This window comes from Roseovarius pacificus (genome assembly GCF_900142665.1).
GTDB lineage: Bacteria > Pseudomonadota > Alphaproteobacteria > Rhodobacterales > Rhodobacteraceae > Roseovarius > Roseovarius pacificus.
On record NZ_FRBR01000008.1, the window covers coordinates 57,111 to 113,464 of the forward strand.

Here is a 56,354-nt window from a genome sequence, read left to right on the forward strand (position 1 = left end):
TCATGGCCATGGGGGCCAACACCGCCCCCGCCGCCGCCCCGGTGGCCCCCGCGCCGGATGCGGACGACGTGATCGAACCCACCCCCGCACCGGCCCCCGCCGCAGCGCCCCCCGCACCCTCGAATGCGCAGGCCGAGGCCCTGTCGGCCCTGACCAATCTGGGCTATGCTCCGGGCGAAGCGGCCGGCGCCGTCGCGCAGGCCGCCAGCGACGACGCACAGGCCGACACCGCCGCCCTGATCCGCGCCGCCCTGCGGCTGCTGGCCCCCAAAGGATAAGTCATGGATCAGCCCGACCCGACATTGCGTCCCGATCCTCTCCCCGAAGACGGCGATCGCGCCCTGCGTCCGCAGATGCTGGACGATTTCATCGGTCAGGCCGAGGCCCGCGCCAACCTCAAGGTGTTCATCCAGTCCGCCCGCCAGCGGGGCGAGGCGATGGATCACACCCTGTTTCACGGCCCCCCCGGTCTGGGCAAGACGACGCTGGCGCAGATCATGTCGCGCGAACTGGGGGTCGGCTTTCGCATGACCTCGGGGCCGGTTCTGGCCAAGGCGGGCGATCTGGCCGCGATCCTGACCAACCTCGAACGCAATGACGTTCTGTTCATCGACGAAATCCACCGCCTCAACCCCGCCGTGGAAGAGGTGCTTTACCCCGCGATGGAGGATTTCGAACTGGACCTCGTGATCGGCGAAGGCCCCGCCGCGCGCACCGTGCGGATCGAATTGCAGCCCTTCACGCTTGTCGGCGCGACCACCCGTCTGGGCCTGCTCACAACGCCCCTGCGTGATCGCTTCGGCATCCCCACGCGCCTGCAATTCTACACCGAGGACGAACTGAACCGGATCGTCACCCGCAACGCCATAAAGATGGACGCCCCCGCCGATCCCGAAGGGGCGCGTGAAATCGCCCGCCGCTCGCGCGGAACGCCCCGGATCGCCGGGCGGCTCCTGCGCCGGGTGGTGGATTTCGCCGTGGTCGAAGGCGACGGCCGCATCACACGCGATCTGGCCGACAACGCGCTGACCCGTCTGGGCGTGGACGGTCTTGGCCTCGACGGAGCCGACCGGCGCTATCTGACCCTGATCGCCGAGGCCTATCAGGGCGGCCCGGTCGGGATCGAAACGCTCAGCGCGGCATTGTCGGAATCGCGCGACGCGCTGGAAGAGGTGATCGAACCCTTCCTTTTGCAACAGGGCCTGATTCAGCGCACCCCCCGCGGGCGGATGCTGGCCTCCCGCGGCTGGCAGCATCTCGGTCTTGCCGCTCCCGCGCCCAGGGGGCAATCGGATCTTTTCGGCAAATAGGCGGTTCATGGCGCAAGCCATCGCCGTTTTTTTGCGGCATCCCGCGTATCAACCTTGAATTGATCGTCGATTATTGCTTTCATTCCTCATTGATCCGCATGTTTTTTCGGTGCGGCCGGATAGTCGTTTTGATGTTTGAATTGTTTCAGGGTTTTTTTGTCGTGATCGTTCCTCTGCTTCTGTTTCTGATGGCCTGCGTCGTTGCGGCAATGGCTTTGTTTCTTCCCGACCAGCAAGATTTGGTACTGTTGGCAATACCCGCAGCTTTGGCGGCGCTGGTGCTCCTGATAGCGGCACGCTTGCGCGCCCCGCGACGGACGAGTGTGCCAGAGCCGCGTCATGCCTCCGACAGGCGGCAATACGTGATCGTGGATGGCTCTAACGTCATGCACTGGAAGAACGAGGTTCCAAGCCTCGACACCTTGCGCGAGGTTCTGGGCGATCTGACCGCCCGCGGCCTGACGCCCGGTGTCGTCTTCGATGCGAATGCGGGCTACCTCCTTGCGAACCGCTATCTTCATCATCAGGATTTCGCCGGGCTGCTTGGTCTGCCCGTCGAACGGGTGATGGTCGTCGCCAGGGGCGCCCCCGCTGACCCCACCATTCTGACCGCTGCCCGCAACATGAAGGCCCGTGTCGTTTCAAACGATCAGTTCCGGGATTGGGCCGACAATCACCCCGAGGTGCACGAGCCGGGGCATGTGATCCGGGGGCGGTATCGCGGGGATCGTCTTGTGCTGGATCTGGGTGAAAACCCGGCCTGATCCCGGGAATGCGTCCATGATGGACACGGTCCTGTCTGAAGGGGCCGATTTTCGTACAAAACCCGCGTACACATCGTACAAAACGTACGAAACTCCGGGGCGGCGGTACTATTTGCCTGACGGTGCCGCTCTGCTAAGGGAAGGGCCGACGCAAAAGAGGCCCGCCATGACCGTTCCCGCCCCCCTGACCGCCGACCGGATCGCGCAATTCTTTACCCGTTCCGACGGCTCATACGTATTCGCACGTTGGGGGCGGCCCATTGCGCCAATCGTATTTGGTGTTGAAGATCAGACACTTGGCATCGTCAAAGGCGCGCTCGAGGCGGTGGTGGCCATGGCCGGACACCAGATGGCCGAAACCGACCCCGAGCTTGGCGTGAACCTGATGATGTTCTTCTTTCGCGATTGGGACGAACTGCTCGAAGTGCCCGATCTCGACCGTCTGGTGCCGGATTTGGCGCCGTTGGTTAACAAACTGAAAACGGCCAACGCCAACCAGTACCGGATTTTCCGCTTCGACGAGACAGGCGCGATCAAGGCCAGCTTTGTTTTTCTGAGGATGAACAAGGACTTGAGTGCAATTCCCGCCGAAACGCTGGCGCTGTCGCAAATCGTGCAAACGGTGCTTTTATGGTCCGATACCGCCTTCCGCGACAGTTCCCCCCTGGCCCATATCCCGGAAAAGAACACCACGATCCTGCGCCCCGACATCGCCGACCTGATCCGCGCCGCCTACGATCCGGTGATGCCCCCCGCCGCCTCCGACCCCAGTCATGCCTTGCGGCTTGCCGCCCGGTTGCGCCCCGACTGATCCTGTCGTGCTCATCGGGCGAGGGCACAAAATGTGCCTTCCGCCTTGACGAAAACCGCAATATCCGCCTTATTTCCGCGTGGTGAGGGTCGTGTCATGTGTCGTGTTCTTTTCGGGTTTCTGCTGGCTTTTTTCGTGACAGGCATATCCCCGGTATCAGCCCGGGACTGCACCCGCACCTATATCGTGCAACCCGGCGAAAGCCTGTCGATGATTGCCCAGGCGCAATATGACGATGCCGCCTTGTGGGAAAAAATCCATGCCGACAATCTGGATGTGATCGGAGAAAAGCCCGATGCCGTCCGGGCCGGCATGACACTCCGGCTGGGCTGCATGGGCGATGCACCGTCAACGAACACCCCCATGCCCCGAGACGCTATCAAGGTGCTGACCGCCAGCGGGTTCGCCCCTTTCTCCGACCGTGATCTTCCGAATGGCGGATTAATGACCGAACTGGTGGACGCGGTGATGACACGGGCTGCGCCGGCAGGCGGGCATACCATTCACTGGATCGAGGACCGCGCGGCGCATCTTGATCCGCTGTTGTCCAACGCATTGATGGATATGGGTTTTCCATGGCCACGCCCGGATTGCGAGACCGCGCCGCAAACGCCGCTTTGCCGGACGGTCCTGTTCTCGGACCCGGTGTTCGAGGCGCTTGTCGTGCTGTTCACCGACGCATCCCGCCCATTGCCTTACAGCAATGAAAGCGACATCGCAGGGCGCACGCTCTGCCGGCCCAGGGGCTTCCCGACCGACGATCTGGACCGTCCCGACCGGCGCTGGACCAGTGACGGGGTCATCATTCTGATACAGCCCGACAGTATCGACGACTGCCTTTTACTTGTTCTTGAGGGGCAGGCAGATGCCATGGTCATGGATGAATTTTCGGGGCAATCCGCCGTTCGTCGTTTGAACCTGACCGGGCGCATCACGGCCCTGCGTGAGCATCCTCTGTCGATCGAAACCCTGCATGTGGTTGTCCCGCGCGCCCATCCGCAGGCGCAACAGCTTGTGGATATGGTCAATACCGCCTTGCACGATATGCGTGAAAGCGGAACCTTCCATGATATTCTGGAGGCGCATCTGATGCGTTTCTGGGGGGAGGGATGACGGTATGAGAGTTCCTTCACTCTTCATTTTATCCTGTCTTTCTGTGACCTTGGCAGTATTCCCGATGGCCGCGTCAGCATTGTGCAATGTCACCTATACCGCGCAGGACGGTGATAACCTGTCCGGCGTGGCGGAACTGCACTATGCGGACTCTGCGCGTTGGTCCTGGCTTGCCGCCGCAAATCCCGACCTTTCCGCCAGTCCCGACAGCGCCCTTGCGCAAGGGTCGCAGGTCTTCATCCCTTGCACCCCGCCGGACCCATCGGGCCAGACGGCCGCTTCGCCGGATATGCCCAAAGTGAATGTGCTGAGCATTGTAGATTTTGCGCCGTTTTCTTCCCGGACATGGCCCGCCCAGGGTATCATGGCCGAATTGATCACCGCTGCGCTTGGGGCCGGTCCAGCACCGTTGAGGCCGGTAACCGCATGGGCTGAAAACGCGGCTGACGGGGTGTCGCAATTGGCGGATAGTCGCGGAGCCGAGATTGGTTTTCCCTTGCCCCGGCCCGATTGCAGTGCCGATGAGGCGCGCGATGCCTGTGCCCGTTTGCTCTATTCCGATCCGGTGATCGAGATTCCGCTGGTTCTGTTCGTGCGTTCCGGCGGTGGGGTAACGTATCAGGATGACAGTGATCTGGCGGGCCGCCATCTGTGCCGTCCGGCGGCATACAGCATGGCCTCGCTCGACACTCCGGATCGTCACTGGATAAGTGAAAAGGTGGTAAATTTGGTCACCCCGGATAGGCCCGAGACTTGTTTTCAGATGCTGGCCGGGGGGCAGGTTGACGCCGTGATGCTGAACGCGCTTACGGGGGCAACCACCATCGCGGCGATGAACCTGAGCGAACAAGTCACGGCACTGGACAAGCCGCTGGCGCAGCATACCCTGCATGTTGCGGTGCCCAAGGTGCATTGGCGTGCAACAACCTTGATTTACCGTATCAATGCAGGCTTGCGGGCGTTGCGGGAAACGGGGGAGTATGACCGGGTTGTCGGGCGGCACATGACCCTGCTCTGGGATCGGTTGAACTGACTCATGCGACTATTCGTTGCCATAGCCTTGCCTGACGCGGTTCAGGACAGATTGGAACGGCTTCAGTCGGATCTGGGGGCGGGGCGCTTGGTGCCGCCTGAAAACATGCATGTCACGCTGGCGTTCCTGGATCAGCAGGAAGTGCCGGTCGCGGAGGCCCTGCATGATCGCCTGTCCGACATTGACCTGCCGGCGTTCGATATGCGGATTTCAGGTGTGGACGTGTTCGACCGGCGCGCACCCAGGTTGCTTTTCGCCGGGGTAGAGAGAGACGCGTCCTTGGTGGCTCTGCGTGACAAGGTTCGTGTCGCGGCCCATGACGCCGGGATAGAATTGCGGCGCGAACGGTTTCGCCCGCATGTCACCCTTGCCCGATTTCGTCATAAAATGCAGGCGCAGGAACGTGACCGCCTCGGCGCGTTCCTTGAGGCGCATGGCGATTTCTCGTTGGCCCCGTTCCATGTGGATGGTTTCGGCCTTTATCGCTCGACCTTGGGGCATGATGGGCCGATCTATGATCTCTTGGCTAACTATGCCTTGCAGTGAAACGGTGTTTTGCGGTTTCCTCCGGCCCATGGGCATGGTTGAGTGCCGCGACTGGCAAGAATGGAGGATGAGCGTGGCCAAGACAGCTTCGGACGGAACCCACCGCTTTGATATCCGTGTCTATTACGAAGATACCGACATGGCCGGGATCGTTTATCATGCCAATTACCTGAAATATATCGAGCGCGCGCGCAGCGATTGGGTGCGCCAGTTGGGGGTCGACCAGAACGCCATGCGTGAACAGGACGGCGTTGTTTTTGTCGTGCGCCGGGTCGAGGCCGATTATCTCGGTTCGGCCAGGTTCGATGACGAACTGGTGGTCAGAACCCGCACGCAGACGGTCACCGGCGCGCGGCTGGTGATGGAGCAGACAGTAACCCGCAACGAGGAAACGCTGTTTTCCGCTATCGTTACTGTCGTCTGCGTCAACGAGGCGGGCCAACCGGCCCGCTTGCCGCCGAATATCCGCCTGATGTTGCATTGACGGTCCCGGCGGATATTCGCCGGGACACTGTCGATCACGCGAATTTTGACACCGATGATGCGGAACAGGTTGGCTTTCCCCTTGGAAATCGGGTACTTTGCCGCTCAATAAGGCCGGAAAACAAGGCCGCACAACATAAAGAGCAGGCATTATGGAAGCAGAAACTCTGGCACTGGCGCAGGAGATTGATTTCTCCATGTGGGCGTTGTTTGCACGCGCCACCCTGATCGTGAAACTGGTGATGCTGATTTTGATCGTGGCATCGTTCTGGGCGTGGTCGATCATCATTCAGAAACTGATCATCTATCGCAAGGCCCGCCGTGAGGCCGAGATTTTCGACCGCCGCTTCTGGTCGGGGGACCCGCTGGACGAGTTGTTCGACGATATCGGCCCTGACCCCGCAGGGCAGTCCGAGCGGATTTTTGCCGCCGGTATGATGGAGTGGCGGCGCAGCCACCGCAATGACGGCGCCCTGATCGCCGGGGCGACGGCCCGGATTGACCGTTCGATGGACGTGGCGATCGCCAAGGAATCCGAAAGTCTTCAGAGCGGGCTGTCGGTGCTGGCCACCGTCGGGTCCACCGCACCTTTCATCGGTCTTTTCGGCACGGTCTGGGGGATCATGAACGCCTTCATCGAGATTGCCGAGCAGCAGAACACCAATCTGGCCGTTGTCGCGCCCGGTATTGCCGAGGCTTTGCTGGCCACCGGTCTGGGCCTGATGGCCGCCATTCCGGCCGTGATCTTCTATAACAAGCTGAGCGCGGATGCCGACAGGATCGTGGCCAACTACGAGGCCTTCGCAGACGAATTCGCCACCATTCTCAGCCGTCAGTTGGATTCCTGAGCCATGGGCGCGGGTGTCATTCAGAAAACGGGCGACGGCGGACGTCGCCGCCGGGGGCGTGGACGGTCGCGCCCGATGGCCGAGATCAACGTCACGCCTTTCGTGGATGTAATGCTGGTCCTTCTGATCATTTTCATGGTCGCCGCGCCGTTGATGACGGTGGGAGTCCCGGTGGAATTACCCAAAACCGCCGCGAATGCCCTGCCGGGCGAAGAGGAAGAGCCGCTGAGCGTGACGGTAACCGCCGATGGGGTGGTGATGATCCAGACAACCGAGGTTCCGCGCGGTGAACTGGTGAACCGGTTGCGCGCGATTGCCGCCGAACGCGACAGCACGCGGGTTTATCTGCGCGCCGACGGGGTTGTGCCTTATTCGGACGTGATGCAGGTGATGGGCGCGCTCAACCGTGGTGGGTTTGCCAATATCGGTCTGGTGACGGATGCTGGCGGGCCGGACATGAACGATCAGGACGGTTGAAGGCGATTGCCGTGAACACCGGTCAAATCATATCCGGGGCGGGGCATCTGGCCCTGATCGGCTGGGCTTTGTTCGGCGGGGCGTTCCGATCCGAGCCTTTGCCTTTCGAGGTGACCGAGGTCACCGCGATCTCGGCCGAGGATTATGCCGCGCTGATGGATGGGCCGCGCGCACCGGATGCCGTGGCCAATATCGACACGCCCGAGCCGCCGGCCGAGGGCGAAGGCACACCCGAACTGACCTCCGATGCCGATGCGGCGCCCGATGTGTCACAGCCCGAATCCGCAGCCGCATCGGAACCTGATTCAGCCCCCGATGTCACGGATGTTGCACCGCCCGCCGAGGCCGAGGTCAGTGACGATCCCCCGGTTCTCGACCCGCCGCAAGACGATGTTGCGGCGCTGATTCCCGAGATCGCACCACGTCCCCAACCGCGACCGGCGCCGCGCGTCGCCCCCGAGCCCGTCGCGCCACCCGAGCCGGATGTGCAGGTGGATGAGGTCGAACGCCAGGAAACCGCACCCGATGAAAACGCTGAAACGGTGCAGGAGGATACCGAAGCCTCCGCCCCCGAAGAGGCGACCACCGAGATCGTGACCGAGGCCGAGGAAAACGATGTGGCCAGCGCTGCGCCGGCCCGCTCGGTCAGGCCGCGCACAAGGCCGGCCCGGCCAGAACCCGAACCGGAGCAGGAACAGGAAACGCAAACCGCTGCGCGCCCGCAGACCGATGAAAGCGCTGTGAATGACGCGCTGGCCGAGGCAATGGGGCAGGCAGGTGGCGAAGGGCAGGGCGCGCCACAAGGCCCGCCTTTGACCGCCGGTGAAAAGGATGCGCTGCGCGTTGCGGTGCAGAATTGCTGGAATGTGGGCAGCCTGAGCTCCGAAGCGTTGCGCACCACGGTCGTGGTCGGTGTCACCATGAGCGAAGACGCCAGACCGGTGACCAGTTCGATCCGCATGATCGACGCGATGGGTGGTGGCGGTGCGGCGGCCAAACAGGCCTATGAAGCCGCGCGCCGGGCAATTATCCGCTGTGGCGCCGGTGGCTTTGATCTGCCTGTGGAAAAATACGATCACTGGCGGGATATTGAGATGACCTTCAATCCGGAGAAAATGAGGATCAAATGATGCGTTACGTACTAAGCCTCCTTGTGGCCCTCGCGTTTTGGGTTGCGCCAGTCGTCGCTCAGGATGGACCACTCCGGATCGAGATTACCGAAGGCGTGATCGAACCCTTGCCATTTGCCGCGCCGGATTTCGTATCGGATAACGCCACGGGGGCTGATCTCGGGCGCAAGATCGCGGATGTGGTCGCCGCTGACCTGACCGGAACGGGGTTGTTTCGGGAAATCCAGCCCGATGCCTTTATCAGCCGGGTCACCAGTTTCAGCAGCCCGGTGCAGTTCGCCGATTGGAAGGCGATCAATACACAGGCTCTGATCACCGGAGCGGTTACTGCCGATGGAAACGGTAAACTGGTTGTGCGGTTCCGCCTCTATGACGTGTTTGCCGGGCAGGAACTGGGGCAGGGGCTGCAACTGGAAGGCACGCAGGATGGCTGGCGGCGTATGGCGCACAAGGTGGCCGATCAGGTCTATAGCCGGATTACTGGCGAAGCGCCCTATTTCGACAGCCGCGTGGTTTTCGTGGCCGAAAGCGGACCAAAAGATCAGCGATCCAAGCGGTTGGCGATCATGGATTACGATGGCGCCAATGTCAGCTACCTGACCGACAGCACCTCGATTGTGTTGGCTCCGCGGTTTTCGCCGGATGGTAAAAGGGTGCTTTATACAAGTTATGAAAGCGGGTTTCCGCGTATTTATGTGATGGATGTCGGGGCGGTTCAGCGGCGTGTCCTGGAAAGCCAGGACGGTCAGATGAGCTTTGCTCCGCGTTTTGGCCCTGACGGGCGTGCGGTGCTTTATTCCGTATCTCGCGGCGGCAATACCGATCTTTACCGTATGGATATCGACAGCGGCGCAAGCACCCGGCTGACGACAGCGCCCTCGATCGAAACCGCCCCCAGCTTCAGCCCCGATGGCAGCCAGATCGTGTTTGAAAGCGATCGCTCGGGAACGCCGCAACTCTATGTCATGCCTGCCGGTGGCGGAGAGGCGCAGCGCATCAGTTTCGGGCAGGGGCGCTATGGCACACCGGTCTGGTCTCCGCGTGGCGATCTGATCGCGTTCACCAAGCAATCCAAGGGGCGGTTCCATATCGGGGTCATGCGCACCGACGGCAGCGAAGAACGCCTGTTGACCGCTTCGTTTCTGGACGAAGGGCCGACATGGTCGCCCAATGGCAGGGTGATCATGTTCACTCGGGAAACTCAGGGCGCGCAGGGGAGTGCAAGCCTGTATTCTGTCGATATCACCGGACGGAATCTGCGTCAGGTCGGAACGACGACCGGTGCGAGTGACCCTTCGTGGTCACCTTTGCAGGACTGATGATACGTCTGCGCATTTCAAAGGCGCGAATGCTATGGTAGAAATGGTGTAAGACTGGCACCCATAACGAGCGGGACAAGACATGACCTATCTGAGCAAGACATTGATGCTGTGCGCCGGGCTGGCACTGGCGGCCTGTTCCAGCCCTGACCGGTTTGGAGATTCAAACACTGTCGATCTGAATTCGGCGGGCGGGACCATGGCCGGGACGGCGCAGGACCCGGCCTCGCCGTTGTATTTCCAGCAAACCGTCGGTGACCGGGTCTTGTTCCAGGTCGATCAGTCCACCCTGACCTCTACGGCGCAGGCCACACTGGATGGTCAGGCACAATGGCTTTTGACCAACACGGATTATAACGCTGTAATCGAAGGCCATGCCGACGAACAGGGTACGCGTGAATATAACCTCGCCCTTGGGGCGCGCCGGGCGAATTCGGTTCACGAGTATCTTGTCAGCAAGGGCGTTGCGGGCAACCGGCTGAAGGTGATTTCCTACGGTAAGGAACGCCCGATCGAGCTGTGCAGCAACGAGGCCTGCTATGCCAAGAACCGCCGTGCCGTGACGGTGATCTCCGCCATCCCGAGCAGCTGATCGCATTTCAGGAGTGAACCAGATGCGCCTGTTTCTTGTCGTTGTGAGCTGTGTAGCATTTGCCTTGCCCGCCGTTTCGACAGCGCAGGCGCAAGAGGAAACCCTGGCCGATATCCGACAGGAACTGTCGGTGCTTTATGTCGAAATTCAGAAGCTCAAGCGCGAACTGAACACGACAGGGGCTGCCGGTCAGTTGACCGGTAGCGGCACCCTGATCGAACGTGTCAACGCCATCGAGAGCGAATTGCAGCGTTTGACCTCGCAAACCGAGCAACTGGAATACAAGGTCGAGCGCGTGGCCGAGGATGGTGCAAACCGGATCGGTGATTTGGAATTCCGTTTGTGTGAGTTGGAAGAGGGATGCGACATCGGCGCTCTTGGCGACAGCAGTACCCTTGGCGGAATTGAAACCAGTGGCGGTGGCGGCAATGCGGGCATGGTGAATCCCAGCTCCGATGACACGACAGGCAATGCAAATGCCCCCCAGTTGGCGGTTAGCGAACAAGCGGATTTCGACCGGGCCAAGGCGGCGTTGGACGCTGGCAATTACGCTGAAGCGGCAACGCAGTTCGAGACGTTCCGGCAAAGCTATCCCGGTGGTCCGATGACCGCCCGCGCCGGACTGTTGCGCGGTGAGGCCCTGGAAGGAGCGGGCGATCTCAAAGCCGCGGCGCGGGCCTATCTGGATACGTTCAGTACGGACAAAACCGGCCCCGAAGCCCCGCAATCGCTCTATCGTCTCGGTGCTGCGCTTGGGCAACTCGGGCAGACCGAGCAGGCCTGCGTTACCCTGGCCGAGGTCGGTAACCGCTTCCCAGGCGATCAGGCCGTTGGGCAAGCACAATCTGCGATGACCGATCTGGGTTGTCCGTGACATCAGACGTCGAGGCGCTGCGGGATCGGATCGCAGCGCATTTTTTGCCCGAACCCCCGGTGTCTCTGGGCGTTGCCGTGTCAGGCGGCAGCGACTCGACCGCATTGCTTGTGCTGCTGCATGAGTGGATGAAAGGTGGCGGGCCGGAGGTGCGGGCTGTTACCGTCGATCACGGTTTGCGTCCCGAGTCGGCAGCCGAGGCCGCACAGGTTGCCCGTATCTGTGCAGATTTGAATGTACCGCATGACATCTTGCATTGGGGTGGCTGGAACGGTCAGGGCAATTTGCCCGATCAGGCGCGGCTGGCACGCTATGACCTTATGGCGGACTGGGCGCCAGTTCAGGGCATTGCCGATGTCGTTCTGGGCCACACGGCAAACGACCAGGCCGAAACATTTCTGATGAGGCTCGCACGTGAATCGGGCGTTGACGGTCTGGCCGCGATGGCGCCAAGGCGCAATATCAAGGGTATCGCGTTTCACCGCCCCATGCTGGAAACCCCTCGTGAAACCCTGCGTGATATACTGCGTGCCAAATCCATTGGCTGGATCGACGATCCGACGAATGAGGACAGGCGATACGAGCGGGTGCGTGCCCGCAATGCGCTGTCGCATCTGTCCGAGCTTGGTATCGGGCCCGAGGGATTATCACGCGTGGCGCATCATATGTCCGATGTTCGGGCAACGCTGTATCATTATGCGTATACGGCTGCCCGGCAACTTGTTCATGTCGAGGCCGGGGATCTGGTGATCGAGAAGGAAGGCTTCACCGATCTGCCGCAAGAGATCGCGCGCCGTTTGATTCAGGAAGCGCTGAAATGGATCAGTGGGGCAGGGTATGGGCCGCGTGGCCGGGCCGTCGATCAGCTTTTGCATTCCATCGGGCAGGGCAGCGACATGACGTTGCACGGGTGCCATTTGGTCGTGCGAAGTGATACACTGCGGATCATGCGCGAATTCAGGGCGGTGGCCGACCTGCGCGGCGATATTGATGCGGTATGGGATGGCCGATGGCGTTTGGTGGGGCCGGGAGGCGCAGGGTTGCATATCGCGGCGCTTGGCGACAAGGGGCTGATGGCCTGTCCTGAACGGCATGAAACCGGCCTGCCGGCCTTGTCGATGAAGGTGTCGCCGGGGGTTTGGCAGGGCGAAAATCTGGTTGCGGCGCCTTGTGCCGGGCTGGCAAATGGCTGGAGTGCACATTTGGTGCGCGACGAAGCGGCCTATCTTGATGCATTCTTATCGCATTGAAGATAGCGCTGCGATCTCTATTTAAGACCGGTAGACCTTGTGATAGGTCGATGCCACCCGAACCGTGAGGAGAGCTTCCTTGGGCAACGCAAGAAATATCGCCTTCTGGCTGGTGCTGTTCCTGCTGATACTGGCGCTGTTCAACCTGTTCAGCGGCCCTGGCAACACGCTCCAGAGCAAGTCGATCAAATATTCCGAGTTCGTCTCGGCTGTCGAAGACGGCAGTGTCAGTCAGGTCACTCTCGATGGTGAGAATGTCCGCTTCCGTGGGGCCGATGGCAAGGAATATGTCACCATCAAGCCGCAGGATGCCGACCTGACCAACAAGTTGATCGATGCAGGCATTCCCGTGAATGCCGAACCGCAAGAACAATCCGGGTTTCAGACCTTCCTGATCTCATTGTTGCCCTTCATCCTGCTGATTGGCGTCTGGATCTATTTCATGAACCGCATGCAGGGCGGCGGCAAAGGCGGAGCCATGGGCTTTGGCAAGTCCAAGGCCAAGATGCTGACCGAAAAACATGGGCGCGTGACCTTTGACGACGTTGCCGGCATCGACGAAGCCAAGGAAGAACTTGAAGAAATCGTTGAATTCCTGCGCAATCCGCAGAAATTCAGCCGCTTGGGCGGCAAGATTCCGAAAGGCGCGTTGCTGGTCGGCCCTCCGGGGACGGGTAAAACCTTGCTGGCGCGCGCCATTGCCGGTGAGGCCGGTGTGCCCTTCTTCACGATTTCGGGGTCGGACTTTGTCGAAATGTTCGTCGGCGTGGGCGCCAGCCGCGTGCGCGACATGTTCGAGCAGGCCAAGAAGAACGCGCCGTGCATCGTGTTCATCGACGAAATCGACGCTGTCGGCCGTCACCGCGGGGCCGGTTATGGCGGTGGCAACGATGAGCGCGAACAGACTTTGAACCAGCTTCTTGTCGAAATGGACGGGTTTGAGGCGAACGAGGGTGTGATCATCATCGCCGCCACGAACCGCAAGGACGTTCTGGACCCGGCGCTGTTGCGCCCCGGCCGGTTCGACCGTCAGATCACCGTGCCCAACCCCGATATCAAGGGCCGTGAAAAGATTTTGGCCGTGCACGCCCGCAAGACACCGCTTGGTCCGGATGTCGATTTGCGAATCATCGCGCGTGGGACCCCCGGTTTTTCGGGTGCCGACCTTGCGAACCTCGTGAATGAGGCTGCGCTGATGGCGGCCCGTGTCGGACGGCGTTTCGTGACCATGGAGGATTTCGAGAACGCCAAGGACAAGGTCATGATGGGGGCCGAAAGGCGCTCGATGGTACTGACCGACGATCAGAAGGAAAAAACTGCATATCACGAGGCGGGTCACGCTATCGTCGGTCTGGCCCTGCCGAAATGCGATCCGGTCTATAAGGCCACGATCATTCCACGCGGCGGTGCGCTTGGCATGGTGGTCAGTCTGCCTGAAATCGATCGCCTGAACTGGCACAAGTCCGAGTGCGAGCAGAAACTGGCCATGACCATGGCCGGCAAAGCGGCGGAGATCATGAAATACGGACCTGACGATGTGTCGAACGGTCCTGCGGGTGACATTCAGCAGGCCAGCGGGCTGGCGCGTGCGATGGTGCTGCGGTGGGGCATGTCCGACAAGGTCGGTAACGTGGATTATGAACAGGCCCACGAAGGTTATATGGGCAACGCGGCAGGCGGATTTTCGATTTCGGCTCATACGAAAGAACTCATCGAGGATGAGGTAAAGCGTCTGATCGACGAAGCCTATGAAAAGGCGTATTCGATCCTGATCGAGAAAAAGGATGAATGGGAACGTCTGGCGCAAGGGCTGCTGGAATACGAGACCCTGACCGGCGAAGAGATCAACCGCGTCATCAAAGGTGAACCGCCAGAGGCCGATGATGACGGCAGCGCGCCCGAAAAGGACAATAAACCCTCGGTGACTGCTATCCCGAAAACCAAACCCAAGTCATCGTCCGGTTTGGGCGATGGCGGGCCGGAGCCCGAGCCTTCGACGTGAGCGGGCAAGCGGCAAAAGCCGACTGGAATCCCGGTGCCTATGCAAGGTACCGGGATTTGCGGTTGCGGCCCGGTCTGGACCTGCTGAATGCGGTGGGCCAGATGGGCGTGGGGGATGTGATCGACCTTGGCTGTGGCAACGGCGCGCTTGGCGAGGCCCTGCGTGCTCGTGCCGGGGGGCGACCACTGGTGGGGGTCGATGCCTCGCCCGCGATGCTCGAAAAGGCACGCCAGGCGCATGGCTATGACAATCTGCAACAGGCCGATATCCGGGAATGGCATCCGCGCCGCGCGCCGGGTCTGATTTTTTCCAATGCCGCGCTGCATTGGGTTGGCAATCATGAACAATTGATGCCGCGGCTGGCCGGAATGCTGGGCAAAGGTGGTACACTGGCCGTTCAGATGCCGCATCAGAACAAGGCGCCATCGCATCGTGTCTGGCTGAGTCTTGTGGAAGAATTGTTTCCTGGCCGAATCGAGAAGATGGGTACGCCGGGTGTCATGGCACCAGTGAAATATGAGGAATTGCTTGCGCCGCTCGGGCAGTTGCGTCTTTGGGAAACCGAGTATTATCAGCGTCTCGTTGCCGAAACCGGCAGCCATCCGGTGCGGCGTTTTACCGAAAGCACCTATGCGCGTCCGGTGCTCGAGGCGTTGGAACCGGATGAGAAGTCCGAACTGGTTCGCCGCTATGAAGATGTCATGAAGGCCGCGTATCCTGTTCGGGCGGATGGATCGGTGCTTTTCCCCTTCCGCAGGCTGTTCTTTACCCTGACGGTTTGAACCGGCGCTTATATAGAAGGTCACATTTTGTCATTTGACCGAGGCGCGCGCGACGGCAAAGCTGCGCGCGTTCATTTGGTTGAAGGATTGAATATGCCAGCCCTCATTCCCACGGATTTCACCGCGACGATAACATGGTTGGGACGCGTCGATGATCGTGCCTCCAGTCTGCGCAGCACTCCTCTACAAGAGGTCACCGCGACATTCGCGGGCGTTGATGGGGAAGAGCATGCCGGACTGACCCGTCCTTCATGCAGTCGCGTGACCAGCCAGTACCCAAAAGGCACGGAAATTCGCAATGTGCGGCAGTTTTCGGTGTTGAGCGCGGAGGAGCTTGCCGAGATTGCCGCCGGAATGGGACTGGAAAAGCTGGACCCGGCGCTGGTTGGCGCATCGCTGGTGCTTGAGGGCATCCCCGATTTTACCCATATCCCGCCTTCGTCGCGATTGCAGGTTGAGTCAGGGGCGACATTGGTTGTCGATATGGAGAACCGGCCCTGCCACCTGCCCGCAAAGCCGATTGATGAAGACACACCGGGATATGGCCGCGCTTTCAAGACGGCAGCGAAAGGGCGGAGGGGCGTGACGGCCTGGGTCGAACGTGAAGGCCTTTTGCGGGTGGGTGAGACCATGCGGTTGCATGTGCCTGATCAACGCCCGTGGTTGCATCTGGATCAGGTTCTTTCCATCTGAGTGAATTTCGCCCTCGCCGTCTGGCCCTTCGAATCTGTTTCCGATCCGAAACCATTCCGCGATCCGCCGACGCAACAAGGGCCGGATATGTCGGAATCGCATTCTGCATACCGTCGCGGACTTGCTATTGCCGAAAAGGACATCACCACGGCCGCCTGGCCAGCACGAGGGAAACCCATGAGCTACAAGTCTGATATCGAGATTGCACGCGAAGCGAACAAAAAGCCGATTCAGGAGATCGGCGATAAACTCGGCATCCCCAGTGAACATCTGCTGCCCTATGGCCACGACAAGGCGAAAGTCAGCCAGGATTTCATCAATTCGGTTCAGGGGAACGACAACGGCAAGCTGATCCTCGTGACGGCGATCAACCCTACCCCTGCCGGCGAAGGCAAAACCACAACCACGGTCGGTCTGGGCGACGGTCTGAACCGCATCGGCAAGAAAGCGGCCATTTGTATCCGCGAGGCAAGCCTCGGACCGTGCTTTGGCATGAAGGGCGGTGCTGCTGGTGGGGGGTATGCACAGGTCGTTCCGATGGAGGAAATGAACCTGCACTTCACGGGGGATTTCCACGCGATCACCACGGCGCACAACTTGCTGAGCGCGATGATCGACAACCATATCTACTGGGGCAACGAACTGGCGATCGACGAACGTCGCGTTGTCTGGCGTCGTGTGCTGGACATGAACGATCGTGCCCTGCGCGATACCGTCACGTCGCTTGGCGGTGTGGCCAACGGTTTCCCGCGCCAGACCGGGTTCGATATCACCGTGGCCTCTGAGGTCATGGCGATCCTGTGCCTCGCAACCGATCTGGACGACCTGCAGCGCCGTTTGGGTGACATCATCGTTGCCTACACGCGCAAGAAAGAGCCGATCACCTGCCGCGATATTCAGGCCGACGGTGCAATGACGGTGCTGCTCAAGGATGCGATGCAGCCCAACCTGGTGCAGACACTGGAAAACAACCCCGCCTTCGTCCACGGTGGCCCGTTCGCCAACATCGCGCATGGCTGCAACTCGGTCATGGCGACGACTACGGCGCTGAAAATCGCTGACTACGTCGTGACCGAAGCCGGTTTCGGTGCCGATCTGGGTGCCGAGAAGTTCATGAACATCAAATGCCGCAAGGCCGGCCTTGCCCCCTCGGTGGTGGTGGTCGTGGCCACCGTGCGTGCGATGAAGATGAACGGTGGTGTCGCCAAGGCCGATCTGGGCGAAGAGAATGTCGACGCGGTCAAGAAGGGGTGCCCGAACCTGGGCCGTCATATCGAGAACGTCAAATCCTTCGGTGTCCCGGTTGTCGTCGCGATCAACCATTTCGTGACTGACACGGACGCCGAGGTGCAGGCCGTCAAGGATTACGTGGCCGAGCAAGGCTCGGAAGCGATCCTGTGCCAGCATTGGGCCAAAGGGTCGGAAGGTACCGAAGAGCTGGCGACACGGGTTGCCGAAATCGCCGAGGGCGATTGGGCCAATTTCGCACCGCTCTATGCCGACGACATGCCGCTGCTGGAAAAGGTCGAAACCATCGCCAAGCGTATCTACCGCGCCGATGAGGTTCTGGCCGATCAGAAAATCCGCAACCAGCTGAAGGAATGGGAAGAAGCCGGATACGGCAATCTTCCGGTCTGCATGGCCAAGACGCAATACAGCTTTACCACCGACCCGACCCGTCGTGGTGCGCCAACTGGTCACTCGGTGCCCGTCCGCGAAGTTCGCCTGAGTGCGGGTGCGGGTTTTGTCGTGGTGATCTGCGGTGAGATCATGACTATGCCGGGCCTGCCCAGCAAACCCGCCGCCGAGGCGATCAAGCTGAATGCCGACGGCGACATCGAAGGTCTGTTCTGAGCCGAACACTTGAACCAGTGCGCTCCGTCAAGCTATGCGGGACGCACATGCGCGTTTGACCCAAACTGGGAAAGGAAAACCGATGACGGCACAGATCATCGACGGCAAGGCCTTCGCGGCCACGGTCCGGGAAAAGGTCGCAGGCCATGTGGCGCGGCTGAAAGAAGAGCATGGAATTATTCCCGGTCTGGCCGTGGTGTTGGTTGGCGAAGACCCCGCCAGTCAGGTCTATGTGCGCTCGAAGGGTAAGCAGACCGTCGAGGCCGGCATGAACTCTTACGAGCACAAGCTGGATGCCGATACCTCGGAAGAGGATTTGCTGGCGCTGATCGACAAGCTGAATACCGATCCGGCGGTGCATGGTATTCTGGTGCAGCTGCCGCTGCCGGGACATCTGAACGAGGATCTGGTGATCAACTCGATCGACCCGGCCAAGGATGTCGATGGGTTTCATATCTCGAACGTGGGTTTGTTGGGGACGGGTCAGAAATCCATGGTGCCATGCACGCCGCTCGGCTGTCTGATGATGCTGCGCGATCACCACGGTAGTCTTTCGGGGTTGAACGCGGTGGTGATCGGCCGCTCGAATATCGTGGGCAAGCCGATGGCGCAGCTTCTGCTTGGCGATAGCTGTACGGTGACCATCGCACACAGCCGCACCAAGGACATCGAGGAGGTGACCCGCCGTGCGGATATCGTGGTGGCGGCTGTTGGCCGTCCGCAGATGGTGACCGGTGACTGGATCAAGCCGGGTGCCACCGTCATTGATGTGGGGATCAACCGTATCGACGCACCTGAAAAGGGCGAGGGCAAGACCCGCCTTGTCGGGGATTGCGATTACGATAGCTGCGCCGTCGTTGCGGGCGCCATCACCCCGGTGCCGGGCGGTGTGGGGCCGATGACCATCGCCTGCCTTCTGGCCAATACCGTCACGGCATGCTGTCGGGCGAATGGCCTGTCCGAGCCCGAGGGCCTGACCGCCTGATCCCGGCTCCGTATTGATGGAAAAGCCCCGGATACCACGCCGGGGTTTTTCATTTGGAGGGCAGGGGAATCATCGTACCGGTCATCATTGCGATATGCACCTCGTCTGAGCCGGTACGGCCATATACATCGGCTTGTATGATGACCAAGCGCCTGCCCGGTTTGATCACGCGGCCTCGGGCGATCAGAAGATCGCCCTGACCGGGCGCAAGCAGGTGGATTTTCATTTCCGTGGTCATAACTTCGTGATCGTGGGGCATGATCGACAGAGCCGCGTAGCCGGCCGCGCTGTCGCCGATCGCAAAAGTCAGACCGGCATGTGCAACATTATGCTGTTGCCGACAACCGGGCAGTATGGGGGCCTGTATCTCGGTTTCACCCTTTGCAATATGGGTTAACTCGGCGCCAAGAGTTGCCATCATGGTTTGCGCGGCAAAACTTTTGCGCACTTTTTCCTCATGTTCGAATGTCATTTACGATTTGCCCGTCACAGTTCCCCACGTTAGCTTTAACAGCCTAAAGGGGTGCACTGGTCTTGTGAATACTTGGCATACACGAGAAAAACGCTATAAGCGTTCTAAGTTTCAGCGGTTGATGAGGGTCATGTTGCCACCGGGTGAAATCAGGGACGTTTTCGTAAGAACCTATTCTTCACTTTTCTCACCCTTGACCATTTTTATCTGGGTGGCCTGTATCGTACTGGCCACTCTGGCGGGGCCTTTCGGATCTTACGAGTCCATGCACTGGCCAGTTCGGTTGCTCTATTGGTTTCTCGTGGTGAGCATCGGAATGTTGTTCGGCTACGGGGCGCGTGGATTGGCGGTGCTGGTCGTCGGGTTCGAACGGCCATTGATCTTTGATGCTTTCGCATCCCTGACCGTTGGTGTGACCTTTGGGCCGATTGTGTGGATGTTGCGTAGTAATCTGGAGCCCGCGACCAGCACGATTGAGCTGTATCTGTTCGAGGTAATGCTGAACACCTTTGTCGTTTCGGCTGGAATTTTCGTGTTGCGCCGGCAGATTTGCCGTTCGGAACCCGTGGCATATCTCGTGAACCACGCCGAAGATGAAATCCCAAAACCTGACCAGCCACGCCTGTTGCGGCGATTGCCGAAGGAAAAGCGCGGCAGGGTTCTGCGGATCAGTGCGAACGATCACTACGTCGAAGTCGTGACCATGGCGGGCAGCGAGGTGCTGCGGATGCGGTTGGCTGACGCGATTGACGAAATGGAACCGGTCGAAGGGTATTGCGTACATCGTTCGCACTGGGTGACACGTTCGGCTATCGTTGGAACGGAACGCGAAAGCGCCCATAAACTGTTCGTATTATTGTGCAATGGGGACCGTGTTCCAGTCAGCAGAAAGTACCGTCCGAATCTGGAAGAAGCGGGACTGGTTTCAAAACAGCGAGGTGGCCTGGCCATTGCGGTCAAGGGCTGATCGCTTCCCAGTGTGGCGATATCACCGTACAGAAGGGGGGATGGCTGATAAGAGGTGCCCGTAGCACCCGAAAAAGTCGCGCCTCCAGCGCATAGCGGGTATGCGGAGGGCTTTCGCCGGAAACTCGTAACTGCGCCGTTTCATGGATGTCACGATCATGAAACGGAGCTTCCAATGCCCAGCCTACGCCAAATTGCCACGCCTTTGACAATCGGTGCTTTCATCTTGAGTACCGTGACCGGCGTTCTGATGTTTTTCCATTTGGATATGGGCCTCAACAAAGCCGCCCATGAATGGTTGAGTTGGGCCTTGGTAATTGGTGTCGTTCTGCATCTGAGCGTGAATTTCAGGGCTTTTCGCGGATATCTGAAACGCCCCGTTGCACGCGGTCTGATCGCTGGCTTCGTAATCTTGTTGGCGGCTTCGTTCCTGCCACTGGGCGGTGGCGGCAGCCCGGTTGCGGCTGTCATGCAAGGCTTGGGGCAGGCTCCTGTAGCGCAAGTCGTGGCATTGGCGGGGGCCGAAAGCGAGCAAGTGACAGAAAGGTTGCAGGCGGCCGGGTATATGGCGGAAGCCGAACAGACTGTCGCGGACCTTGCTGGTGGTGATCGCAAGGTGCAGGCCGAGATACTGGGTTTGATATTCCAGAAATAAACAACTTGCCCACGCAACGCACGCGTGAGCAGACCGGTGTATGCCGTTCAGTGGATGATCTTTTCTTCCTTGACGAACATATTCGCCCAGGCCCGGTCGATCAGTTCGGGGGACATCTGATAGGGGATGCCCTCGAACTCACAGATCGATACCATTTGATCGATCAGGAACGCCGGTTGATAGTTGGCATAGATGTTGTCGATGGTCGGGTACTTCACCTTGAGCAGATGCACCAGCGCGGCCTCATCCAGCGGCATTTGCTTTTTCTTGGCGACCATGGCGAAGATCTTGAGGAAGTTGGCCTGATTGGGGCCGTCGATCTTGATCTTGAAGAAAATCCGGCGCAGCGCCGCCTGGTCGAAGATTTCGTTCGGGTGGAAGTTGGTTGAGAAAATCACCAGCGTATCGAAGGGAACTTCGAATTTTTCACCCGACTGCAGGGCAAGGATATCCTTGGATTCTTCCAGGGGAACAATCCAGCGGTTGACCAGGCTTTGTGGCGGTTCGGCCTGACGGCCAAGGTCGTCCACGATGAAGATGCCGCCGGTGGATTTGAGTTGCAGCGGGGCCTGATAAGTGCGCGCCGTGGGGTTATAGACCAGGTCCAGCATATCGAGGCTAAGCTCGCCCCCGGTAATGACCGTCGGTCGCTCACAGCGCACATAACGGGTATCGAAGGTGCGCTTGCGGCGCAGGCTGCCGGGGTCGTCCACTTCGACTTCGGCCTTGGAGTGTACGATCGGATCGTAGACTGTAATCACCTGCCCGGCGTATTCGATGGCGCGAGGCACGTAAATCTTGTCCCCCATCGCATCGCGGATACCGTTGGAAATGCTGGATTTACCATTGCCGGGTGGGCCATACATCAAGATCGACCGCCCTGCCGAGACAGCCGGGCCAAGATGGTCCAGCAAACTGTCGGGCAACACCAGGTGGCCCATGGCGTCGATCAGTTCCTTGCGGGTGATCTGGATGTTGCGGATTGACTGGCGCTGAACCTGTTCACGATAGACTGACAGAGGCACGGGCATGGCGCCGAAATACTCAGACTGGGACAAGGCGTCGAGGGCGCGTGATTTGCCTGCGTCTGTAAGCTGATAGCCCATCTCGCTGCCCGAATTGGCGTTCAGCGTGCCGGTTGCCTCGATCAGGCGTTGCTCGCGGCCCATGTCGACCAGTTCCTGTGTCACGGCTCGGGGAAGGCAAATCGCTTCGGCCAACTCGCTGACAAGATCGATATTCTTGCGGAACATTGTCTTAATCAGGATGTCACGCATCATCACGAGCGGCAGCCTCATTTCGTTCAGACCGCTTGGAGGCGGTGGCGGCTGCACGCCTTGTGTCACTTGCATATTCATTTGGGATCGCCTGCGATTTGTCTGGTTCATGCTTGCCCTCGCCGAAAGACGAACGCGTGCTCAGAATGCAGTGTAATCGTGCAGAAATTGTGGAAGCGGTCGGGCAGGGCCGGGGCAAAGGAAACAGTTTGCTCTGCTATTGGCCGAACATAACCCCAAGCCACAGATAGATCACAAGGCTGCTGCCAAGCGCGAAACCCATGGGAAACTTGTTGCCACTGGTCCAGCTTTGCCAATCGGGGGCCATGTTGCGCAGTCCGGAATGCTTGATCATCCGATGTGTTGCATAGCAGGCTACCATGTTGACTGCGAAGATCACGCTGATCAGGGTGAAATCCCCTGGTGCAATGAAAGGGGCGGCTGCGGCCAGAAATTTGGAATCTCCGGCCCCCATGAGGCCTGCCGCATTAACCAGAATCCCGAACAACAAGACGATGGCAAGGTTGAGCAGGCGCCAGGGGTAGTCAGCCAAAGGCAAGGCGATGAGGCCGACCACGAGAAACACTGCCGTCAGGGCCAGAACTGCCTTGTTGGGAATGCGCATCGTGCTCAGGTCGCTCCAGACGACCCAAAGACTGATCGGCAACACAAAGGGCAGGAACCACAACGCCTGCGCAGAGGTGATATCAAGCGACATGCGGTTCCCGATGGCTTAGTTCGTTACATTGCCCTCTAGCGCGCGCAAGCTGCGCACTGCGGCCTCGAAATGTTGGGGATGAGTTTCGATCGCGTCGCGCAGCAGGCCCTTGCCGATCGTGGTGTCGCCTTGTTTCACCGCGGACAGGCCAAGCGTATACAGCAGTTGCGCACGCTCGACCTGCGTGACAGGCATGACCGGGAGCGAGTATTTCTTCTGAGCGCCACGTGCAAGAACAAGGTTGTTCTTGGCGGTGAACAGGGATTCATCTTGGCGGACGGCATCGCTGAACAGGCGTTCGGCGGCCTGAAAATCACCGCGGGTCAGTTTGGAATACCCCCAGTTGTTCATCACGCCCGCGGGCCGGGTGGTCAGACCGACGGCGGTTTCATAGAAACTGTCGGCTTTTTTCCAGTCCTGGTTGCTGTCCGCGATCATTGCTTCAAGGCGATAGCGCTTGAATGTCTCGAAGGTGGGCGGGATCGCATCCAGAACCTTGTCGGCACGTTCCCATTCATTGTTGCGGATCAGAGCATCCGCATAATCCACACGGTCATCGTCGGTTGCTTCAGCGTGCTCGGTGACCTTTTTCCAAGTCCCGACGCCTTCGGTGTAACGCTTGGCGCGGACCAGGGATTTTGCAAGACCACGTTGTAAATCTATACGGTCCGGTTTTTCACTTGTGGCCCGCTGAAAGTATGACACGGCCTCGTTTGCGTCGGCCACGTTCAACATTACATCGTTCAGATTGCTTTCATCCACGACATTCACGCCTTGAAAGGCGCGGTCTACTTCGGGGCCCTTGGATTGTTCGCAACCGGACAGGGCCATAGCACCTGCTACGAACAGGGAAAGATAGATAGGGTGGCGCATTTTTGCGTCCTTTTACTGCCTTCGCCTCAACCCGATACGCGACGGATCAGATAATCGCTGCTGCCGCGTCGTACCAGTTTGTAATCTTGCTCTTGCGCTTCACCATAATAGGATTTTTCGGATTTTTCGAGAGCTAACCGCAAATTGTCACGAATTGCGTCACTTTCGCCATTATCAAATGCATAGGCGCGTTGGAACACTTGTGCGGCTTCGGCGGTTTTGCCCTTTTCCATAAGCACTACGCCCAGATTGTTCCAGATTTCCGGGGCGTCTTCGTCACGCTCGATCGCATCGCGCAGCATTCGCTCGGCTGTCCCCAGTTGCCCCAGTCCGAGATGTGCACTGCCAAGCCCGGCCAGAACCTCGGCGCTCATTCCCTGTTCGAGAGCCGCACGTGAAAATGCGTCAATGGCCAGATCGTATTCTCCCGCTGCCATCAGACGGTGGCCGACAACCATTCCATCAACGGCTTCGCCCTTTTGTGAAATTCCGGGAGCGTAAGGGTTATCACGCGAAATGTCCTGGCTGTTGCATGCAGCCAGGACAATGCAGAAAGCGGTAAATGCCGCTGGTCGTATCATGGCGCCTCATGCCTAGCGGCCAGCCATCGCAAAGAGTTCCATGATCCCCAGAACCGATGGCCCGACCAGAATGATCAACAATGGCGGCACTGTAAGCATCATCGTGGCCAATGTCATCTTGGTTGGCAGCTTGTTGGCTTTTTCCTCGGCGCGCATGACGCGTTTGTCACGCATCTCACCTGCGTAAACCCTGAGGGCATCGGCGATCGAGGTGCCGAAAGTCTGTGACTGGATCAGAACGGTCACGAAACTGGAGATATCCTGCACGCCACAACGCTCGGCCATCTCATTGAGAACCGAGGGTTTGTCACGACCGGCTTTGATCTGGTGCGCGACGATTTCATATTCTTCGGCCAGAGCAGGATATGATACGGCAATTTCGTTGGCGACGCGGATGATCGACTGATCCAGCGACTGGCCGGCTTCGACGCATGTCAGCATCATGTCCAGGCTGTCGGGGAAACCGTCGGAAATTTCTTCCTGACGTTGCTGCTGGCGTTTTGTCACCCAGTACTTGGGCAGCATATATCCCACACCTGCCGGGCCCAGAATATAGAGTACCGCATCCTTGGCTGAACTTTCCTCGCCTGCAACGAACAGCAGGTAGTAGAGGACACCAAGGATCAACAACCCGAGTGCCAGGGCAAGCTGTGCGAAATAGTAATAGCGTACCGCATCGCGCCCGCGATATCCGGCCTGCATCAGCGTCAGTTTGATTTGCGAAAACTGCTTGTCATCCTGCGGTTCGAGGAAGTTCGCGTATTTGTCCAGCTTCTGGTTGCGCTGGTTCGTCCGGAGGCGCTGTCCTTTGTCAGGTTGGCTCAGGGATTGGCCCCGCTGATCACGCTTGAGTTTCTCAAGCGGATCTTTGGAATCCTTGATCAGGGCCGGGATCATGATCAGCACCAGAAGGATGCCGAGTGTTCCGATTGCGATGATCGGTCCGAAGGGGCCAAGTGCGTCGACCAGGCGCTCCTGGATTTGGTTCAGGAATTGCATCACGAAGTTCCCTTCAAACCTTGATATTCACAAGTGCACGCATGACAATCAGGTTGGCCACAAGGAACGTTCCCACCACCAGGCATGCGGGGATAAAGAAGGCGTGCTGCATGGCTTCGTCATAGTAATTGGGGTCGATCACCTGAATCCCGATCAGCGCAAGGATGGGGAAGCCAGACAGGAACTTGCCTGACCATTTGGCTTCGGCGGTAATCGCCTTGACCCGGCGAAACAGGCGGAAACGGGCGCGGATCACCTTGGCCAGACCATCGAGGATTTCGGCCAGGTTACCACCCGATTGCTGCTGAATGGTCACGGCCACGGCCAGAAAGCGCAAATCCTGCATGTCGAGACGCTCGGCCATGTCCTTGAGCGCCTCACCCATGTCGCGGCCATAGGCGGCTTCGTCGGCGATGACGCCGAACTCGGTTGCCAGGGGGTCGGCCATTTCATTTGAGACGATCGCGATGGCCGATGCAAAGGGATGCCCCACGCGCAGGCTCCGGACCATCAGTTCGATGGCGTCGGGAAGTTGCTCTTCCAGCATGGCCATGCGCTTGCTGGCTTTCATGTTGATCCATGTGAACACACCGCCCACGCCAAAGGCTACGGAGACCAGTGCCCGCACAGGTATGCTGGTGGCCGTTCCGATAGTCAGCCCGGCAAAAGCCATGATACTGACCCCGATCATCAGCAGGATCAGCTGCTTGGGGGTGAACGCGATGGCAGCCTTTTGAGCCTTTTCAGACAGGATCGCATAAATGGGGATGTTGCGCGCCTTGAGGTGCTGCTCCATCTCCTTGCGGAGCTTTTCCATCACCTCTTCACGGTTGCCGGATTTGTCCAGCATTTCCAGGCGGCGGTTCACCCGGTTGTTCAGGCTGATCGAGCGCCCGAATACCGTTAGATAGATACCTTCGACGACGACAAGAACCGCCACGAAGATCATTGCATAGATGATCGGCTCTGCACTGATGGACATTTGTCTTACTCCGCAGCGATGGGTTCATAGATGGTCGAGGGCAGATCATACCCCCACAGCCGGAATCGCTCGGAGAAGTTCGAGCGCACACCAGTTCCCGTGAAATGACCGATGATCTTGTTGTCGGGGGTCAGGTCGACCCGCTGGTAACGAAAAATCTCTTGCATCGAGATCACTTCGCCTTCCATGCCCGTCACTTCGGTGATCGAGGTCATCCGGCGCGAGCCATCCTGCAATCGCGATGCCTGCACGATCAGATGCACCGCCGAAGCGATCTGGCTGCGCACGGCTTTGAGCGGCATTTCAATACCGGCCATTGCAACCATGTTTTCCAGACGGCTGATCGCATCGCGGGGGTTGTTGGCGTGGATCGTCGTCATCGATCCGTCGTGCCCCGTGTTCATGGCCTGAAGCATGTCAATCACTTCTTCACCACGTGTTTCCCCGACGATAATGCGGTCGGGGCGCATCCGCAGGGCGTTTTTCAGACAGTCACGCGGAGAAACCTCGCCTTTGCCTTCGACGTTGGGCGGTCGGCTCTCCATCCGTCCGACGTGAATCTGCTGCAACTGAAGTTCCGCCGTATCCTCAATTGTCAGTATGCGTTCGGAATTATCGATGAAAGACGACAGTGCGTTGAGTGTGGTTGTCTTACCCGAACCGGTTCCGCCCGAAACAATGATGTTCAGGCGGGTGGCGACGGCGGCCTGAAGATAGGCCGCCATTTCTTCGGAAAAGGCACCGAAGTTGACTAGATCGTCAATGCCCAGCTTGTCCTTTTTGAATTTACGGATCGAGACCAGACTGCCGTCCACTGCGACTGGAGGCACCATGGCATTGAAACGCGATCCATCGGCCAGGCGTGCGTCGACGTAAGGGTTCGATTCATCCACGCGCCGACCTACGGCCGACACGATCTTGTCGATAATACGCAGAAGGTGGCGTTCGTCCTTGAACGTCACATCGCTGAGTTCCAGCTTGCCCGCCCGTTCTACGAAAATCTGATGCGGACCGTTGACCAGAATATCGTTTACGGTGTCGTCCTGAAGAAGCGTTTCCAGCGGACCAAGACCACGCACCTCGTCATAGAGTTCCTGTGTCAGCGTAGTGCGGTCTTCACGGTTCAGGACGATGCTGCGTTCTTCCAGAACCTCGGAAGTGATGGAACTGATTTCGGCGCGCAGGTCGGACTCGGAGGCAGAATCGAGTGCGCCGAGATTCAGATTGTCCAGAAGCGCACGGTGAAGATCCAGCTTGATTTCGGCAAGGCGTTCTTTGCGTTTGCGTTCCTTGTCGGCCAATTGCGGTTTGGCCGGTGCCAATTGTGTTGGCTTGCGCAGCGAGGCGCTTGACGCCTCTCCGACCGGTGCCGTTTTGGGCATGGCAGGTGCTGCCGTTGCGGCCTTGGCCGCCTTAACCTTCGTGCTTTCGGGGCCAGCTTTGCTTCCGGGCGATTTTTTGTAACGTGAGAACATATGTCTTTACCTTCTCGCCTTATGCGGCTTCTGCGTCGCTTTTCCCAAGCTCATGCAGGGAGGATGCCAGTTTGGCGAATTCCTTGCGCAGCGGGTTCTTTGCTGCGGAAGAGGCCAGCGGCACACCATGATCGCCGCTTTGGGTGATCTGACGGCCCCCATCGGGAAGCTGCAATTCGATGGAAATTTCAAGACTCTCCGACAGCCGTTTGACCCGGCTTTTGCCATTCAGGTCGGTGAACTTCGGGGCGCGGTTCAGGCAGAAGCGTACCTTTTCAATGGGCAGTTCCTCGGCCCGGAGCGCCCGTTTGAACCGTAGGGTATTCTGCGCCGAACGCATGTCGAGTTCGAGTGTGGTGAAATAGATTTGGGCATTGCTCAGAACGGTTTCTGTCCACTGCACCAGTGTAGAGGGCATGTCGACAATGACGTAATCGAACTTTGCGCGTGCCTGGTCCAGCACCCGCTGCACGTCTTCGGATGAGATCATATCGAGTGGCAAGATGTCATGGGGCGCAGTCAATACCCACAGCTTGTCGTCATAGGATGTCAGGGCCTGGCGGAAAATTTCTTCATCCAGGGCGTCGGTATCGCTCCACATGTCGTAGACGACGTCACGGCGTGGCAAATCCAGATAGGTTGCTACTGTTCCGGTCTGAAGGCCGAAATCCAGAATACAAACCCTGGGACCGTCCTTCTTTTCCACATTGGCCAGTTCCCAGGCCAGGTTTACGGCCATCGTTGTGGCTCCGGTACCGCCGGCAATCGGTTGCACTGCCAGAAGGACACCATCCGCAGGAGTGTCTGTCGAAACGAACGAATTCCTGGTCACCGCGGCCTGTTGCTCGCGTTTTTTCAAACGCTCTATGGCCGCTTCCAGTTCACCTTCGGGCAGGGGATAAGGAACGAATTCATCGGCGCCCTGCCGGAGCAACTGATGCAGCGCCGCGGGGCTGACATCCTCGGCAATCAGGATGACCTTTATACCTTTTGCATTGGCCAGAGCGATGATTTCACCCAGCATCACAAGGTCGCCCTCATCAGCGTCGTCGATTGCAAGGGCAACGAACTCAAGAGACTGTGCTTCGGGTTGATTGAAAAAGGCCAATGCTTCGGCAAAGCCCAGATCGCCCCAGCTTTCTCCCAGAACTGTTTCCATATCTTCGATCAGAAGATCGAAGTTCTGTACGTCACGGCTGATCGTACAGGCCAGGATCGGGCTTGGGTCTGTCGTCGCACTACTCGTCATCTTGTCCGTTCCATTCTTTTTTCCGCGCGACCGGTCGGGTTTGGCCCGATACCTTCAGTCTTTGCTTGGTGCGCGGCTCTGCCGGGCGCTCCGGAGATGCACTTGCCACTGCGCGACATTCCCTGAAAATCTGGGCAACATTTGGGCCAAAAAATCGTAATTGTGCGATTTGAGAAGGCAAAAAGAAAACCCGCCAAAAGGCGGGTCTTTGAGTTGGCCCGACCGAAACCGGACAGGGAGATTTTTCGGCCTACGTCACTCGACGATGCCTTCGCTGCCGCCCATCGAAAGCGTTGTCTTGGGTTGTGCGCTGTTGATATATTCGCGATAGACAACACTGGCGTATTTGCCTTGCATCACAATGGGATGCGATCCCACAAACCCGCTCACCTCGGTAACGGTCCGGCGGTTCCGGCGTTCGCGCCCCTGGGTCACGATAATCGGCTGTGTTTCACCGAACGACGCGACGGCTTCGAGACGTGACCGGCTGACACCCTGAGCGATAAGATAACTTACAACCGCATTTGCCCGGCGCAGGCCCAGTTGTTTGTTGTACGCGGCAGATCCGACCGCATCGGTATGCCCGTAAACACGGAAGCGAACCTCGGGGAACTGTCGAATCCAGTTCGCCTGTTCACGCAGTGTGTCGCGTGCTCCGGCATCCAATTGCGCCGAGTTGAAGGCAAAATTGACGGTACTCAGAACCTCGTTCGAGAAACGGTTGGCCAGATCGTAGACATAGGCCTTTTCGCCAGTCATCACGAGTTGGTTGTTCATGTTCGCGTTGCCGAAATCGCCGCTGTCCACCAATGCACCGGCTTCGGAAAAGTAAGATCTGTAAACGTTGCCATCCGTGGTGCAGGCGGTCAGGGCAAGGAGCCCCGCAGTTGCCAGAAGATGTTTCATGTGCCCCTGCCTTTCCATCAGTCCATGACGTATCCGTAAGAGCCGGTGAAGTCCTGTCTTGCGACTTCGCCTGCTGTGCCGGTCGGCCTGTTTTGCTTGGCTACGCGACCATTCAGGAACAGGTCGGCTTCGGACGGCAGTTTGACCCGGTCCGTCGGGAGGGCCAGGGCCTCGCCCCGTGTCGGTGTGACGAGATGTGCGCTTACGATGATGACGAGTTCGGTTTGCGCTCGCGCGTAATCCGCACTGCGAAACAACGCGCCAAGTACAGGAACGTCGCCCAGCCAGGGTACCTGGCCGTTACTGTCGCGGAAATCGTCTTGCAGCAATCCGGCAATGGCAAAGCTCTCTCCATCGCGCAGCGCAACGGTGGTGGAGGTGTCGCGACGACGGAAGGCATCGACCGTGAAGGTGCCGGTGTTGATACCGTTCGTCGTATCGATCGACGATACGGCGGCGGCCAGTTCAAGGTTGATGATATCTTCATCCACGACACGTGGAATGAAGTTCAGTTCCACACCGAAAGGTTTGAATTCGATTGACGTGGTGTCGTTGTCCTGGGCGACCGGAATGGGATATTCGCCACCGGCAAGGAACGTGGCCTCTTGTCCGGACAGCGCGGTCAGGTTGGGTTCGGCCAGAGTGCGAACAACGCCTTTTTGTTCAAGGGCTTGCATCAGGATTCCGATTTCGACCGAACCGATATCAAAGCCGAAGAAGGCCGCGCCGGCATTGTTGCCTGCAGCTACACCCCCAGCATTCACACCGGTCGAGGGCAGATTGCTTCCTGCCAGTGCCGCACCGTTGCCACTGACGGGACTCAAGGCATCTATCGCCAGTGAGGTCGACAATTGCTTGGACACACTGCGCTGCATTTCTGCAAAACGAACCTTCAGCATGACTTGTTGTTTGCCGGAGACAACCATCAGGTTCGAAACCCGTTCCGGCGCATAGCGCTCAGCGAGCGCAAGGGCGCGATCCATGCGGGTGGCGCTGGAAACACTGCCCGAGAGGACGATACCGTCATTCGCGGTGCGTACCTCGATCTTTTCGTTGGGCAGGATCTGGTTCAGACGTTCCTTGAATTCCGAGACATCGGTCGAAACGTGAATTTCGACATTTGTGATCAGGCGCCCGGTTTCGTCCAGCAACGTCATGGTCGTGCGCCCCGGTGCCTTGCCGAGGATGTAAATCGTGCGGTCCGAGAGCGTTGAGAAGTCCGCGATCCCCGGGTTCGCAACACTGAGTTCGGCGAAGGGTGTATCGCTTTCGACAACAATGGCGCGGTTCAATGTAACGCTCAGGTCGCGGCTGGCGCCTTTGCGAACAATTTGAAGGTTTTCAGCTTGGACGGTGTTTGCAAACGGTCCAAATACAATCGCCAGCCCAAACAAGGCCGCTTTCAAGAAGCCTGCATATTTCATGTGACCTGCCTTTCCGATCACGCCCCAATTAATCGGGTCTTGACGCCCGTGTTTCGGCCACTTTGCGCCAACTCCGATTTTTTTTCAAGAATCAACGCTAGTTTCGAAAAAAACCTTTGAACCGTGGCAGACTTACCAAAGTCAAAGAAAAAGGGTGCCGCTGAGGACACCCTTTACAGATTGAATGGCACATAACCGCGATCAGTTGGTGCAGGGTATCTGGCTGATGACCACTTCACCGCCGCGGCGGGTCTTGATCGTGCATACCTCTTTCTTCGGGGCGGGGGCCTCGACCTCTTGCTTGGAAAGGCCCAGAAGGCGCCATTGGTCAACTTCGATCACGTCTGCAACGCTTTCGTCCTGGGCCCCGACCAGCGACAGTGACAAACGCCCGGTGGCTTGCGCTTGCGCCAGCGCTGCAACCTCCTGCGGTTTGGCAGCTACGGTGACGGTACGCGCGATGATGGCCTGACGTGTGTCTTCGTTGGAGACCTGATCGACGGCAATCAGTTTGACGGCGGTCTGGATCAGCTTCGTCACGTCACCGACCGAGTTCCCCTCGGTTCGCACCTGGTTGCCACGCACCTGACCGGTCCAATAGACGTCGACACGGTCGCCCGGACGAAGAAAGCCGGACACGCCGCTGGCCACGTCAACCTTGATGGCAAAGGCGCGCATGCCCGGCCCAAGCGCGGTGGAAATACCGGCGGCTTCGCCGGGTTTTGTGACTTTAGATTTCAGAACTGCCTCGTTCTTTTCCATGGCGCGGCGGACCATGCGTTTTTCCTCGTTCTTGTTGGGAAACAGCACATCCGCCTTGGTAAAGTAACCTTCGGGCAGCGAATTCTTGGGAAATTTCGCCATACGCACCATGTTCGGCTCAAGCGTTTGACCGTATTGCAGGGGCTCGTTGGCGACGATGACATCGACCGTTTCGATCTGTGGCGCACGCTGTGCGCGTTCATGGGCAAGCTGTGCCTGATAGCCCTGAATATAACTCTTGGCCATGTAAACGGCAAAGCCGGCCAGACCCAAACCTACCATAAGCACCAGTCCAAAAACCAAACGCATGGCCAGTCCTTTCTTTCTCGCTGCTCATTCACGATGCCTGTGGCATCCGGTATCCGCATTTCTAAACACTGGATTGTGGCAGAAACAGGGAAGGGCAATGATCCTTTCTGGATCGCATGGGGTACATCGCCTGAAGTGTCATAAAATGCAGATGTTGCAATCAGCGCCTGTAAAACAATGTGTTGATGTCGTCGATGATCGGATTATCTCGTGGCGAAATCGAGTTCTGTAAGCGTTGCGGATGACATGGCCGAGCCGATATTGTCACCCAGACCCTGATTTGCGGTCATAAGTGTAAAAACTGCCGCAACGCCGATGCCGACAACCGCAGTTGTCAAAACAACCCAATCGACAGTCACCGCACCGTCTTCGTCGGCCAGGAATGTTTTCTTACCTGCGCTCATGATAGTCATCTCCGGGGCTGGATGCACGAATTGTTGTGCGTTGGATTGCGTTGTTTTTACATCCCGAAATGTGACCGTTGGTATCTCAGCACGGTACAGAAAAAAACTGGCCGCAACGCGACGTTTGCGGCCAGTTCAAGACTATACGCTCCTGTCAGGAGTGTATGGTTTAGAGTTCGGGGTCGCCGCCGCCTTCGCCGCCTTCGCCGGCAGTGCCGCCTTGACCGAGCTCACCGAGGGAAACGACGGTTGCGCTGTCCAACTGCGACTCGATGCTGCCAGCGAGGCTTTCAATACCGCCTTGAACGGCAGCAACGCCGGCAATGCCCAGGCCCACGACTGCTGCGGTCAGCACGACCCAGTCAACCGTCACGGCACCGTCTTCGTCTTTCACGAACTGGTTGATAAATTTCATCATGGTAGGTCCCTCCAAAGGATCATATCTCAGGTTTCAACCGCGTCCGGGGGGGTGATGGCCGCCTCTCTCAATGGCCGTCCCCGTTGCGGTATGGGCAGATAAAGCACCTCAATTCAGGCAGGATTTAGGCGTGAATAGATCGTTTTTCGTGAACATTCGCGGTTTTGCTGTGGTGTCTCATAACTTATTGATAAATATTGTTAAGTTTAAAAATAAGAGTGTAGGTTTATACGTGTTTAGGGATTTGGCGATCAAAATCTCCAGATGAGTGTTTCTTGGAATAATACAATTCTGGATAATTCAGCAGTCTTTTGCGACAATGATCTCCATAAAAAACGAGGCAAGGCAGTTTTCAGATGCTATCCGTTCGGATTCTGACGCTTATGGCGGCGATTTTCGCGCCGGTGGCCCTGTTGGCCGACGATCCGCCACCGTTTCCCGATTTTACCTTCAAGATGGGGAAGCCCCCGAAAAGCGGGGCTGGCAAGCGTATTACCGTTCAGATCGAACCGCCCGAAGTTGCGGTGGTTGCCCCGACGATTCCTGTCGATGAACCCGCTGCACCGGCGAAGGGCGTCTATTCCTGGTTCTGGACCGGGGTATCGCCCGATATTGGCGAAAACGCTGTTGAGCGTTTGGATACTGCCTTCGCGCATCTGATCAACGGGCCGGAAAATACGCGGGTATCGCAACCTCGACTGCAAACCCTGCAAGATATTGCGCAGGCCGAAGGGCAGCGTGTACTGCGCGCGACCATCGGTACGCAGGTCTCGCCTGCGCTGGCCCTCGCGGTGATCGCTGTGGAGTCCGGGGGGCGTGAACAGGCGGTCAGCCCCAAGGGCGCGCAGGGGTTGATGCAGTTGATGCCGGATACCGCGCGTCGCTTTGGTGTGACCGACAGCCTGTCGCCGGATCAGAATATTGCGGCAGGGGTGGCCTATCTGGATTGGCTGCTGGCCGAATTCCGGGGCGATGCGGTGCTGGCCCTGGCCGGATATAACGCCGGGGAAAACGCCGTGAAGAAACATCAGGGCGTGCCGCCCTTTGCCGAAACGCGCGACTATGTGCCCAAGGTTCTGGCCGCCTACAAGGTGGCCATCGGCCTGTGCAAGACCAAGCCCCTCCTGATCACCGACGCCTGCGCGCTTAATCTTGCCATGAAATAGTTAAAACGGGCCGCCGTGGTCGGGGGCCCGTTTCTGTTCATATTTGCTGTCCAAGGTCAGACGATGGTTGCCTCGGTCGCGGCGCGCAGATCGTCCTCGGTGACGCCGGGGGCGCATTCAACGATCTTCAATCCGCCTTCGACGACATCCAGAACGCCGAGATTGGTGATGATCCGGTTGACAACACCCGTCCCCGTCAGCGGCAGGGTGCATTCCTTCAGCAGCTTGCTGTCGCCGTGCTTGTTGGTGTGATCCATCACCACGATCACACGACCGACGCCTGCAACAAGGTCCATCGCGCCGCCCATGCCCTTGACCAGCTTGCCGGGGATCATCCAGTTCGCCAGATCGCCGTTTTCCGCCACTTCCATCGCGCCGAGGATCGCCATGGCGATCTTGCCGCCCCGGATCATGCCAAAGCTGGTGGCGCTGTCGAAATAGCTGGTATGCGGCAGTTCGGTGATGGTTTGCTTGCCGGCATTGATCAGGTCGGGGTCTTCTGTGCCTTCGACGGGGAAGGGGCCCATGCCCAGCATCCCGTTTTCGGATTGCAGCGTCACATGAACGCCTTCGGGGATGAAGTTCGGCACCAGCGTCGGGATGCCGATCCCGAGGTTTACATATGTGCCGTCTTCCAGTTCCTGTGCCGCGCGGGCGGCCATTTCATTGCGGTCCCAAGCCATGGTCATGCTCCTTTTGGGGAAATTGAGGAAGGCCGGCGGGGGCTATGCCCCGCCCGAGCCGCGATCAGGCTGCGCGCGTCGTGCGTTGCTCGATGCGCTTTTCGTGTTCGCCCTGAATCAGACGATGCACGTAGATGCCGGGCAGGTGGATGTGATCGGGGTCCAACTCGCCGGGTTCGACGATCTCTTCCACTTCCATCACACAGATCTTGCCGCACATTGCCGCCGGCGGGTTGAAGTTGCGGGCGGTCTTGCGGAAGATACAGTTGCCGGTGGTATCGGCCTTCCATGCCTTGACAATCGACAGATCGGCAAAGATGCCGCGTTCGAGAATATAGGTCTCGCCGTCGAAATCCTTGTGTTCCTTGCCCTCGGCAACCTGCGTGCCGACGCCGGTCTTGGTGTAAAAGCCGGGAATGCCCGCACCGCCGGCACGCATGCGTTCGGCCAGGGTGCCCTGAGGGTTGAATTCCAGCTCCAGCTCGCCCGACAGGTACTGGCGCATGAACTCGGCGTTTTCGCCCACATAAGAGCTCATCATCTTCTTCACCTGGCGGCTTTGCAGAAGAATGCCGATGCCGAAATCGTCAACACCCGCATTGTTCGAGGCAAAGGTCAGGTCCTTGACGCCGCTGTCCTTGATGGCCTGCAACAGCAATTCAGGAATACCGCAGAGGCCAAAGCCCCCGGCGGCAATCAGCATGTCGTCGTGCAGAATACCGTCCAGCGCCTCGGCCGCCGTACCATAGACCTTGTTCATTCCATAACCCTCCTGGATAAACCGTTTGCAACGGTATGGGGTGCGGAACGGGCCAAAGTCAACGATCAGGCCCGCTCGCAAGCGTCCATAAGGATTACTACGTAGGGCTGGCCTATTTCTTGGCAGTGGCTTTCTTGCGGGTCGTGGTCTTGCGGCCTTTGCCTTTTTTCGCGGCTTTTTCGGCAATCAGCTGCACGGCCATGTCCATGGTCACGTCTTGCGGTTCGGTTCCCTTGGGCAGGGTCGCGTTGATCTTGTCCCATTTCACATAGGGGCCATAGCGCCCGTCCAAGACATTGACCGGCCCGCCGGATTCGGGGTGGTCGCCCAGTTCCTTGAGCGGTTTGGCCGTGGCGCGCCCTTGCCCGCGCGAGGCGGCTTTCTTGGCCAGTTCCTCGACCGCGCGGTTCATGCCGATGGTAAAGACGTCATCGACCTCCTTGAGGTTGGCGTAAAGACGGCCATGTTTGACATAAGGGCCATAGCGCCCGATCCCGGCCTCGATCATTTCGCCGTCATCGGGGTGCGGGCCTATTTCGCGCGGCAGGCTCAGCAACATCAACGCCTTTTCAAGGTCCATGTCATCCGGGCTCCAGCCCTTGGGCAGGCTGGCGCGCGGGGGCTTCTTGTTTTCTTCCGTGGCTTCACCGCGCTGCACATAGGGGCCGAACCGGCCCGAACGCAGGCTGATCTCATCCCCGTCATCCTCGCCAAGAATACGATCCCCCGCGTCGTTGGCATCGCCACCTATGGGCCGGGTGTAACGGCATTCGGGATAACGCGAACAGCCGACAAAGCCGCCGGTGCGCGAGGTTTTCAGGTGCAGGCTGCCTTCACCGCAGAGCGGGCAGACGCGCGGGTCGCTGCCATCTTCGCGCGGGGGATAAAGCGTGGGGGCCAGCGCATCGTCCAGAACGTCCAGCACCTCTGTGATCCGCAATTCGGAGGTTTCCGCGATCGCCGCCGAAAAATCGCGCCAGAACCGGCTGAGCACTTCCTTATAGTCCAGATTGCCCGCGCTGACGGTATCGAGCTCATCTTCGAGGTCGGCGGTGAATTCATATCCCACGTATTTGCGGAAGAAATTCAGAAGGAAAATCGTGACGATCCGCCCCTTGTCTTCGGGGATCAGGCGGTTCTTGTCCTTCCGGACATATTCACGGTCCTGGATCGTGGTGACGATGCTGGCATAGGTCGACGGCCGTCCGATGCCCAGTTCTTCCATTTTCTTGACCAGCGTCGCCTCGGTATAGCGGGGCGGGGGCTGGGTGAAATGTTGTTCGGGCGTGACGCTGCGCTTGTTGGCCTTGTCACCTTGGGAAATCTGCGGCAGGCGCTTGTCGTCGTCATCGGCCACCTGATCGTCACGGCCCTCTTCGTAGATCTTGAGAAAGCCGTCGAACAGCACGACCTGACCCGTCGCACGCAGGCCAACCTGTCCGTCGGCACTGCCGATGTCGACGGTGGTGCGTTCCATCCGTGCACCTTCCATCTGGCAGGCAAGGGTGCGTTTCCAGATCAGATCGTAGAGTTTGCGCTGATCGGCATCGGTGGTCTTGATCGCCTTGGCATCGCGCGTCATGTCGGTGGGGCGAATACACTCGTGCGCCTCCTGCGCGTTCTTCGCCTTGTTCTTGTACATGCGCGGCGACTTGGGAACATAATTCTCGCCGAACCGGTCCTTGATCGCGTCACGGGCGGCCATCACGGCTTCGGGAGCCATGTCGATCCCATCGGTCCGCATATAAGTAATGTATCCCGCCTCATACAGCCGTTGTGCGGCGCTCATCGTCTGACGGGCACCCATGCCGAACTTGCGGCTGGCCTCTTGTTGCAGGGTCGAGGTCATGAAAGGCGGGGCGGGGTTGCGCGAGGTGGGCTTGGCCTCGACCGACAGCACGCTCAGATCACGGCTTTGGATGGCCTGCACGGCCAGTTCGGCCTGCGTGCCGTTCTCGATATCGTACTTGTCCAGCTTCTTGCCGGCCAGAATTGTCAGGCGTGCCTCGAACTCCTGACCGCGGGGCGTGGCCAGCAATGCCTTGACCGACCAGTATTCGCGAGGCTTGAACGCCTCGATCTCCATCTCACGCTCGACGATCAGGCGCAGGCAGACCGATTGCACCCGGCCCGCCGATTTCGCGCCGGGCAGTTTGCGCCAGAGCACGGGTGACAGGTTGAACCCCACCAGGTAGTCGAGCGCGCGCCGTGCCAGATAGGCTTCGACCAGATCCCCGTCCACGTCGCGCGGATTTTTCATCGCCTCGGTCACGGCGGATTTCGTGATGGCGTTGAACACCACGCGGCTGACCTTGGTGTCCTTTTTTATGGCCTTGCGTTTGCGCAGGGCCTCTTCCAGGTGCCAACTGATCGCCTCGCCCTCGCGATCGGGGTCGGTGGCGAGGATCAGGGTCTGGTCGTTTTTCAGCGCGTCGGCGATGGCTTTTACGTGCTTGCGAGAGTCGTAACCGACCTCCCATTTCATGTCGAAATCGTGTTCAGGATCGACCGAGCCGTCCTTGGCCGGCAGGTCGCGGACATGTCCATAGGACGCCAGAACCGTATAGTCGGACCCCAAATATTTGTTGATAGTCTTGGCCTTAGCCGGGGATTCGACAACGACGACGGGCATGGAAACTCCTTTCGACTCGGGACGAGACTTATGGCGGCGGACCATGTGGGGTGGCAAGGGGAATTGTCAATGTCACCTGATCAAGGGAGCGATGGACATTGTGCCGCGCGCCCTCGGAGACGGGGGAGATTGGTCCGGAGAGCAGAAATGGAGTGCAGGTATGGGGTGGTCAGGCCAGCGACAGCAAACCGCCGGGCTGCCGCCGGATGCGGCCATCCAGTTCGAGGTCGGTCAAAACCGGGGTTACCGCATTGGCTGGGGCTTGAAGGTCGCGGATCAGTTGATCCTCGGCCAGCGGTGAGGGGCCGAGACGGTCCAGAATCTGGCTGTGCAGGGCTGCGGTTTCGCGCAGGCTGCGTTTGTTGGGTGCAGGAGCGTCCGTTGGCCGCAGCGGCATTTCCTGTTGTATTTCAGGGGCCTCTTGTGTGGCTTTGCGATCCGGCAACGCTTCGACTACATCCTCGGCCTTGCGCACCAGCGTGGCTCCGTCGCGGATCAGCATGTTGCATCCGGCGGCGCGGGCATCGAAAGGGTGGCCGGGAACGGCCAGAACCTCGCGCCCCTGATCAAGCGCGGTGCGTGCTGTGATGAGAGAGCCGGATTTTGCGGCGGCCTCGACCACGATGACGGCTTGTGAAAGGCCGCTTATGAGTCTGTTTCGGCGGGGAAAATGGCGTGCCTGCGGGACCGTTCCCATGGGCTGCTCGGACAGACGGAGCCCGGTTTTGGCGATGTCATCGGCCAGACGGGTATTTTCCGCCGGGTACATCACGTCCACTCCACCGGCCATGACAGCAATGGTGCCGCTGTCCAGCGTGGCGGAATGGGCCGCGGTATCTATACCGCGGGCCAGCCCCGATACGATTACATGGCCATGCCCGGCCAGATCGGCGGCGAGACCCTTGGCCATGCGCAAGCCAAGCGACGAGGCATTGCGCGCGCCCACGAGGGCGACCAACGGGCGGGTGAGAACCGACAGATCGCCGATAGCCCAAAGGATGGGCGGAGCATCGGAAATCTGTTGCAGATCAGTGGGGTAGGTATCGCTTCCGACACAGATCATGTGTGCGCCACAGGCGCGGGCGGCTTTCAGTTCGGCATGTGCCATACCTTCGGGGCAGGGGCTGTAATTCTCGACCCCGGCGGCGCGTGCGACCTCTGGCAGCGCGTCGAGTGCGGCGCGGGCCGATCCGTGTTCGCCCATCAGCCGGTAGAAGGTGGAGGGGCCAACCCGGTGTGAGCGCAACAGGCGAAGCCACGATATCCGATCATCTTCCGTGGTGGGTGGGAGTGGGGGGTGAGTGGAAGGATGTGTATCCTCGGACATCGTGACCTCGCCGTGCTGCACGATCACTATCGGGTTGGGTGGTTAACGCTGGGTAAACCCGCGATGGGTGAGTCGGGTGTTTTTGGAGAAATTCACGTAAATTATTGATTTATAATATTAATTATTTTTCTCTCGGTTTTCGGGAGGTGTCGGTATTGCATCGGTATCACGTCGGTATCGCGTCAGTGCCGATGTCGGTCACGACACCGGACCGGTGAGTCGTGACCCGAGCGCGCGATGGGGTTACGAAATGGGAAGGGCCTGAGCGGCAGGCTGATCCGTTTGGGGGGACATCATGACTGACCAGATGGCCGGAGCTCCGAAGGATGCGTGACGCATTCGTCCGCTCATTACCGGCAGGTAAATTTGTGCGGAGGCCCGCCTTGTCACGACCCCCTGTTTTGGGTGCGCGCATACATCCCGGCGATCATTCGACTTGCGGTTTTCTCGAACAGAACGTGCGCCGTGCGGGATATGCCGGAAATTCAGGGCGTCTGGAGAACCAGCGGTGAGCTTGACTATCTCCTGAAGGCGCGGGTCGCGAGCGTTCGGGAGTATGACGCGTTTTATCAGCGGCTCATTCGCAAGGTGGGGGTTGCTGACATATCGGCGAGTTTCGTCATGGAAGAGATAAAGGATACGACAGAACTGCCCCTCGATCACATTTGAGGGCCGTTTGGTCTCTGGGCTTCTCTTCCTCTCGGCGTGGTGAGAGGAGGAAAAGCCCTGCTGTGATCAAGCCGTGTTTCCGGGGGCTTTCGTTACCCCGCCGCCGAGCCGCCCACCGTCAGCCCACCGATCATCACCGTGGGCTGGCCCACGCCAACCGGCACCCATTGGCCCGCCTTGCCGCAATTGCCCATGCCGGGATCGAGCGCCATGTCGTTGCCGAGCGCGCGGATCTGTTGCAGCGCGGTGGCCCCGTCGCCGATCAGCGTGGCGCCCTTGACCGGTGCGCCGACCTTGCCGTTTTGCACGCGATAGGCCTCGGTGCAGGAAAACACGAACTTGCCGTTGGTGATGTCCACCTGTCCGCCTCCAAAGCCCACGGCATAAATCCCGTCCTTCAGGTCGGCCACGATGTCGGCAGGATCGGCATCGCCGCCCAGCATGTAGGTATTTGTCATGCGGGGCATCGGCGCATGGGCATAGCTTTCGCGGCGTCCGTTGCCGGTCGGGTCGACGCCCATCAGGCGGGCGTTCTGGCGATCCTGCATATAGCCGACAAGGATGCCGTCCTCGATCAGGACGTTCTTGCCGCTTGGCGTGCCTTCGTCATCCACGGTGATCGACCCGCGCCGGTCGGGGATGGTGCCGTCGTCCAACACGGTCACGCCGGGGGCAGCGATGCGTTGGCCCATCAGCCCGGCAAAGGCGGAACTGCCCTTGCGGTTGAAATCGCCTTCCAGCCCGTGGCCGATGGCCTCGTGCAGCAGGATACCGGGCCAGCCGGGGCCAAGCACCACATCCATCACACCCGCCGGGGCCGGTTCGGCCCGCAGATTGACCAGTGCGATGCGCAGCGCCTCGTGCGCCTTGGCCTGCCAGTCGGCGGGGTCGATCAGACCATCCAGCCCGATCCGCCCGCCGCCGCCAGCGGTGCCGGACTCGCGCCGCCCGTCCTGATCGACGATGACCGATACGTTCAGCCGTGTCATGGGGCGCGAGTCGGAGGCCTCGGTGCCATCGGGGCGCAGAATCACCACCTCCTGATGCGAGGCGGCCAGCGTGGCCGTGACCTGCACCACGCGGGGGTCGAGGCTGCGGGCGAACTCGTCGATCTCGCGCAGGGTTTCCAGCTTGACCGGGAAGCCCGCCCCGGCGATGGGATCGGCATCCGTATACAGGTGCCGGTTGGTGCGTGGTGGGGGCGGGGCCATCGTGCCGCCACCGTCGCCCACGGCCAGGCGTGCGGTTTCAACCGCGCGGGTCAGCGCGGGTTCGGAGATTTCCGAGGAATGGGCATAGCCCGACACCTCGCCGCGCACGGCGCGCAGGCCGAACCCCTGCGCCGCATCGAACGAGGCGGTCTTGACCCGGCCATCGTCGAACACCAGCGCCTCGGACTGGCGGCGTTCGAGAAACAGTTCGCCGTCATCTGCGCCTGCGGTCGCCTCGGACAGGCGTCGCAGGGCGGCGTCGCGGTCGAGCATCGTTTCGAACGGGCGAAAGGCGGCGGTGTCGGTCATAAAGGGGCGTCCTTGTTAGGGGTGCGACACGGAATTTTGATCTAAATCAAAAAAAGCGTCCGTTTGCCGCAGTGTCTTTCTTGTCTGGGTGCTCAGAATATGGTTTCTACCTGCGATGAAACAACGGGATTCCGCCGTATGCGGGGAATTTCGTGTCCAAAACAGATACCGCTTCAACCGATCAGGGTGTAAAATGCGACTTCTTTCCAGCCTTCTGGCCGTACTGGCCGCCTTTTCTGCCCTCCCTGCGCGCGCGCAGGAGGGGCTTGAGATCATCGGCCGGCCCGAGCAGGGCGGCATCGGGTTCCAGCCGGCAGCGACCGAGTTGGCCCGCGACCTTCAGTGGCTGGACGGCATGATCCTCGTGATCATCACGGCGATCGTCATTTTCGTCTGTGCCCTGCTGTTGATCGTGATCGTTCGCTACAACAGGAAGTCGAACCCGGAATCGGCCAGCTTCACCCACAACCAGCCGCTGGAAGTGGCGTGGACAATCGTTCCGATCGTGATCCTGGTGTTCATCGGTGCGTTCTCGCTGCCGGTTCTGTTCAAGCAGCAGGAAATCCCCGAGGGCGACATCAACATCAAGGTGACCGGCTATCAGTGGTACTGGGGCTATGAATACACCGATCACGAATTCGCCTTCGACAGCTTCCTGCTGGCGCGCGACGAACTTGAGGAATACGGCTACGGCCAGGATGAATACCTGCTGGCGACCAACACCGCTGTTGTCGTGCCGGTGGACAAGACCGTGGTCATGCAGGTTACCGGCGCGGACGTGATCCACAGCTGGACGATCCCCGCCTTCGGCGTGAAGCAGGACGCGGTGCCGGGCCGTCTGGCCGAACTGTGGTTCAAGGCCGAGAAAGAAGGCGTTTATTTCGGTCAGTGCAGTGAACTGTGCGGCAAGGACCACGCCTATATGCCGATCACGGTCAAAGTCGTCAGCCAGGAAGAATACGATCTCTGGCTGCAAGGCGCGATCGAGGAATACGCCGGTACGCCGCAAAGCGTGCAGGTGGCCTCGGCCAACTGATTTGACGCGGGTGCGCTGCGGCGCGCCCGCCTGCCGCCTCCGCGATGACCCCATCGCGGCGTTTCGGCCCCTACGGAGAACATGATGAGCGACGCAAGCCTGAATACAGCCAGCACGCAGCAAGGCGACGCCGAGTTCGGCGATTATTTTGCCCTGCTCAAGCCGCGCGTGATGACGCTGGTCGTGTTTACCGCTTTTGTCGGCCTTCTGGCCGCCCCGGTGGGGGTGCATCCGCTTGTGGGCTTTGCGGCGATCCTGTTCATCGCCGTGGGCGGCGGCGCCTCGGGCGCGCTGAACATGTGGTGGGATGCGGATATCGACCGGGTGATGAAGCGCACCCGCAAACGCCCCATCCCCGCCGGCAAGGTCAGCGAGGACGAGGCGTTTGCCTTTGGCATCACGCTGGCCGGCTTTGCCGTTGTCATGCTGGGGCTGGCGACGAACCTGCTGGCCGCGGGTCTGCTGGCCTTCACGATCTTCTTTTACGTCGTGATCTATTCGATGTGGCTCAAGCGGTGGACGCCGCAGAATATCGTGATCGGCGGTGCCGCCGGGGCGTTTCCGCCGATGATCGGCTGGGCCGCCGCGACTGGAACGATCAGTATCGAATCGATCCTCATGTTCGCCCTGATCTTCATGTGGACGCCACCGCATTTCTGGGCTTTGGCGCTGTTCATGCGCTCGGATTATGACGAGGCGGGCGTGCCGATGCTGACGGTCACGCATGGCCGTCGCGCGACCCGTATTCATATTCTTGTTTACACCCTGCTGCTGGCCGGTCTGGCCATCGCCACGGCGTTCACCTCGGTCGGCGGGCCAATCTATCTGACGGTGGCCATTGTCCTGAACGCGGCGTTCCTGATCGGCGCGCTGCGCATCTGGCGGCGTGACGAAGGTATGGCCGAGGATGACAACTATGCGGTGGAAAAGAAATTTTTCCGCCTGTCGCTTTACTACCTGTTCGCCCATTTCGTGGCTATCGCGCTCGAGGCGTCGCTGGTGCCCTTCGGGCTGGGAGGCTGGTGAGCATGAGCTTTCGCGATCAGCATGACCTGCACAAGCGCCGCTTCAGCCGCAATCTGGGCCTTGGTCTGGTACTGGCCGCGTTCGTGGCACTGGTGTTCGGCCTGACGGTGGTCAAGGTCGGTGTCGAAGGCTTTGCCATGAAGCCGCAAAACGAGGTGCAGGACTGATGGCAATGGACGCGAATTCCAAAGTGGTGGTGCGCCTGGTGGGCGTCGTGCTGCTTATGGGCGGCCTCGCCTGGGCGTCGGTACCCTTGTATGACTGGTTCTGCCGGGTCACCGGGTTCGGCGGCGAAACCAGCGTGGCAACCGCCGGATCGGACGAAATTCTGGATAAAACCATCAAGATCCGTTTCGACGCCAGCAAGGCACGCGGCTTTCCCTGGACGTTCAAGCCCATGCAGCGCGAGATGGAGTTGAAGATCGGCGAAACCGGACTGGCCTTCTACGAGGCCTACAACCCGACAGACCACCCGATTGCGGGGCAGTCCAGTTATAACGTGACCCCGTTCGAGGCGGGCGGATTTTTCACCAAGATCGACTGCTTCTGCTTTACCGAGCAAATCCTGCAACCCGGTGAGCGGGTCGAGATGCCGGTCACATTCTATGTCGACCCCGAGATCGTCACCGACAGGGACGCCAAATACGTTCACACGATCACGCTGTCCTATACATTCTACGAAATCGACATGCCCGAGGAAGAGCAGGCCGCTCTTGATCGGGGCGATGAAACCGATAACACTCTGAACTGAGCCTTCCACGAGGGATAAAGACCAAGATGGCACACGAAAAGAACCACGATTATCACATTCTGAACCCCTCAATCTGGCCGCTGCTCGGCGCATTGGCGGCGTTCGTCATGCTGTTTGGCGCGGTGCTGATGATTTCGCCGCAAGCGGAAAGCAATCAGCCCTGGGTGTTCCTGATCGGCCTTGTCGGCGTGCTCTATGTCATGTTCGGCTGGTGGTCGGACACCGTGGCCGAAAATCAGGCGGGCGATCACACCCCGGTTGTCCGCATCGGCCTGCGCTATGGCTTCATAATGTTCATCATGTCCGAGGTGATGTTCTTTGCCGCGTGGTTCTGGAGCTTCTTCAAGCACGCCATGTACCCGATGGGGCCGGAAAGCCCTGCGGTGGACGGGCAGTGGCCTCCTGCGGGGATCGAAACCTTCGACCCGTGGCACCTGCCGCTGATCAACACGCTGATCCTGCTGTGTTCGGGCGCGGCGGCGACATGGGCACACCACGCTTTGGTGCATGAAAACAACCGCAAGGACATGAAGACCGGCCTGACGATCGCCATTGCACTGGGCGCATTGTTCACCCTGTTTCAGGTCTACGAATACAGCCACGCGGCGTTCGGGTTCTCGGGCAATATCTATGGCGCGAACTTCTTCATGGCCACGGGTTTCCACGGGGCGCATGTGGTCATCGGGACGATCTTCCTGTTCGTCTGCCTGATGCGCGTGATGCGCGGTCACTTCACCCCGGAAAACCACATCGGGTTCGAGGCGGCGGCATGGTACTGGCACTTCGTCGACGTGGTCTGGCTGTTCCTGTTTGCCGCAGTTTACATCTGGGGCGGCTGAACGTGGGTTGAAAACCCGGCCACAAAACGCAAGAAAGCAAAGCGCGCGGGTTTCGCGCGCTTTTCCTTTTGAACGGAGCCCGACTTGGCACGCTATATCGTTCCCCTGATCTTCGGCATTGCCGGCATCGCGGTGCTGGTGGGGCTGGGCGTCTGGCAGATGCAGCGGCTGGCGTGGAAAGAGGGCATCCTGGCCGATATCGAGGCGCGCATCGCCGCCGATCCCGTGGAACTGCCTGCTGCACCCGATCCCGAGGGGGATCGTTACCTGCCGGTGCAGGTGACGGGGCAGGTGGGCGATCAGGCCCTGCGTGTGCTGGTCAGCCAGAAACAGGTCGGTGCGGGCTATCGGGTGATTTCGGCGCTGGACATGGGGGAACGGCGTATTCTGCTGGATCGCGGCTTCGTCAAGGTGGGCCGCGATATTCCCGCCCCGCCACAGGGCGAGGTGACGGTTACGGGCAACCTGCACTGGCCGGACGACCGTAACAGTTCGACCCCCGACAATGACGTGGCGGACAATACGTGGTTCGCCCGAGATCTGGATCAGATGGCCGGGGTGCTGGATACCGAGCCGCTGTTGGTCGTCGCGCGCGAAACATCGTTTTCCGACGATCCGTTGACTCCGCTGCCTGTGGACACCAGCCACATCGCGAACGATCATCTGGAATATGCGATCACATGGTTTTCGCTGGCCGCGGTCTGGGCGGTGATGACCGGTTATTTTCTCTGGCGGATGCGCCAGTCAGCCAAAGGCGAAGGCACATGAAATATATCTCGACCCGCGGGCAGGCGCCCGTTCTCAGCTTTGAAGAGACGATGCTGACCGGGCTTGCGCGCGATGGCGGGCTGTACCTGCCCGAAAGCATTCCGCAGATGAGCGCGGGCGACATCGCCGCGCTCGAGGGGCTGAGCTATGAAGAAGTGGCGTTTCGCGTGATGCGCCCGTTCATCGGCGATGCCTTCACCGATGAAGAGTTCCAGGACATCATCGCGCGCGCCTATGCCGGGTTCGGCCATGCCGCCCGCGCGCCGCTGGTGCAACTGGACAGCGGGCATTTCCTGTTGGAACTGTTCCACGGCCCGACACTGGCGTTCAAGGATTTCGCCATGCAACTGATCGGCCAGTTGTTCGAGGCCGCGCTCAAACGCAACGGTCAGCGGGTGTGCATCGTCGGCGCGACGAGCGGCGATACCGGCAGCGCCGCCATCGAGGCGTTCCGGGGGCTGGATGCGGTGGATGTGTTCATCCTGTTTCCGCATGGCCGCGTCTCCGAAGTGCAGCGTCGCCAGATGACCACCCCGACCGAGGACAACGTGCATGCACTGGCGATGGACGGGCATTTCGACGATTGCCAGGCCCGCGTGAAGGACATGTTCAACGATTTCGCCTTCCGCGATGCGGTGGGGTTGGCAGGTGTCAACTCGATCAACTGGGCGCGGGTGCTGGCGCAGGTGGTCTATTACTTCACCTCGGCGGTCAGCCTTGGCGCACCGCAGCGCAAGGTCAGCTTTACCGTGCCGACCGGCAATTTCGGCGACATTTTCGCCGGTTACATCGCCAAGCGGATGGGCCTGCCCATCGACCGGCTGGTGGTGGCCACCAATCAGAACGATATTCTGCACCGCTGCCTGACGAGCAGCGAATACAAACCCGATGGCGTGATCCCCTCGATCAGCCCGTCGATGGACATTCAGGTCAGTTCCAATTTCGAACGCGCGCTTTATTACGCCTACGGGCAGGACGGCAACGCCGTGGCGCAACTGATGGACGAGCTGAAGGCGGGCGGGTTCAGTGTCAGCCAGGGGGCCTTGCAGGCGCTGCGCGAGACCTTCGACAGCGGTCGCTGCGACGAGGACGAAACCCGCGCCACCATCCGCGATACATGGGCCGCCTCGGGCGAGTTGCTGTGCCCGCACAGCGCCGTGGGCGTCAAGGTTGCGAACGAGGCGCGCGTTCCCGGCACCCCGATGATCACGCTGGCCACCGCCCATCCGGCCAAGTTCCCCGCGGCGGTGGAAGAGGCCAGCAATGTGCATCCCCCCTTGCCCGAACGCATGTCGGACCTGTATGAGCGGTCGGAACGCGTCAGCCGAGTCGATAACGATCTGGGCGCGATTGAAGCACTCATAAAGGAACGGACCGGGCATTGACCGTCAATCTGACTACGCTCGACAACGGGTTTCGCATCGTGACCGAGGCCATGCCGGGCCTGCAATCCGCAGCCATCGGTATCTGGGTCAACGCAGGGGCACGGCACGAACGCGCCGCGCAGAACGGCATCGCGCATTTCCTTGAACACATGGCGTTCAAGGGCACCAGGACACGCAGCGCATTGGCCATCGCCGAGGCGATCGAGGATGTGGGCGGCTATATCAACGCCTACACCTCGCGCGAGGTGACGGCCTATTACGCGCGGGTCTTGAAGGATGACGTGCCGCTGGCGCTGGACGTGGTCGCGGACATCCTGCGCAATCCGCTGTTCGAGGGCCGCGAGATCGAGATCGAGCGCGGCGTGATCCTGCAAGAGATCGGTCAGGCGCTGGATACGCCGGATGACATCATTTTCGACTGGCTGCAGGAAAAGGCCTATCCCGATCATCCGCTGGGGCGCACCATTCTCGGTCCCGAAGAACGTGTGGGGGCATTTTCCCGCGATGATCTTGTGGCCTTCGTCGATGAACATTACGGCCCCGGCCAGATGGTTCTGGCTGCGGCGGGGGCCGTGGATCACGGTGCGCTGGTCAAGGCCGCCGAGCGGCTGTTCGGAGATATGGCCCCCAAGGCGCCCTATACCCCCGATATCGCGCGCTTTGCCGGGGGGGAAAGCCGCCGGGTGAAGGAACTGGAACAGGCACATTTCGCGCTGGCCTTCGAAAGCCCCGAATACAGCCATCCCGATATCTACGCCGCGCAAATCTATGCCTCGGCGCTTGGCGGCTCGATGTCGTCCCGTCTGTTTCAGGAAATCCGCGAAAAGCGCGGCCTGTGCTATACGATCTTTTCGCAGGTCGGGGCCTATGCCGATACGGGCATGATGACGATCTATGCCGGCACCTCCGCCGGTGAAATGGCCAATCTGGCGCAGATCACGCTGGACGAAATGAAACGTGCGGCGGGCGATTTCCGCGTGGACGAGATCGAGCGCGCCCGCGCGCAGATGAAGGCCGGGCTGATGATGGGGCTGGAAAGCCCGTCGAACCGGGCCGAGCGATTGGCGCGCATGTTGCAGATATGGAACCGCGTGCCGCCACTGGACGAGGTGGTCGAAAGGATCGATGCGGTAACCCTTGGCGATGTCCGGCGTCTGGCCGAAACGACGATCAGCACCGCACCGGCGGCGATGGCCCTTTATGGCCCGGTCGAGGCCGCACCCACCCTTGCGGCGTTACAGGACAGGCGCGCCGCCTGATGTTCCTGCCGCGCCGGAAAGTTCGGATCGAAACCGAACGCCTGACCCTGCGCCAGCCCCTGCTGAACGATCACCGCGAATGGGCGACCCTGCGCAAGGAAAGCGCCGATTTCCTGATCCCGTGGGAGCCGACATGGGCGGATGATCATCTGGCGCGCAAGGGATTTTCCAATCGGGTTTACTGGGCGCAGCGGTCGATCTCTCAGGGCACGGCGTTGCCACTGTTCCTGATCCGCCGGACGGATAACGTATTGCTGGGGGCGATCACGCTCGACAATATCCGGCGCGGCCCGGCTCAGGCGGGCACCTTGGGCTACTGGATCGGCGAGCCCCATGCCCGGCAGGGATACATGCGTGAAGCGATCCTCGGTGTTGTTCATCACGCCTTTGAACGCCTTGATCTGAGCCGGATCGAAGCCGCCTGCCTGCCCGAAAACCATGCCTCGCGCGGTTTGCTGGAGAAATCCGGCTTCAAGTACGAAGGCGTCGCGCAAAGCTATTTGCAGATCAATGGCCGCTGGCGCACTCATGTGCTCTATGCCGCGTTGCGCATGGACAGGCGCGGGCGCACCGGCGTCGGCTGACCCGCCCTTTACATGTTGGCGGTTGACCGGCTCACCAATAAAGACTGACGTAAAATCGCGGATTGCCCTATCCTTGCGACGACAAGGAGGTGCTGAGCCATGATTCGACTACTCCTGTTTATGGGCCTGCTGGCCACATCCGCCACCGCGCAGGACCGTCGCCCCAGCCATTGCATCGCCGTGGCGCAAAACACACCGGGCGTCGAAGTCCTGCATAAGGCCAGCTTTCGTGATCCGGTGCCCGAGTTTTCAGTCCGGCTGCGCTATATCTCGCATGCCGCGTTTCTGTTGCAGACCGAGGATGGCCTCTCGGCGGTGACCGATTTCACGGGGTTCATCGGTAATGTGGATTTCATTCCCGACGTGGTGACGATGAACCATGCCCATTCCACCCACTGGACGGCCAACCCCGATCCGGCAATCCCCCATGTGCTGCGCGGATGGGGGGACACCAGCGCTGGAGCCGAGCATTACCTCGATCTTGGTGGCATGGTGGTGCGCAATGTTCCCACCGATATTCGTGGCTGGGACGGTGGGGGCGAACCCAACGGCAATTCGATTTTCGTGTTTGAGGCCGCGGGCCTGTGCATCGGCCATCTGGGGCATTTGCATCATGAACCGAGCGATGAACAATACGCGGCGCTTGGCCGTATGGATGTCGTCATGGCCCCGGTCGACGGCGGGTATACCATGCCGCTGGACAACATGATGAACGTGTTGCGTCGGCTGAAAGCCCGGATCGTGATTCCGATGCACTGGTTCGCCGACGGGTCGCTTGGCCGCTTTTTGGCCGGGATGGAAGGGGATTTCGAGATCGTCGAAACCGGCACGTCGGAAATCACCGTATCGTTGCGCAGCCTGCCGGAGCGCCCGACGATCATGGTATTGCGCCCCGCGCTGCTGCGGGAGGCGGAATAGGGGCGTGTCCGCGCCCAAAGAAAGGCTGGACCGTACCGCAGGGCATGCTAGCACTTGGGCATGGACCTGACCCCTGTGACGCCCGAGTTCATCGACCGCCTCCGCGCGGCCCTGCCTGCCGCCGCCTTGCGCGAAACGGCACCGCATTACCTGGAAGAGCCGCGCGGCCGTTGGGCCGGGCAGGCCGGGATCGTCGTTGCGCCGGACAGCGTCGAACAGGTCGCCACCGTCATCCGCGAGTCACTGGCGGCGCGCGTGGCCGTCGTGCCCTATGGCGGCGGTACGGGGCTGGTGGGTGGGCAGATCTGTGCCGAGGGGCCTGCGCCTGTCGTGCTCAGCCTCGAGAGGATGACAGAAGTGCGCGCAGTCTATCCCGACGAAAACCTGATGATCGTCGAGGCGGGGGCTATTCTTCAGGACGTGCACGATGCCGCCGAGGCTGTGAACCGGCTCTATCCGCTCAGTATCGCGTCCAAGGGCAGTGCGCGGATCGGTGGGCTGCTGTCGACCAACGCGGGCGGGGTCAACGTGCTGCGCTATGGCAATGCGCGCGAACTCTGTCTGGGGCTCGAGGCCGTCCTGCCGGACGGGCGCATCTGGCATGGGCTGAAACGGCTGCGCAAGGACAATACCGGGTACGATCTGCGCGACCTTCTGATCGGAGCCGAGGGCACGCTTGGTGTCATCACAGCCGCCACCCTGCGGCTGGTGCCGCGCCCCGCCGGGGAAGGCACGGCGCTCATGGCGGTGGACAGTCCCGCAGCGGCGCTGAAACTTCTGGCGATGGCGCGCGATCACATGGGCGAAGGCGTGAGCGCGTTCGAACTGATGCACCGCATGGGGCTGGATTTCCTGTCCGAAGCATTGCCCGACCTGCGCCAGCCATTCGATATCCCCCCCGAATGGTTCGTGCTGATCGACGTGGGGCTGGCGCGCGGGCTCGATCCGGCCGAAGCGCTGGAAACCCTGTTTGCCGAGGCCTTCGAGGCCGGACTGGTCAGAGACGGCATGATCGCCCAGAACGAGGCGCAGCGGCACGCGTTCTGGGAGGTGCGTGAACAGATCCCCGAGGCAAACCGCCGGATCGGTTCGATCAGTTCGCACGACATCTCGGTGCCCTTGGGCGCGATCCCCGATTTCATCGAAAAGGGAGCCAGGATACTTGCCGGGCTCGGCACGTTCCGCATCAACTGTTTCGGTCATCTTGGCGATGGAAACCTGCATTACAACGTGTTTCCGGCCAAAGGGCGCAGCCGGGACGACCATGTGAAGGATCACGACGCAATCAAACGCGCGGTGCACGATCTGGTCGACCGGATGGGCGGCTCGGTCAGTGCCGAACACGGGATCGGGCGGCTCAAGGTCGACGATCTGGAACGCTATGGCGATCCGGTCAAACTGTCGGCCATGCGCGCGATCAAGTCGGCGCTGGACCCGATGGGCGTCATGAACCCCGGCGCGGTCTTGCGCAGGTCCGGTTCATAACGCTCCGGCCCCCGTTTACCGCAAACGCGCTCCACTGTCCTAGATATCGTCCAGATCGCCATGAATGGCGAATTGCTCCAGCCCGGCCTCCTGCGCCTCGATCACGCGGAAACTTTCGCGCACGCCTGCCTCGGTCAGTTCGCGGGCGACGGTCAGAAGGGTGTTCGGGGCATGGTCCTCGCACAGCTCGCACATATGGGCGAGCTCGGCCTCGGCCACCGGCAGGGCCGTGTTCACGTCCGGCGCGCCGTAGATATCGACGAAATGCTGCGCCAGTGCCTGTGCCAGAGCGGCGCGTTCGTCGTCTTCGATCTGCGTGACCGCCACGAAGGTGACCCGGCCAAAGGTTTCCACACCCAGCCAGCCGTTGGCAAACGCCTGACGCGGCTTGCCGGTCAGGTCGGCCTCGGACCAGTTGGAAAACTCGAACCCGCCCGAGATGCACCACTCCCCGGTGCGCGCGGGGCTGGCATAGACCCGCATGTCGCTTTCGTCGAAATGGATCGCGCGGGCCAGTTTCATGCTGTCTGCTCCAATACCGTGCTGAGCGGGATCAGTTTTGTCTCGTTCCCGTCCCGCAGCAGCATCCCGAAATTCTCGTCAACGCCCAAAAACGTGCCGCTTTGGCCGTTCCGGGTGATGTCTTCGCCCATGTCATGGGCCAGTCCGCGCCATTCGGCATGTAGTGGGCGTGGGCCGTCAATCTCCCACCGGGTGATCCAGTGCAGCGTGTGCCGCGCCCAGGCTTCCAGCAGGGCGGTGGCATTCACATCGGCACAGCCCTCTTCATAGAGCGCGGTTTCGTCCGGGCGTTCCCCCGGCTGGCCACCCGCCGACAACAACGGCAGTTCCAACCCCACCACCAGCCATCCGGGCATGGCCTGCGCATCCGATGTTCCTGCCATCGTGCGCAACCGGCCACAGGCGGCGCCATTGATGCGCAGCCCGCCGCCCCATTCCAGATGCACGGCGACCTCGGGTGGGCCAAGCGCGCCAAGAGCGTTCTGGAACCCGATACCACAGGCAGGCAGCATGGCCATCGCCTGTTCCAGCGGTACCTCGGGGGCCATGACCAATGCCGCGGCCAGTCGGTTGGCGGCCACGTTGTAAACGATCAGTCCCGCGTCGCAGCCAAGCGCGGCCATGGCGCAGGCCTTTTCGAACGGGTTGATCCCGGCGTCCACCGGGTGGCCCGACATCAAAGGCGGAAAGGCCGGATCGCTCATGCCACCCCCTGCGCCACCAGTGCCTTGGCGATGTCGCGAAAGGCCTGTGCCTGCGGCGCGTCGGGGTTCGACACCACGATGGGTGCACCACCGTCCGAGGCCGTACGGATGTCGATATGCAGCGGCACTTCGGCCAGCAGCGGCACGCCCAGCTTGTCGCATTCCGCCTTGACGCCGCCATGGCCGAACACGTGTTCCTCGTGCCCGCAGTTCGAGCAGATATGCGTGGACATGTTCTCGATCATGCCCAGGATCGGCACCTTGAGCTGGTTGAACATGTCGATCCCCTTGCGCGCATCCAGAAGCGCCACGTCCTGCGGTGTCGAAACGATAATCGCGCCATCCACCACCGCCTTTTGTGACAGGGTCATTTGCACATCGCCCGTGCCGGGCGGCAGATCGACCAGCAGCACGTCGAGCGCGCCCCATTGCACCTGCATCAGCATCTGTTGCAGCGCGCCCATCAACATCGGGCCACGCCAGACCACGGCCTGACCCTCGTTCGACATCAACCCGATGGACATCATGGTGACGCCGTGGTTGCGCATCGGCAGGATGGTCTTGCCGTCCGGGCTGGCGGGGCGGCCCGAGACACCCAGCATCCTGGGCTGGCTGGGACCGTACACATCGGCGTCCAGCAGGCCCACGCGCCGCCCCTCGGCGGCCAGAGCACAGGCCAGGTTGGCCGAGACGGTGGATTTACCGACGCCGCCCTTGCCGCTGGCAATCGCGATGATGTGCTTGACGCCCGGCACCGGCTGCGGGCCCTGGGGCTCGGCCTTGCGCTGCGGTTTGAGGTCGGGCGGAGCCTTGGCGGAATGTGCTGTCAGGACCGCCGACACCTCGGCAACGCCCTCCAGCGCCTTGACAGCTGCTTCGGCACTGGCTCGGGCCGGTTCATAGGCTTCGGCCTTGGCCGGGTCGATCTCCAGAACGAACCGAACCGTACTGCCCTCCACGTTCAAACCACGCATCGCGCCGGAGGCAACGATATCGCCGCCGCGCACCGGATCGGCGATGCCTTTCAGCGCCTCGAGAACGCTTTCCCTAGTCAATGCCACGGTCACCCTTGCCCCTTGATCGTGCCGGTCACTTCATGTTCGATGTCCAGCCCGTCGACGGTCAGGACGACTTTGGCCTTGAATTCGCGCCCCTCGAGATCGCCGGCATTGCGCAGGCCCTCTTCGATCGCCTGTTGCGAGGTAACGCCAACCTGTTTGAGGAACTTGCGCATGGACATGTTGAAATCGCTGAGATCGTCGCTCATTTGTCGTGGTCCTTTCCAAGATCATTGACGCAGGGCCGGTGGGGTTTCTACCCTTGAACCATGCGCCGTTTCGTTACCATGACCTGCCTTGCCGCCATTGTGGTGCTCTGTGCGCCACGCATCGGCGCGGCGCAAGATGTAACGCTCGCCGCACCGCAGGCATTGCAGGACAGTGGCCTTTTCAAATATGTGCTGCCGCGCTTTTCGCTCAAGACCGGTGTGCGGATCGAACTGGTTGCCGACCCCGCCGGGGCAGATGTGTCCTTGTCGCCCGACGGTGCGGGGCGCGTGGTGTTCACCGGCCCGCAGGCGACATGGCGCATGACGGTCCTCGCCCGGTCCAGCGAGGGAGCGGCGCGTTTTGCCGACTGGCTGACCTCGGAGGTCGGTCAGCGCACCGTTGCCGGTTTCGAGGTGAATGGCGCGGCCCCGTTCGGCCCGCCCAAACCCACCGATGCGGAGGTTGCCGAGATCAGCTTTGATGGTGATGTCGCGCGCGGGAAAGCACTGTCCGACACGCTGTGCGGGCGTTGCCATGTGGTCAGGCAAGACAAGAAGATGGGCGATATCGGCTCGACCCCGTCGTTTTTCGTTCTGCGTGCGCTCAAGGACTGGGACAGCCGGTTCCAGAGCTTTTACGCGCTCAACCCGCATCCGGCGTTTACGCAGGTGGCCGATGTGACACCACCCTTTCACGAGGAACGTCCGCCGCCGATGATCCCCGTGGAAATGACGCTGGATGACCTTCAGGCAATCCTTGCCTATGTGGCGGCTCTGGAACCCGCCGATCTGGGCGCGCCGATCCGGCATCAGTGATCCCGGCGCTTGCTGAAATAATCGTCGGTCGTGCGTACCTGCGGGCGCTCGCCCCCGGCGAATGGGTTGTCCTTTGAATGGAATTGCGCCTTGACCCGGCAATCGTCGCACATCTGGATCATACGCGCGGCGTTTTCATTGGCGAACATGGCATGTTTGCCCGCCAGTTTCTCGGTGATCCGCTCGACGGTCGATTTCACGCCGAACAGCGCACCGCATTCGATGCAGGCGAACGGTTCTTCCTCGTTCAAAACCGTTTGCGTCAGCGCCTCGTCGCGCAGGTTGAGGCGCGGCTCGTAGCCGATGGCATTCTCCGGGCAGACATTGGCGCACAGCCCGCATTGCAGGCAGGCGTCTTCCTGAAACCGAAGCTGCGGCATGTCGGGATTGTCCACCAATGCCCCCGACGGGCACAGCGACACGCAGGACAGGCACAAGGTGCAGGCGTCGGTGTTTACCTCTACGGCTCCATACGGCGCGCCAGAGGGCAGGGGCAGGATACTGTCGGGGGCGTTCAGGGCCCTGGCTGCGAGCCGGGCAACCTGTCGGCGGCTGCCCATGGGCAGGACCGGCTGTCCGACCGGTGCGGGCACGTCCACGGGCGCATATAGCGCCTCGCACAGGGCGTCGGGATCGGCCACGTCCAGCAGGGCGATTCTGCTTTCCCCGGCAATGGCGCGGGCCAGTGGCACCTCCCGATCCAGCGCATCGCGCTCGGTGGTCGGCGACAGCAGGATCGTCACGTCGGCAAACCCCGAGGCCAGCGCGGCCAGCATCTCGGCATGGCCGAACCCCGAGACCACATCCACCTCGAGCGGGATCACATCCGCAGGCAAGCCCCGCCCGTATCGCGCGCCAAGCCGGATCATTTCGGCACCGTGGTCACGGTCGCAGACCAGCA

The 56,354-nt window shown here is 60.3% G+C and carries 60 protein-coding genes (2 of these 60 cut by a window edge); 36 read left to right on the forward strand and 24 right to left on the reverse strand.

The genetic code is table 11. The features are described from left to right. The 20 genes from ruvA to folD form a co-directional block, all read left to right on the forward strand. Positions 1-278 carry the final stretch of a Holliday junction branch migration protein RuvA gene (gene ruvA, locus BUB53_RS13790; RefSeq protein ID WP_073035362.1) on the forward strand. It extends 403 nt beyond the left edge of the window, so the window shows 278 of its 681 coding nt (coding positions 404-681); its start codon lies beyond the left edge, outside the window; the stop codon is at positions 276-278. A gap of 3 nt (positions 279-281) precedes the next feature. Then, the gene (gene ruvB, locus BUB53_RS13795; protein ID WP_073035363.1) at positions 282-1,310 is read left to right on the forward strand and encodes a Holliday junction branch migration DNA helicase RuvB; all 1,029 of its coding nucleotides are present in this window, start codon (positions 282-284) and stop codon (positions 1,308-1,310) included. Positions 1,311-1,441: 131 nt separating this feature from the next. Continuing rightward, entirely contained in the window at positions 1,442-2,074 is a 633-nt protein-coding gene (locus BUB53_RS13800; RefSeq protein WP_229709553.1) for an NYN domain-containing protein, read from the forward strand. Positions 2,075-2,240: 166 nt separating this feature from the next. Next, positions 2,241-2,885: a hypothetical protein gene (locus BUB53_RS13805; RefSeq protein ID WP_073035364.1), complete on the forward strand. Its 645-nt coding sequence runs from the start codon at positions 2,241-2,243 to the stop codon at positions 2,883-2,885. A 96-nt stretch (positions 2,886-2,981) separates the two neighbouring features. Beyond that, positions 2,982-3,998 carry a transporter substrate-binding domain-containing protein gene (locus BUB53_RS13810; RefSeq protein WP_073035365.1) on the forward strand — a complete coding sequence of 339 codons (1,017 nt, stop codon included), beginning with the start codon at positions 2,982-2,984 and terminating at the stop codon, positions 3,996-3,998. Positions 3,999-4,062: 64 nt separating this feature from the next. After that, a complete protein-coding gene (locus tag BUB53_RS13815) occupies positions 4,063-5,031 on the forward strand; it encodes a transporter substrate-binding domain-containing protein (RefSeq protein WP_159437836.1) in 969 nt (322 codons plus the stop codon). Between the two features lie 3 nt (positions 5,032-5,034). Next, positions 5,035-5,577: an RNA 2',3'-cyclic phosphodiesterase gene (thpR, locus tag BUB53_RS13820; protein WP_073035367.1), complete on the forward strand. Its 543-nt coding sequence runs from the start codon at positions 5,035-5,037 to the stop codon at positions 5,575-5,577. Between the two features lie 73 nt (positions 5,578-5,650). Next, positions 5,651-6,061, forward strand: coding sequence for a tol-pal system-associated acyl-CoA thioesterase (gene ybgC / locus BUB53_RS13825; RefSeq protein WP_308424319.1), 411 nt, complete (start codon positions 5,651-5,653; stop codon positions 6,059-6,061). A gap of 151 nt (positions 6,062-6,212) precedes the next feature. Further along, a complete protein-coding gene (tolQ, locus tag BUB53_RS13830) occupies positions 6,213-6,908 on the forward strand; it encodes a protein TolQ (RefSeq protein WP_073035368.1) in 696 nt (231 codons plus the stop codon). A gap of 3 nt (positions 6,909-6,911) precedes the next feature. Next, complete coding sequence (gene tolR / locus BUB53_RS13835) at positions 6,912-7,385, forward strand: protein TolR (RefSeq protein ID WP_073035369.1); 474 nt, start codon at positions 6,912-6,914, stop codon at positions 7,383-7,385. Between the two features lie 11 nt (positions 7,386-7,396). Continuing rightward, on the forward strand, positions 7,397-8,515 hold the full coding sequence (locus BUB53_RS13840) for an energy transducer TonB (protein WP_073035460.1): 1,119 nt from the start codon (positions 7,397-7,399) through the stop codon (positions 8,513-8,515). Continuing rightward, positions 8,512-9,834, forward strand: a complete 1,323-nt coding sequence (tolB, locus tag BUB53_RS13845; RefSeq protein WP_073035370.1) for a Tol-Pal system beta propeller repeat protein TolB — start codon at positions 8,512-8,514, stop codon at positions 9,832-9,834. Before BUB53_RS13840 ends, tolB begins: the two co-directional genes overlap by 4 nt. 82 nt (positions 9,835-9,916) lie before the next feature. Beyond that, positions 9,917-10,426, forward strand: a complete 510-nt coding sequence (pal, locus tag BUB53_RS13850; protein ID WP_073035371.1) for a peptidoglycan-associated lipoprotein Pal — start codon at positions 9,917-9,919, stop codon at positions 10,424-10,426. Between the two features lie 22 nt (positions 10,427-10,448). Further along, positions 10,449-11,300 carry a tol-pal system protein YbgF gene (ybgF, locus tag BUB53_RS13855; RefSeq protein WP_073035372.1) on the forward strand — a complete coding sequence of 284 codons (852 nt, stop codon included), beginning with the start codon at positions 10,449-10,451 and terminating at the stop codon, positions 11,298-11,300. Beyond that, the gene (tilS, locus tag BUB53_RS13860) at positions 11,297-12,550 is read left to right on the forward strand and encodes a tRNA lysidine(34) synthetase TilS (RefSeq protein ID WP_084729149.1); all 1,254 of its coding nucleotides are present in this window, start codon (positions 11,297-11,299) and stop codon (positions 12,548-12,550) included. Before ybgF ends, tilS begins: the two co-directional genes overlap by 4 nt. A 79-nt stretch (positions 12,551-12,629) precedes the next feature. Continuing rightward, the gene (gene ftsH / locus BUB53_RS13865) at positions 12,630-14,552 is read left to right on the forward strand and encodes an ATP-dependent zinc metalloprotease FtsH (RefSeq protein WP_073035373.1); all 1,923 of its coding nucleotides are present in this window, start codon (positions 12,630-12,632) and stop codon (positions 14,550-14,552) included. Further along, the gene (locus BUB53_RS13870; RefSeq protein WP_327213545.1) at positions 14,549-15,334 is read left to right on the forward strand and encodes a methyltransferase domain-containing protein; all 786 of its coding nucleotides are present in this window, start codon (positions 14,549-14,551) and stop codon (positions 15,332-15,334) included. Before ftsH ends, BUB53_RS13870 begins: the two co-directional genes overlap by 4 nt. A 93-nt stretch (positions 15,335-15,427) precedes the next feature. Further along, entirely contained in the window at positions 15,428-16,027 is a 600-nt protein-coding gene (locus tag BUB53_RS13875; protein ID WP_073035374.1) for an MOSC domain-containing protein, read from the forward strand. 177 nt (positions 16,028-16,204) lie between these two features. Continuing rightward, positions 16,205-17,881 (forward strand): formate--tetrahydrofolate ligase, encoded by a 1,677-nt coding sequence (locus tag BUB53_RS13880; protein ID WP_073035463.1) that lies wholly within the window; start codon positions 16,205-16,207, stop codon positions 17,879-17,881. An 82-nt stretch (positions 17,882-17,963) separates the two neighbouring features. After that, positions 17,964-18,866, forward strand: a complete 903-nt coding sequence (gene folD / locus BUB53_RS13885; protein WP_073035375.1) for a bifunctional methylenetetrahydrofolate dehydrogenase/methenyltetrahydrofolate cyclohydrolase FolD — start codon at positions 17,964-17,966, stop codon at positions 18,864-18,866. A 49-nt stretch (positions 18,867-18,915) separates the two neighbouring features. Here folD and BUB53_RS13890 read toward each other — a convergent pair whose 3' ends face one another. Continuing rightward, complete coding sequence (locus BUB53_RS13890; RefSeq protein ID WP_073035376.1) at positions 18,916-19,338, reverse strand: PaaI family thioesterase; 423 nt, start codon at positions 19,336-19,338, stop codon at positions 18,916-18,918. A gap of 265 nt (positions 19,339-19,603) precedes the next feature. Here BUB53_RS13890 and BUB53_RS13895 point away from each other — a divergent pair, with 265 nt between their 5' ends. After that, the gene (locus BUB53_RS13895; protein ID WP_229709554.1) at positions 19,604-20,305 is read left to right on the forward strand and encodes a LytTR family DNA-binding domain-containing protein; all 702 of its coding nucleotides are present in this window, start codon (positions 19,604-19,606) and stop codon (positions 20,303-20,305) included. Between the two features lie 174 nt (positions 20,306-20,479). Beyond that, entirely contained in the window at positions 20,480-20,959 is a 480-nt protein-coding gene (locus BUB53_RS13900) for a DUF4405 domain-containing protein (RefSeq protein WP_073035378.1), read from the forward strand. A 47-nt stretch (positions 20,960-21,006) separates the two neighbouring features. Here the strand turns inward: BUB53_RS13900 and BUB53_RS13905 are convergent, their stop codons facing one another. The 13 genes from BUB53_RS13905 to BUB53_RS13965 form a co-directional block, all read right to left on the reverse strand. Then, a complete protein-coding gene (locus BUB53_RS13905; RefSeq protein ID WP_073035379.1) occupies positions 21,007-22,317 on the reverse strand; it encodes an ATPase in 1,311 nt (436 codons plus the stop codon). A 136-nt stretch (positions 22,318-22,453) separates the two neighbouring features. Further along, positions 22,454-22,954 carry an A24 family peptidase gene (locus tag BUB53_RS13910; protein WP_073035380.1) on the reverse strand — a complete coding sequence of 167 codons (501 nt, stop codon included), beginning with the start codon at positions 22,952-22,954 and terminating at the stop codon, positions 22,454-22,456. 15 nt (positions 22,955-22,969) lie between these two features. Further along, positions 22,970-23,827, reverse strand: coding sequence for a tetratricopeptide repeat protein (locus BUB53_RS13915; RefSeq protein ID WP_073035381.1), 858 nt, complete (start codon positions 23,825-23,827; stop codon positions 22,970-22,972). A 26-nt stretch (positions 23,828-23,853) separates the two neighbouring features. Then, positions 23,854-24,408, reverse strand: coding sequence for a tetratricopeptide repeat protein (locus BUB53_RS13920; protein WP_073035382.1), 555 nt, complete (start codon positions 24,406-24,408; stop codon positions 23,854-23,856). Positions 24,409-24,420: 12 nt separating this feature from the next. After that, the gene (locus BUB53_RS13925) at positions 24,421-25,407 is read right to left on the reverse strand and encodes a type II secretion system F family protein (RefSeq protein ID WP_073035383.1); all 987 of its coding nucleotides are present in this window, start codon (positions 25,405-25,407) and stop codon (positions 24,421-24,423) included. 13 nt (positions 25,408-25,420) lie between these two features. Continuing rightward, positions 25,421-26,389, reverse strand: a complete 969-nt coding sequence (locus tag BUB53_RS13930) for a type II secretion system F family protein (RefSeq protein ID WP_073035384.1) — start codon at positions 26,387-26,389, stop codon at positions 25,421-25,423. A gap of 5 nt (positions 26,390-26,394) precedes the next feature. Further along, positions 26,395-27,864, reverse strand: coding sequence for a CpaF family protein (locus BUB53_RS13935; protein ID WP_073035385.1), 1,470 nt, complete (start codon positions 27,862-27,864; stop codon positions 26,395-26,397). 19 nt (positions 27,865-27,883) lie between these two features. Next, positions 27,884-29,113, reverse strand: a complete 1,230-nt coding sequence (locus BUB53_RS13940) for an AAA family ATPase (RefSeq protein WP_073035386.1) — start codon at positions 29,111-29,113, stop codon at positions 27,884-27,886. A 255-nt stretch (positions 29,114-29,368) separates the two neighbouring features. Continuing rightward, positions 29,369-30,019 (reverse strand): OmpA family protein, encoded by a 651-nt coding sequence (locus tag BUB53_RS13945; RefSeq protein WP_084729151.1) that lies wholly within the window; start codon positions 30,017-30,019, stop codon positions 29,369-29,371. 17 nt (positions 30,020-30,036) lie between these two features. Then, positions 30,037-31,443: a type II and III secretion system protein family protein gene (locus BUB53_RS13950; RefSeq protein ID WP_073035387.1), complete on the reverse strand. Its 1,407-nt coding sequence runs from the start codon at positions 31,441-31,443 to the stop codon at positions 30,037-30,039. A gap of 201 nt (positions 31,444-31,644) precedes the next feature. Next, the gene (gene cpaB, locus BUB53_RS13955) at positions 31,645-32,514 is read right to left on the reverse strand and encodes a Flp pilus assembly protein CpaB (RefSeq protein ID WP_073035388.1); all 870 of its coding nucleotides are present in this window, start codon (positions 32,512-32,514) and stop codon (positions 31,645-31,647) included. A gap of 203 nt (positions 32,515-32,717) precedes the next feature. Continuing rightward, complete coding sequence (locus BUB53_RS13960) at positions 32,718-32,918, reverse strand: Flp family type IVb pilin (RefSeq protein WP_073035389.1); 201 nt, start codon at positions 32,916-32,918, stop codon at positions 32,718-32,720. 169 nt (positions 32,919-33,087) lie between these two features. Continuing rightward, entirely contained in the window at positions 33,088-33,336 is a 249-nt protein-coding gene (locus tag BUB53_RS13965; RefSeq protein WP_073035390.1) for a Flp family type IVb pilin, read from the reverse strand. 356 nt (positions 33,337-33,692) lie between these two features. Between BUB53_RS13965 and BUB53_RS13970 the strand changes: the two genes are divergently transcribed. Beyond that, positions 33,693-34,502 carry a lytic transglycosylase domain-containing protein gene (locus tag BUB53_RS13970; protein WP_073035391.1) on the forward strand — a complete coding sequence of 270 codons (810 nt, stop codon included), beginning with the start codon at positions 33,693-33,695 and terminating at the stop codon, positions 34,500-34,502. 56 nt (positions 34,503-34,558) lie between these two features. Here BUB53_RS13970 and BUB53_RS13975 read toward each other — a convergent pair whose 3' ends face one another. The 4 genes from BUB53_RS13975 to dprA form a co-directional block, all read right to left on the reverse strand. After that, positions 34,559-35,185: a CoA transferase subunit B gene (locus BUB53_RS13975; RefSeq protein WP_073035465.1), complete on the reverse strand. Its 627-nt coding sequence runs from the start codon at positions 35,183-35,185 to the stop codon at positions 34,559-34,561. 64 nt (positions 35,186-35,249) lie between these two features. Further along, positions 35,250-35,945 carry a CoA transferase subunit A gene (locus BUB53_RS13980; RefSeq protein ID WP_073035392.1) on the reverse strand — a complete coding sequence of 232 codons (696 nt, stop codon included), beginning with the start codon at positions 35,943-35,945 and terminating at the stop codon, positions 35,250-35,252. 112 nt (positions 35,946-36,057) lie between these two features. Then, complete coding sequence (gene topA / locus BUB53_RS13985) at positions 36,058-38,577, reverse strand: type I DNA topoisomerase (RefSeq protein WP_073035393.1); 2,520 nt, start codon at positions 38,575-38,577, stop codon at positions 36,058-36,060. Between the two features lie 169 nt (positions 38,578-38,746). Continuing rightward, a complete protein-coding gene (gene dprA / locus BUB53_RS13990; RefSeq protein ID WP_073035394.1) occupies positions 38,747-39,904 on the reverse strand; it encodes a DNA-processing protein DprA in 1,158 nt (385 codons plus the stop codon). Between the two features lie 474 nt (positions 39,905-40,378). Here dprA and BUB53_RS13995 point away from each other — a divergent pair, with 474 nt between their 5' ends. Next, positions 40,379-40,573: an Lrp/AsnC ligand binding domain-containing protein gene (locus tag BUB53_RS13995; protein ID WP_073035395.1), complete on the forward strand. Its 195-nt coding sequence runs from the start codon at positions 40,379-40,381 to the stop codon at positions 40,571-40,573. 92 nt (positions 40,574-40,665) lie between these two features. Here BUB53_RS13995 and tldD read toward each other — a convergent pair whose 3' ends face one another. Next, a complete protein-coding gene (tldD, locus tag BUB53_RS14000) occupies positions 40,666-42,093 on the reverse strand; it encodes a metalloprotease TldD (RefSeq protein ID WP_073035396.1) in 1,428 nt (475 codons plus the stop codon). 193 nt (positions 42,094-42,286) lie between these two features. Between tldD and coxB the strand changes: the two genes are divergently transcribed. The 11 genes from coxB to BUB53_RS14050 all read left to right on the forward strand — a co-directional run bounded on the left by coxB (position 42,287) and on the right by BUB53_RS14050 (position 52,144). After that, positions 42,287-43,129, forward strand: a complete 843-nt coding sequence (gene coxB / locus BUB53_RS14005; protein ID WP_073035397.1) for a cytochrome c oxidase subunit II — start codon at positions 42,287-42,289, stop codon at positions 43,127-43,129. An 84-nt stretch (positions 43,130-43,213) separates the two neighbouring features. Continuing rightward, the gene (gene cyoE / locus BUB53_RS14010; RefSeq protein WP_073035398.1) at positions 43,214-44,155 is read left to right on the forward strand and encodes a heme o synthase; all 942 of its coding nucleotides are present in this window, start codon (positions 43,214-43,216) and stop codon (positions 44,153-44,155) included. Positions 44,156-44,157: 2 nt separating this feature from the next. Continuing rightward, positions 44,158-44,322, forward strand: a complete 165-nt coding sequence (locus tag BUB53_RS22990; protein WP_188745005.1) for a hypothetical protein — start codon at positions 44,158-44,160, stop codon at positions 44,320-44,322. After that, positions 44,322-44,906, forward strand: a complete 585-nt coding sequence (locus BUB53_RS14015; protein ID WP_073035399.1) for a cytochrome c oxidase assembly protein — start codon at positions 44,322-44,324, stop codon at positions 44,904-44,906. The genes BUB53_RS22990 and BUB53_RS14015 overlap by 1 nt, the downstream gene beginning before the upstream one ends. Before the next feature lie 26 nt (positions 44,907-44,932). Then, positions 44,933-45,745 carry a cytochrome c oxidase subunit 3 gene (locus BUB53_RS14020; protein ID WP_073035400.1) on the forward strand — a complete coding sequence of 271 codons (813 nt, stop codon included), beginning with the start codon at positions 44,933-44,935 and terminating at the stop codon, positions 45,743-45,745. An 84-nt stretch (positions 45,746-45,829) separates the two neighbouring features. After that, positions 45,830-46,513 (forward strand): SURF1 family protein, encoded by a 684-nt coding sequence (locus tag BUB53_RS14025; protein ID WP_073035401.1) that lies wholly within the window; start codon positions 45,830-45,832, stop codon positions 46,511-46,513. Next, positions 46,510-47,898, forward strand: a complete 1,389-nt coding sequence (thrC, locus tag BUB53_RS14030; protein ID WP_073035402.1) for a threonine synthase — start codon at positions 46,510-46,512, stop codon at positions 47,896-47,898. Before BUB53_RS14025 ends, thrC begins: the two co-directional genes overlap by 4 nt. Then, entirely contained in the window at positions 47,895-49,157 is a 1,263-nt protein-coding gene (locus tag BUB53_RS14035) for a M16 family metallopeptidase (protein WP_073035403.1), read from the forward strand. The genes thrC and BUB53_RS14035 overlap by 4 nt, the downstream gene beginning before the upstream one ends. Next, positions 49,157-49,741, forward strand: coding sequence for a GNAT family N-acetyltransferase (locus BUB53_RS14040; RefSeq protein WP_188745006.1), 585 nt, complete (start codon positions 49,157-49,159; stop codon positions 49,739-49,741). The genes BUB53_RS14035 and BUB53_RS14040 overlap by 1 nt, the downstream gene beginning before the upstream one ends. Before the next feature lie 99 nt (positions 49,742-49,840). After that, positions 49,841-50,659, forward strand: a complete 819-nt coding sequence (locus tag BUB53_RS14045) for an MBL fold metallo-hydrolase (protein WP_073035404.1) — start codon at positions 49,841-49,843, stop codon at positions 50,657-50,659. 60 nt (positions 50,660-50,719) lie between these two features. Continuing rightward, positions 50,720-52,144, forward strand: a complete 1,425-nt coding sequence (locus BUB53_RS14050) for an FAD-binding oxidoreductase (RefSeq protein ID WP_073035405.1) — start codon at positions 50,720-50,722, stop codon at positions 52,142-52,144. A gap of 39 nt (positions 52,145-52,183) precedes the next feature. Here BUB53_RS14050 and BUB53_RS14055 read toward each other — a convergent pair whose 3' ends face one another. From BUB53_RS14055 to BUB53_RS14070, 4 genes are read right to left on the reverse strand one after another with little or no spacing between them, the layout of a single operon-like run. Next, positions 52,184-52,666: a DUF6505 family protein gene (locus tag BUB53_RS14055; RefSeq protein WP_073035406.1), complete on the reverse strand. Its 483-nt coding sequence runs from the start codon at positions 52,664-52,666 to the stop codon at positions 52,184-52,186. Next, positions 52,663-53,370 (reverse strand): biotin/lipoate--protein ligase family protein, encoded by a 708-nt coding sequence (locus BUB53_RS14060; RefSeq protein ID WP_073035407.1) that lies wholly within the window; start codon positions 53,368-53,370, stop codon positions 52,663-52,665. The genes BUB53_RS14055 and BUB53_RS14060 overlap by 4 nt, the downstream gene beginning before the upstream one ends. Continuing rightward, the gene (gene apbC, locus BUB53_RS14065; protein ID WP_073035467.1) at positions 53,367-54,431 is read right to left on the reverse strand and encodes an iron-sulfur cluster carrier protein ApbC; all 1,065 of its coding nucleotides are present in this window, start codon (positions 54,429-54,431) and stop codon (positions 53,367-53,369) included. Before apbC ends, BUB53_RS14060 begins: the two co-directional genes overlap by 4 nt. Positions 54,432-54,433: 2 nt before the next feature. Continuing rightward, positions 54,434-54,637 carry a DUF6494 family protein gene (locus BUB53_RS14070; RefSeq protein ID WP_073035408.1) on the reverse strand — a complete coding sequence of 68 codons (204 nt, stop codon included), beginning with the start codon at positions 54,635-54,637 and terminating at the stop codon, positions 54,434-54,436. A 60-nt stretch (positions 54,638-54,697) separates the two neighbouring features. Between BUB53_RS14070 and BUB53_RS14075 the strand changes: the two genes are divergently transcribed. Next, entirely contained in the window at positions 54,698-55,453 is a 756-nt protein-coding gene (locus BUB53_RS14075) for a c-type cytochrome (RefSeq protein WP_229709555.1), read from the forward strand. On the opposite strand, the gene BUB53_RS14080 is transcribed toward BUB53_RS14075, so the two are convergent. Continuing rightward, on the reverse strand, positions 55,447-56,354 hold the 3' end of the coding sequence (locus BUB53_RS14080) for a 4Fe-4S binding protein (protein WP_073035409.1). Its footprint extends 1,051 nt past the window's final position; only the last 908 of its 1,959 coding nucleotides appear in the window; its start codon lies beyond the right edge, outside the window — the gene reads right to left on this strand; it ends in the stop codon at positions 55,447-55,449. The genes BUB53_RS14075 and BUB53_RS14080 overlap by 7 nt on opposite strands.

Excerpts from the sequence above, each read along its gene's own strand:
- BUB53_RS14060 (WP_073035407.1), bottom strand. The coding sequence starts at position 53,370 with ATGAGCGATCCGGCCTTTCCGCCTTTGATGTCGGGCCACCCGGTGGAC.
- pal (WP_073035371.1), top strand. The coding sequence starts at position 9,917 with ATGACCTATCTGAGCAAGACATTGATGCTGTGCGCCGGGCTGGCACTG.
- ybgF (WP_073035372.1), top strand. The coding sequence starts at position 10,449 with ATGCGCCTGTTTCTTGTCGTTGTGAGCTGTGTAGCATTTGCCTTGCCC.
- cyoE (WP_073035398.1), top strand. The coding sequence starts at position 43,214 with ATGAGCGACGCAAGCCTGAATACAGCCAGCACGCAGCAAGGCGACGCC.
- BUB53_RS13920 (WP_073035382.1), bottom strand. The coding sequence starts at position 24,408 with ATGATACGACCAGCGGCATTTACCGCTTTCTGCATTGTCCTGGCTGCA.
- BUB53_RS13930 (WP_073035384.1), bottom strand. The coding sequence starts at position 26,389 with ATGTCCATCAGTGCAGAGCCGATCATCTATGCAATGATCTTCGTGGCG.
- BUB53_RS13880 (WP_073035463.1), top strand. The coding sequence starts at position 16,205 with ATGAGCTACAAGTCTGATATCGAGATTGCACGCGAAGCGAACAAAAAG.
- BUB53_RS14050 (WP_073035405.1), top strand. The coding sequence starts at position 50,720 with ATGGACCTGACCCCTGTGACGCCCGAGTTCATCGACCGCCTCCGCGCG.
- BUB53_RS13940 (WP_073035386.1), bottom strand. The coding sequence starts at position 29,113 with ATGACGAGTAGTGCGACGACAGACCCAAGCCCGATCCTGGCCTGTACG.
- BUB53_RS14045 (WP_073035404.1), top strand. The coding sequence starts at position 49,841 with ATGATTCGACTACTCCTGTTTATGGGCCTGCTGGCCACATCCGCCACC.
- tldD (WP_073035396.1), bottom strand. The coding sequence starts at position 42,093 with ATGACCGACACCGCCGCCTTTCGCCCGTTCGAAACGATGCTCGACCGC.
- BUB53_RS13895 (WP_229709554.1), top strand. The coding sequence starts at position 19,604 with ATGCACTGGCCAGTTCGGTTGCTCTATTGGTTTCTCGTGGTGAGCATC.
- BUB53_RS13910 (WP_073035380.1), bottom strand. The coding sequence starts at position 22,954 with ATGTCGCTTGATATCACCTCTGCGCAGGCGTTGTGGTTCCTGCCCTTT.
- dprA (WP_073035394.1), bottom strand. The coding sequence starts at position 39,904 with ATGTCCGAGGATACACATCCTTCCACTCACCCCCCACTCCCACCCACC.
- BUB53_RS13875 (WP_073035374.1), top strand. The coding sequence starts at position 15,428 with ATGCCAGCCCTCATTCCCACGGATTTCACCGCGACGATAACATGGTTG.
- tolR (WP_073035369.1), top strand. The coding sequence starts at position 6,912 with ATGGGCGCGGGTGTCATTCAGAAAACGGGCGACGGCGGACGTCGCCGC.
- tolB (WP_073035370.1), top strand. The coding sequence starts at position 8,512 with ATGATGCGTTACGTACTAAGCCTCCTTGTGGCCCTCGCGTTTTGGGTT.
- BUB53_RS14015 (WP_073035399.1), top strand. The coding sequence starts at position 44,322 with ATGGCAATGGACGCGAATTCCAAAGTGGTGGTGCGCCTGGTGGGCGTC.
- ruvB (WP_073035363.1), top strand. The coding sequence starts at position 282 with ATGGATCAGCCCGACCCGACATTGCGTCCCGATCCTCTCCCCGAAGAC.
- BUB53_RS13805 (WP_073035364.1), top strand. The coding sequence starts at position 2,241 with ATGACCGTTCCCGCCCCCCTGACCGCCGACCGGATCGCGCAATTCTTT.
- coxB (WP_073035397.1), top strand. The coding sequence starts at position 42,287 with ATGCGACTTCTTTCCAGCCTTCTGGCCGTACTGGCCGCCTTTTCTGCC.
- BUB53_RS13815 (WP_159437836.1), top strand. The coding sequence starts at position 4,063 with ATGGCCGCGTCAGCATTGTGCAATGTCACCTATACCGCGCAGGACGGT.
- BUB53_RS13945 (WP_084729151.1), bottom strand. The coding sequence starts at position 30,019 with ATGAAACATCTTCTGGCAACTGCGGGGCTCCTTGCCCTGACCGCCTGC.
- BUB53_RS13970 (WP_073035391.1), top strand. The coding sequence starts at position 33,693 with ATGCTATCCGTTCGGATTCTGACGCTTATGGCGGCGATTTTCGCGCCG.
- BUB53_RS13810 (WP_073035365.1), top strand. The coding sequence starts at position 2,982 with ATGTGTCGTGTTCTTTTCGGGTTTCTGCTGGCTTTTTTCGTGACAGGC.
- BUB53_RS13935 (WP_073035385.1), bottom strand. The coding sequence starts at position 27,864 with ATGTTCTCACGTTACAAAAAATCGCCCGGAAGCAAAGCTGGCCCCGAA.
- cpaB (WP_073035388.1), bottom strand. The coding sequence starts at position 32,514 with ATGCGTTTGGTTTTTGGACTGGTGCTTATGGTAGGTTTGGGTCTGGCC.
- BUB53_RS13960 (WP_073035389.1), bottom strand. The coding sequence starts at position 32,918 with ATGAGCGCAGGTAAGAAAACATTCCTGGCCGACGAAGACGGTGCGGTG.
- BUB53_RS13975 (WP_073035465.1), bottom strand. The coding sequence starts at position 35,185 with ATGGCTTGGGACCGCAATGAAATGGCCGCCCGCGCGGCACAGGAACTG.
- BUB53_RS13905 (WP_073035379.1), bottom strand. The coding sequence starts at position 22,317 with ATGAATATGCAAGTGACACAAGGCGTGCAGCCGCCACCGCCTCCAAGC.
- folD (WP_073035375.1), top strand. The coding sequence starts at position 17,964 with ATGACGGCACAGATCATCGACGGCAAGGCCTTCGCGGCCACGGTCCGG.
- BUB53_RS22990 (WP_188745005.1), top strand. The coding sequence starts at position 44,158 with ATGAGCTTTCGCGATCAGCATGACCTGCACAAGCGCCGCTTCAGCCGC.
- BUB53_RS13800 (WP_229709553.1), top strand. The coding sequence starts at position 1,442 with ATGTTTGAATTGTTTCAGGGTTTTTTTGTCGTGATCGTTCCTCTGCTT.
- BUB53_RS14020 (WP_073035400.1), top strand. The coding sequence starts at position 44,933 with ATGGCACACGAAAAGAACCACGATTATCACATTCTGAACCCCTCAATC.
- BUB53_RS13995 (WP_073035395.1), top strand. The coding sequence starts at position 40,379 with ATGCCGGAAATTCAGGGCGTCTGGAGAACCAGCGGTGAGCTTGACTAT.
- BUB53_RS13980 (WP_073035392.1), bottom strand. The coding sequence starts at position 35,945 with ATGAACAAGGTCTATGGTACGGCGGCCGAGGCGCTGGACGGTATTCTG.
- topA (WP_073035393.1), bottom strand. The coding sequence starts at position 38,577 with ATGCCCGTCGTCGTTGTCGAATCCCCGGCTAAGGCCAAGACTATCAAC.
- BUB53_RS13900 (WP_073035378.1), top strand. The coding sequence starts at position 20,480 with ATGCCCAGCCTACGCCAAATTGCCACGCCTTTGACAATCGGTGCTTTC.
- tolQ (WP_073035368.1), top strand. The coding sequence starts at position 6,213 with ATGGAAGCAGAAACTCTGGCACTGGCGCAGGAGATTGATTTCTCCATG.
- BUB53_RS13890 (WP_073035376.1), bottom strand. The coding sequence starts at position 19,338 with ATGACATTCGAACATGAGGAAAAAGTGCGCAAAAGTTTTGCCGCGCAA.
- BUB53_RS13950 (WP_073035387.1), bottom strand. The coding sequence starts at position 31,443 with ATGAAATATGCAGGCTTCTTGAAAGCGGCCTTGTTTGGGCTGGCGATT.
- BUB53_RS14070 (WP_073035408.1), bottom strand. The coding sequence starts at position 54,637 with ATGAGCGACGATCTCAGCGATTTCAACATGTCCATGCGCAAGTTCCTC.
- thpR (WP_073035367.1), top strand. The coding sequence starts at position 5,035 with ATGCGACTATTCGTTGCCATAGCCTTGCCTGACGCGGTTCAGGACAGA.
- BUB53_RS13915 (WP_073035381.1), bottom strand. The coding sequence starts at position 23,827 with ATGCGCCACCCTATCTATCTTTCCCTGTTCGTAGCAGGTGCTATGGCC.
- BUB53_RS13965 (WP_073035390.1), bottom strand. The coding sequence starts at position 33,336 with ATGATGAAATTTATCAACCAGTTCGTGAAAGACGAAGACGGTGCCGTG.
- BUB53_RS13925 (WP_073035383.1), bottom strand. The coding sequence starts at position 25,407 with ATGCAATTCCTGAACCAAATCCAGGAGCGCCTGGTCGACGCACTTGGC.
- BUB53_RS14075 (WP_229709555.1), top strand. The coding sequence starts at position 54,698 with ATGCGCCGTTTCGTTACCATGACCTGCCTTGCCGCCATTGTGGTGCTC.
- thrC (WP_073035402.1), top strand. The coding sequence starts at position 46,510 with ATGAAATATATCTCGACCCGCGGGCAGGCGCCCGTTCTCAGCTTTGAA.
- BUB53_RS14055 (WP_073035406.1), bottom strand. The coding sequence starts at position 52,666 with ATGAAACTGGCCCGCGCGATCCATTTCGACGAAAGCGACATGCGGGTC.
- BUB53_RS14040 (WP_188745006.1), top strand. The coding sequence starts at position 49,157 with ATGTTCCTGCCGCGCCGGAAAGTTCGGATCGAAACCGAACGCCTGACC.